The sequence below is a fragment of the Nocardia sp. NPDC051787 genome (assembly GCF_040681325.1).
Lineage (GTDB): Bacteria > Actinomycetota > Actinomycetes > Mycobacteriales > Mycobacteriaceae > Nocardia.
On record NZ_JBFAYO010000011.1, the window covers coordinates 57,672 to 115,342 of the forward strand.

General features: G+C 69.5%; 49 protein-coding genes and 1 pseudogene (2 of these 50 cut by a window edge). 27 read left to right on the forward strand and 23 right to left on the reverse strand.

Annotated features, from left to right (window positions below):
- The 5 genes from AB0M45_RS14030 to proB all read left to right on the forward strand — a co-directional run.
- Positions 1 to 3,268: the 3' portion of a translation initiation factor IF-2 N-terminal domain-containing protein gene (locus AB0M45_RS14030; protein WP_364327552.1), read on the forward strand. Its footprint begins 110 nt before the window's first position; only the last 3,268 of its 3,378 coding nucleotides appear in the window; its start codon lies off the left edge, out of view; the stop codon is at positions 3,266 to 3,268.
- A 407-nt stretch (positions 3,269 to 3,675) separates the two neighbouring features.
- On the forward strand, positions 3,676 to 3,987 hold the full coding sequence (gene rplU, locus AB0M45_RS14035; RefSeq protein ID WP_040775804.1) for a 50S ribosomal protein L21: 312 nt from the start codon (positions 3,676 to 3,678) through the stop codon (positions 3,985 to 3,987).
- A 22-nt stretch (positions 3,988 to 4,009) separates the two neighbouring features.
- Complete coding sequence (gene rpmA / locus AB0M45_RS14040) at positions 4,010 to 4,276, forward strand: 50S ribosomal protein L27 (RefSeq protein WP_364327556.1); 267 nt, start codon at positions 4,010 to 4,012, stop codon at positions 4,274 to 4,276.
- Positions 4,277 to 4,397: 121 nt separating this feature from the next.
- Entirely contained in the window at positions 4,398 to 5,852 is a 1,455-nt protein-coding gene (gene obgE, locus AB0M45_RS14045) for a GTPase ObgE (RefSeq protein WP_364327559.1), read from the forward strand.
- A gap of 140 nt (positions 5,853 to 5,992) precedes the next feature.
- Positions 5,993 to 7,135, forward strand: a complete 1,143-nt coding sequence (gene proB, locus AB0M45_RS14050; protein ID WP_364327562.1) for a glutamate 5-kinase — start codon at positions 5,993 to 5,995, stop codon at positions 7,133 to 7,135.
- Positions 7,136 to 7,525: 390 nt separating this feature from the next.
- Here proB and AB0M45_RS14055 read toward each other — a convergent pair whose 3' ends face one another.
- The 3 genes from AB0M45_RS14055 to AB0M45_RS14065 form a co-directional block, all read right to left on the reverse strand.
- On the reverse strand, positions 7,526 to 8,782 hold the full coding sequence (locus AB0M45_RS14055; RefSeq protein ID WP_364327565.1) for a hypothetical protein: 1,257 nt from the start codon (positions 8,780 to 8,782) through the stop codon (positions 7,526 to 7,528).
- On the reverse strand, positions 8,779 to 9,153 hold the full coding sequence (locus AB0M45_RS14060; RefSeq protein WP_364327568.1) for a hypothetical protein: 375 nt from the start codon (positions 9,151 to 9,153) through the stop codon (positions 8,779 to 8,781). The genes AB0M45_RS14055 and AB0M45_RS14060 overlap by 4 nt, the downstream gene beginning before the upstream one ends.
- Before the next feature lie 92 nt (positions 9,154 to 9,245).
- Complete coding sequence (locus AB0M45_RS14065; protein ID WP_364327571.1) at positions 9,246 to 9,950, reverse strand: ESX secretion-associated protein EspG; 705 nt, start codon at positions 9,948 to 9,950, stop codon at positions 9,246 to 9,248.
- A gap of 397 nt (positions 9,951 to 10,347) precedes the next feature.
- On the opposite strand from AB0M45_RS14065, the gene AB0M45_RS14070 reads away from it, so the two are divergent.
- Positions 10,348 to 10,728, forward strand: coding sequence for a hypothetical protein (locus AB0M45_RS14070; protein ID WP_364327574.1), 381 nt, complete (start codon positions 10,348 to 10,350; stop codon positions 10,726 to 10,728).
- Between the two features lie 15 nt (positions 10,729 to 10,743).
- Here the strand turns inward: AB0M45_RS14070 and AB0M45_RS14075 are convergent, their stop codons facing one another.
- The 8 genes from AB0M45_RS14075 to ligD form a co-directional block, all read right to left on the reverse strand.
- A complete protein-coding gene (locus AB0M45_RS14075) occupies positions 10,744 to 11,838 on the reverse strand; it encodes a methyltransferase (protein ID WP_364327577.1) in 1,095 nt (364 codons plus the stop codon).
- A gap of 39 nt (positions 11,839 to 11,877) precedes the next feature.
- Positions 11,878 to 12,702, reverse strand: a complete 825-nt coding sequence (locus AB0M45_RS14080) for a MerR family transcriptional regulator (RefSeq protein WP_364327580.1) — start codon at positions 12,700 to 12,702, stop codon at positions 11,878 to 11,880.
- Between the two features lie 96 nt (positions 12,703 to 12,798).
- Complete coding sequence (locus tag AB0M45_RS14085) at positions 12,799 to 14,298, reverse strand: NAD(P)/FAD-dependent oxidoreductase (protein ID WP_364327973.1); 1,500 nt, start codon at positions 14,296 to 14,298, stop codon at positions 12,799 to 12,801.
- Between the two features lie 11 nt (positions 14,299 to 14,309).
- On the reverse strand, positions 14,310 to 15,230 hold the full coding sequence (locus AB0M45_RS14090; protein ID WP_364327976.1) for a ferritin-like domain-containing protein: 921 nt from the start codon (positions 15,228 to 15,230) through the stop codon (positions 14,310 to 14,312).
- A gap of 7 nt (positions 15,231 to 15,237) precedes the next feature.
- The gene (locus tag AB0M45_RS14095) at positions 15,238 to 16,140 is read right to left on the reverse strand and encodes an SDR family NAD(P)-dependent oxidoreductase (protein WP_364327583.1); all 903 of its coding nucleotides are present in this window, start codon (positions 16,138 to 16,140) and stop codon (positions 15,238 to 15,240) included.
- Position 16,141: 1 nt separating this feature from the next.
- Complete coding sequence (locus tag AB0M45_RS14100; protein ID WP_364327586.1) at positions 16,142 to 17,122, reverse strand: alpha/beta hydrolase; 981 nt, start codon at positions 17,120 to 17,122, stop codon at positions 16,142 to 16,144.
- Positions 17,123 to 17,520: 398 nt separating this feature from the next.
- Complete coding sequence (locus AB0M45_RS14105) at positions 17,521 to 18,471, reverse strand: D-isomer specific 2-hydroxyacid dehydrogenase family protein (RefSeq protein ID WP_364327589.1); 951 nt, start codon at positions 18,469 to 18,471, stop codon at positions 17,521 to 17,523.
- Positions 18,472 to 18,752: 281 nt separating this feature from the next.
- Positions 18,753 to 19,727 (reverse strand): non-homologous end-joining DNA ligase, encoded by a 975-nt coding sequence (gene ligD / locus AB0M45_RS14110; RefSeq protein WP_364327592.1) that lies wholly within the window; start codon positions 19,725 to 19,727, stop codon positions 18,753 to 18,755.
- A gap of 343 nt (positions 19,728 to 20,070) precedes the next feature.
- On the opposite strand from ligD, the gene AB0M45_RS14115 reads away from it, so the two are divergent.
- On the forward strand, positions 20,071 to 20,310 hold the full coding sequence (locus AB0M45_RS14115; protein ID WP_364327595.1) for a hypothetical protein: 240 nt from the start codon (positions 20,071 to 20,073) through the stop codon (positions 20,308 to 20,310).
- A gap of 49 nt (positions 20,311 to 20,359) precedes the next feature.
- A complete protein-coding gene (locus AB0M45_RS14120; protein WP_040775832.1) occupies positions 20,360 to 20,668 on the forward strand; it encodes a hypothetical protein in 309 nt (102 codons plus the stop codon).
- 100 nt (positions 20,669 to 20,768) lie between these two features.
- Here the strand turns inward: AB0M45_RS14120 and AB0M45_RS14125 are convergent, their stop codons facing one another.
- The 6 genes and pseudogenes from AB0M45_RS14125 to AB0M45_RS14150 all read right to left on the reverse strand — a co-directional run bounded on the left by AB0M45_RS14125 (position 20,769) and on the right by AB0M45_RS14150 (position 28,413).
- Entirely contained in the window at positions 20,769 to 22,892 is a 2,124-nt protein-coding gene (locus tag AB0M45_RS14125) for a DEAD/DEAH box helicase (RefSeq protein ID WP_364327598.1), read from the reverse strand.
- 106 nt (positions 22,893 to 22,998) lie between these two features.
- Positions 22,999 to 23,952 carry an alpha/beta hydrolase gene (locus AB0M45_RS14130; protein WP_364327601.1) on the reverse strand — a complete coding sequence of 318 codons (954 nt, stop codon included), beginning with the start codon at positions 23,950 to 23,952 and terminating at the stop codon, positions 22,999 to 23,001.
- Between the two features lie 43 nt (positions 23,953 to 23,995).
- Positions 23,996 to 25,219: an RtcB family protein gene (locus AB0M45_RS14135; protein WP_364327604.1), complete on the reverse strand. Its 1,224-nt coding sequence runs from the start codon at positions 25,217 to 25,219 to the stop codon at positions 23,996 to 23,998.
- Positions 25,220 to 25,312: 93 nt separating this feature from the next.
- On the reverse strand, positions 25,313 to 26,392 hold the full coding sequence (locus AB0M45_RS14140) for an amidohydrolase family protein (RefSeq protein ID WP_364327607.1): 1,080 nt from the start codon (positions 26,390 to 26,392) through the stop codon (positions 25,313 to 25,315).
- Between the two features lies 1 nt (position 26,393).
- Positions 26,394 to 27,761 carry a glutamine synthetase family protein gene (locus tag AB0M45_RS14145; RefSeq protein ID WP_364327610.1) on the reverse strand — a complete coding sequence of 456 codons (1,368 nt, stop codon included), beginning with the start codon at positions 27,759 to 27,761 and terminating at the stop codon, positions 26,394 to 26,396.
- A 51-nt stretch (positions 27,762 to 27,812) separates the two neighbouring features.
- Positions 27,813 to 28,413: pseudogene (locus AB0M45_RS14150) on the reverse strand (PfkB family carbohydrate kinase).
- Between the two features lie 177 nt (positions 28,414 to 28,590).
- On the opposite strand from AB0M45_RS14150, the gene AB0M45_RS14155 reads away from it, so the two are divergent.
- From AB0M45_RS14155 to AB0M45_RS14170, 4 genes are read left to right on the forward strand one after another with little or no spacing between them, the layout of a single operon-like run.
- Positions 28,591 to 29,856 (forward strand): glutamate-5-semialdehyde dehydrogenase, encoded by a 1,266-nt coding sequence (locus AB0M45_RS14155; protein ID WP_364327613.1) that lies wholly within the window; start codon positions 28,591 to 28,593, stop codon positions 29,854 to 29,856.
- 49 nt (positions 29,857 to 29,905) lie between these two features.
- Positions 29,906 to 30,811 (forward strand): MoxR family ATPase, encoded by a 906-nt coding sequence (locus AB0M45_RS14160; protein ID WP_364327616.1) that lies wholly within the window; start codon positions 29,906 to 29,908, stop codon positions 30,809 to 30,811.
- A gap of 3 nt (positions 30,812 to 30,814) precedes the next feature.
- Complete coding sequence (locus AB0M45_RS14165) at positions 30,815 to 32,239, forward strand: VWA domain-containing protein (RefSeq protein ID WP_364327619.1); 1,425 nt, start codon at positions 30,815 to 30,817, stop codon at positions 32,237 to 32,239.
- Between the two features lie 10 nt (positions 32,240 to 32,249).
- Positions 32,250 to 32,591, forward strand: coding sequence for an MmcQ/YjbR family DNA-binding protein (locus tag AB0M45_RS14170; RefSeq protein WP_364327622.1), 342 nt, complete (start codon positions 32,250 to 32,252; stop codon positions 32,589 to 32,591).
- A gap of 71 nt (positions 32,592 to 32,662) precedes the next feature.
- Here the strand turns inward: AB0M45_RS14170 and AB0M45_RS14175 are convergent, their stop codons facing one another.
- Entirely contained in the window at positions 32,663 to 32,884 is a 222-nt protein-coding gene (locus AB0M45_RS14175; RefSeq protein ID WP_364327625.1) for a hypothetical protein, read from the reverse strand.
- 368 nt (positions 32,885 to 33,252) lie between these two features.
- Between AB0M45_RS14175 and AB0M45_RS14180 the strand changes: the two genes are divergently transcribed.
- The 10 genes from AB0M45_RS14180 (at position 33,253) to holA (ending at position 46,539) form a co-directional block, all read left to right on the forward strand.
- Positions 33,253 to 35,091 (forward strand): HSP90 family protein, encoded by a 1,839-nt coding sequence (locus tag AB0M45_RS14180; protein WP_364327628.1) that lies wholly within the window; start codon positions 33,253 to 33,255, stop codon positions 35,089 to 35,091.
- A gap of 2 nt (positions 35,092 to 35,093) precedes the next feature.
- Positions 35,094 to 37,049, forward strand: coding sequence for a hypothetical protein (locus tag AB0M45_RS14185; protein ID WP_364327979.1), 1,956 nt, complete (start codon positions 35,094 to 35,096; stop codon positions 37,047 to 37,049).
- A gap of 94 nt (positions 37,050 to 37,143) precedes the next feature.
- Positions 37,144 to 37,785, forward strand: coding sequence for a nicotinate-nucleotide adenylyltransferase (gene nadD / locus AB0M45_RS14190; RefSeq protein ID WP_364327631.1), 642 nt, complete (start codon positions 37,144 to 37,146; stop codon positions 37,783 to 37,785).
- A 55-nt stretch (positions 37,786 to 37,840) separates the two neighbouring features.
- Positions 37,841 to 38,254, forward strand: a complete 414-nt coding sequence (gene rsfS, locus AB0M45_RS14195) for a ribosome silencing factor (protein WP_364327634.1) — start codon at positions 37,841 to 37,843, stop codon at positions 38,252 to 38,254.
- 76 nt (positions 38,255 to 38,330) lie between these two features.
- Positions 38,331 to 38,990: a histidine phosphatase family protein gene (locus AB0M45_RS14200; RefSeq protein WP_364327637.1), complete on the forward strand. Its 660-nt coding sequence runs from the start codon at positions 38,331 to 38,333 to the stop codon at positions 38,988 to 38,990.
- Between the two features lie 697 nt (positions 38,991 to 39,687).
- Positions 39,688 to 40,425, forward strand: coding sequence for a diglucosylglycerate octanoyltransferase (gene octT / locus AB0M45_RS14205; RefSeq protein ID WP_364327982.1), 738 nt, complete (start codon positions 39,688 to 39,690; stop codon positions 40,423 to 40,425).
- 3 nt (positions 40,426 to 40,428) lie between these two features.
- Positions 40,429 to 41,271 (forward strand): DegV family protein, encoded by an 843-nt coding sequence (locus tag AB0M45_RS14210; protein WP_364327640.1) that lies wholly within the window; start codon positions 40,429 to 40,431, stop codon positions 41,269 to 41,271.
- Between the two features lie 742 nt (positions 41,272 to 42,013).
- Positions 42,014 to 42,718 (forward strand): helix-hairpin-helix domain-containing protein, encoded by a 705-nt coding sequence (locus AB0M45_RS14215; protein ID WP_364327643.1) that lies wholly within the window; start codon positions 42,014 to 42,016, stop codon positions 42,716 to 42,718.
- Positions 42,719 to 42,828: 110 nt separating this feature from the next.
- Entirely contained in the window at positions 42,829 to 45,420 is a 2,592-nt protein-coding gene (locus tag AB0M45_RS14220; RefSeq protein ID WP_364327647.1) for a ComEC/Rec2 family competence protein, read from the forward strand.
- Positions 45,421 to 45,552: 132 nt separating this feature from the next.
- The gene (gene holA, locus AB0M45_RS14225; protein WP_364327650.1) at positions 45,553 to 46,539 is read left to right on the forward strand and encodes a DNA polymerase III subunit delta; all 987 of its coding nucleotides are present in this window, start codon (positions 45,553 to 45,555) and stop codon (positions 46,537 to 46,539) included.
- A 221-nt stretch (positions 46,540 to 46,760) separates the two neighbouring features.
- Here the strand turns inward: holA and AB0M45_RS14230 are convergent, their stop codons facing one another.
- Both AB0M45_RS14230 and AB0M45_RS14235 read right to left on the reverse strand, forming a co-directional pair.
- Complete coding sequence (locus tag AB0M45_RS14230) at positions 46,761 to 47,018, reverse strand: DUF2798 domain-containing protein (protein ID WP_364327653.1); 258 nt, start codon at positions 47,016 to 47,018, stop codon at positions 46,761 to 46,763.
- 163 nt (positions 47,019 to 47,181) lie between these two features.
- Positions 47,182 to 48,252: an aldo/keto reductase gene (locus AB0M45_RS14235; RefSeq protein WP_364327656.1), complete on the reverse strand. Its 1,071-nt coding sequence runs from the start codon at positions 48,250 to 48,252 to the stop codon at positions 47,182 to 47,184.
- Positions 48,253 to 48,374: 122 nt separating this feature from the next.
- Between AB0M45_RS14235 and AB0M45_RS14240 the strand changes: the two genes are divergently transcribed.
- Positions 48,375 to 49,289, forward strand: a complete 915-nt coding sequence (locus AB0M45_RS14240) for a helix-turn-helix transcriptional regulator (protein WP_364327659.1) — start codon at positions 48,375 to 48,377, stop codon at positions 49,287 to 49,289.
- Between the two features lie 6 nt (positions 49,290 to 49,295).
- Here the strand turns inward: AB0M45_RS14240 and AB0M45_RS14245 are convergent, their stop codons facing one another.
- A complete protein-coding gene (locus tag AB0M45_RS14245) occupies positions 49,296 to 49,541 on the reverse strand; it encodes a hypothetical protein (protein ID WP_364327661.1) in 246 nt (81 codons plus the stop codon).
- Positions 49,542 to 49,708: 167 nt separating this feature from the next.
- Positions 49,709 to 49,969, reverse strand: coding sequence for a 30S ribosomal protein S20 (rpsT, locus tag AB0M45_RS14250; RefSeq protein ID WP_364327664.1), 261 nt, complete (start codon positions 49,967 to 49,969; stop codon positions 49,709 to 49,711).
- 436 nt (positions 49,970 to 50,405) lie between these two features.
- Here rpsT and AB0M45_RS14255 point away from each other — a divergent pair, with 436 nt between their 5' ends.
- The gene (locus AB0M45_RS14255; RefSeq protein ID WP_364327666.1) at positions 50,406 to 51,194 is read left to right on the forward strand and encodes an aquaporin; all 789 of its coding nucleotides are present in this window, start codon (positions 50,406 to 50,408) and stop codon (positions 51,192 to 51,194) included.
- A 90-nt stretch (positions 51,195 to 51,284) separates the two neighbouring features.
- On the opposite strand, the gene AB0M45_RS14260 is transcribed toward AB0M45_RS14255, so the two are convergent.
- Positions 51,285 to 51,839, reverse strand: a complete 555-nt coding sequence (locus AB0M45_RS14260; protein ID WP_364327669.1) for a type II toxin-antitoxin system PemK/MazF family toxin — start codon at positions 51,837 to 51,839, stop codon at positions 51,285 to 51,287.
- 162 nt (positions 51,840 to 52,001) lie between these two features.
- Here AB0M45_RS14260 and lepA point away from each other — a divergent pair, with 162 nt between their 5' ends.
- From lepA to AB0M45_RS14275, 3 genes are all read left to right on the forward strand, one after another.
- A complete protein-coding gene (lepA, locus tag AB0M45_RS14265; protein ID WP_364327672.1) occupies positions 52,002 to 53,879 on the forward strand; it encodes a translation elongation factor 4 in 1,878 nt (625 codons plus the stop codon).
- A 397-nt stretch (positions 53,880 to 54,276) separates the two neighbouring features.
- The gene (locus AB0M45_RS14270) at positions 54,277 to 56,499 is read left to right on the forward strand and encodes a hypothetical protein (RefSeq protein ID WP_364327675.1); all 2,223 of its coding nucleotides are present in this window, start codon (positions 54,277 to 54,279) and stop codon (positions 56,497 to 56,499) included.
- A gap of 82 nt (positions 56,500 to 56,581) precedes the next feature.
- Positions 56,582 to 57,671, forward strand: partial view of a dynamin family protein gene (locus tag AB0M45_RS14275; protein WP_364327678.1) — the 5' portion only. It continues 716 nt past the right edge of the window; the window shows 1,090 of its 1,806 coding nt (coding positions 1-1,090); the start codon lies at positions 56,582 to 56,584; the stop codon falls past the right edge of the window.

Sequence of the window (57,671 nt, forward strand, 5' to 3'; positions counted from 1 at the left end):
CCTGGCCAAGCTCACCGAGATGGGGGCGGACGCGCGCAGCGCGCAATCGAACGTCGACCGAGCTGTCGCGGAGTCCGTCCGCGACGCCTTGGTGCCGGTTGAGACGGACGCCACGCCCGAGCCGGAGGCGTCCCCCGCCCCGGCGGACACCGGCGCCGCGCAGCCGGCCGAGACCGCGCAGGAGGCCGCTGAACCACCGGAGCCCGCTCCGCAATCCCAGGCCGCGGCACCTTTCGCCGCCGCGGGCGTCCTCTTCTCCGCGCCTGAGGTGGTGAGTTCAGGGCAGCCCGCGCCGACCGGCGACATGGCGCACCAGCCGACGCAGTTGTTCACCCACTTGGTGCGGCAGGAGCCGGAGCCGGTCGCCCCGGTGGTGTTCGAATCGGCCGCGGTCGTGCAGGCGCCGCTGTTCCTGCCGCCGGACGCGGGCGCCGCGGAGGAGGCCCGCAGGAAGCGCCGCGCGGAACGTGAGGCCCGGCGCGGCGAGGAGACCGCACCCGAACCCGCCGAAGACGAGACCGAGGTCGCCGAGGACGAGCACGAGTCGTCCGACCAGCAGGGCGACACCGAGGGCCAGCCCCGGCGCAGGCGGCGCGGCCGCCGCGGCCGTGGTCGCGGGCGCGGCGAGCAGCAGTCCGAAGCCGACAACGAGGGCGAGGAGACGACCGAGTCCGACGACACCGAGGACGAGTCGGCCGTCGAGACCACCGAGCCCGCGGAAGCGGCGGAGTCCGCCGAGACCGGCCCCGCCGAGTCCGAGGACGAGGAGGACGTACCCGAGGGTTCGAGCCGTCGCCGCCGTCGTCGCCGTCGTCGCAAGGTGGCCGGGGAATCCGGCGAGAACGAGCCGGCCGAAGACGATCCGCCGAACACGGTGGTGCACGAGCGCGAGCCGCGCAACAAGACCCGTGCCCGCGTCACGGTGGACGAGGTCCAGGGCATCACCGGTTCCACCCGGCTGGAAGCCAAGCGGCAGCGCCGCCGGGACGGCCGGGAAGCGGGGCGCCGCCGTCCGCCGATCCTGACCGAGTCGGAGTTCCTGGCCCGGCGCGAGGCGGTGGACCGGGTCATGGTGGTGCGCGAGAAGTCCTTCCCGGACCATCCGGCCGCGACGCAGGTCGCGGTGCTCGAAGACAACGTCCTGGTCGAGCACTTCGTCACCAGCACCGGTTCCGCGTCCATGGTGGGCAACGTCTACCTGGGCAAGGTGCAGAACGTGCTGCCCAGCATGGAGGCGGCGTTCGTCGACATCGGGCGTGGCCGCAACGGTGTGCTCTACGCCGGTGAGGTGAACTGGGAGGCCGCCGGGCTCGGCGGCAAGGAGCGCAAGATCGAGCAGGCGCTCAAGCCGGGCGACCAGGTGCTCGTCCAGGTGAGCAAGGACCCGGTCGGTCACAAGGGCGCCCGCCTGACCACCCAGATCAGCCTGGCCGGCCGCTTCCTGGTGTACGTGCCGGGCGGCACCTCCACCGGAATCAGCCGCAAGCTGCCCGACACCGAGCGCAAGCGCCTGAAGGAGATCCTGCGCGAGATCGTGCCCGCCGACGCCGGTGTGATCATCCGCACCGCCTCGGAGGGCGTCAGCGAGACCGAGCTGGCCCGCGACGTGGAACGGCTGCAGGCCACCTGGCGCACGATCCAGCAGCAGACCGGCAAGGACAACAACGCGCCCAAGACGCTGTACGAGGAGCCCGACCTCCTGGTCAAGGTCATCCGCGACCTGTTCAACGAGGACTTCTCCAGGCTGGTCATCGAGGGCGACCGGGCCTGGAGCACGGTGGAGAAGTACATCGGCACCGTCGCGCCGGATCTGCTCGCCCGGGTCGCCCGGCACGAGAACAACGGCGTCGACGTGTTCGAGGCCTACCGGATCGACGAGCAGCTGGCCAAAGCGCTGGATCGCAAGGTGTGGCTGCCCTCCGGCGGCACCCTGGTGATCGACCGCACCGAGGCCATGACGGTGATCGATGTGAACACCGGCAAGTTCACCGGTTCCGGCGGCAGCAACCTGGAGGAGACGGTCACCAGGAACAACCTGGAGGCGGCCGAGGAAATCGTGCGCCAGATGCGGCTGCGCGATATCGGCGGCATGATCGTCGTCGACTTCATCGACATGGTGCTCGAGTCCAACCGCGACCTGGTGCTGCGCCGCCTCACCGAGGCGCTGGGCCGGGACCGCACCAGGCACCAGGTCTCCGAGGTCACCTCGCTCGGCCTGGTCCAGATGACCCGCAAGAAACTGGGCACCGGCCTGGTCGAGGCGTTCTCCACCACCTGCGAGCACTGCCACGGCCGCGGCATCCTGGTGCACACCTACCCGGTAGAGCCCGGTTCGGGCGACGAAGCCGCCGGGCGGACCCGGGAAGGCGGTTCGCGCAGGCGCCGCGGACGGGACAAGGGCGCGGCAGCGCAGGCCCAGCCGGCCAACGGCGCCGGTCCCGCCACCGAACAGCCCGAGGAGGACGCCGCCGTCAAGCGGGCGCATCCGGTTGCGCTGGCGATGGCCGCGCACCATTCCGACGATGCCGACCAGGAGTCGAAGCAGGGTGGAGACACGGCCGGTGCGGTGGCGTCGGTCGCCGACGCCGAGGCCGAGGCTGTCGAGCCCGCGGTTGTCGAGGAATCCGCCGCGGCCGTCGAAGACGCTGCCGCCGCCGAGTCGCTGATCGCGGAGACGGTCCACGCCGCCGTGGCAGTGCCCGCCGAGGAGCCCGAGACCGAGCCCGCCGAAGTCGTCGAGGTCGTCGAGCAGGTCGAGACCGGGGCGTCCGAGTCGGTCGCCGAGCCCGCAGGGGCCGTGGAACCAGCTCGGGTTGACGAGCCCGCGCAAGTCGCGGAGCCCGTCCCGGCTGCCGAGGTTGCGCAGGTCGCGGAGCCCGCTCATGCTCCTGAGCCCGAACAGTCCGCTCACGCCGGCGTGTCAGCTCGTACTGCGGAGCCCACTCGGGTCGCCGAGCCTGCTCGGGCTGCTGAGCCCGCCCCGGCCGCGCACCCCGTATCGGCGGTCGAGGCCGCTGCTGCGGCGACCACCAACGGTGTGGCCGAACCGGCCAAGGGCCGCCAGCCTCGGCGCCGGAGGGTTGCTCGTTCCGCCGCCGCACCTGCCGCGGACAGCTCGGGCGCGGTGTTCGTGCTGCCCACTGGTGAGCAGGCACCCTCGCCCGCCACCGATTACTCCCAGCCCGAGCCGGTCGAACTGCCGCAGCGCAGCCGGCCGCGCAGGCGGGCGGTCGGGCGACCGGCGGGCGCCCCGGAGGCGTCGAACTGAGTCGTCGCTGATGCCTGCGCCTCGCTGGCGCTCGGCTCCGGCACGAGCGAGTGCTCGGCTGTGTCCATTGCTCGCTCGCCGCGCTCGCTCATGGTCCCGTGGCCCTCGTCGGTGTGACCGGCGGGGGCCACGTGCGTGTCTGCGGCGAATCGGTGGTGTAGGGGCGGTGTGCGCACGGACGCCGGTTTGGTCGTGGCGGTGGCCGTCCTGTAATCTTGGACAGTCGCTGCCCGGTGACAACATTTGTCTTCGTGGCCCGGTTCTCGCCAGTTCGACACCGAGAGCCACCAGGCACCGAGGCGGTGGCGATTACCAGACCAGTCGTATGGCGGTTTCCGGTGGAATCAGACCCGGGGAGCGCCGCGTGAGCAAGTGCCGAGCACTATAGGAAGAAGGGCAGCCGACCGATGGCAACGTACGCGATCGTCAAGACCGGCGGAAAGCAGTACAAGGTCGCGGTCGGTGACCTGGTGAAGGTCGAGAAGATCGAGGGTGCTCCTGGCACCGCCGTGGCGCTGGATCCGGTCCTGGTCGTCGATGGCGCCGAGCTGACCACCGATGCCGCGAAGCTGGCCAAGGTCTCCGTGGCCGCCGAGGTGGTCGAGCAGACCAAGGGCCCGAAGATCCGCATCCACAAGTTCAAGAACAAGACCGGCTACCACAAGCGCCAGGGTCACCGTCAGCCGCTGACGGTCCTGAAGGTCACCGGCATCAAGTAAGACATCCCGAGGAGAATCAGCTATGGCACACAAGAAGGGTGCGTCCAGCTCCCGGAACGGACGCGATTCCAACGCCCAGCGACTCGGCGTCAAGCGCTTCGGCGGCCAGACGGTCAAGGCGGGCGAGATCCTGGTGCGTCAGCGCGGCACCCACTTCCACCCCGGCGTGAACGTCGGCCGTGGCGGTGACGACACCCTGTTCGCCCTCGCGGCGGGCGCGGTCGAGTTCGGCACCAAGCGTGGACGCAAGACCATCAACATCGTGGTCCCGGAGCCGGTTCAGGCCTGACCGCCGAACCACTTCCGGACAACAACGAGCGGGTCAGGGTCTCGAAACCCTGGCCCGTTTTTCGTGTTCCCGCCACGACAGCCCTGAGTACGACCAGTCCAGAAGGAGGATGATTCGGCGTATGTCCAAGTTCATCGACCGTGTCGTACTGCATGTGCGTGCGGGCAAGGGCGGCCACGGTTGCGCCTCGGTGCACCGGGAGAAGTTCAAGCCGCTCGGCGGACCCGACGGCGGCAACGGCGGCAACGGCGGAGACGTGATCCTCGAGGTCGACTCCAACGTGCACACCCTGCTCGACTTCCACTTCCACCCGCACGCCAAGGCGGGCAACGGCAAGCCGGGCGAGGGTGGCAACCGGGACGGCAAGCAGGGCGCCGACCTGGTGCTGAAGGTGCCCGACGGCACGATGGTGCTCGACGACGACGGCAAGGTGCTCGTCGACCTGGTCGGTGCAGGCAACCGCTTCATCGTCGCCCGCGGCGGACGCGGCGGGCTCGGCAACGCCGCACTGGCCTCGAAGGCGCGCAAAGCGCCCGGTTTCGCGCTGCTCGGTGAGGACGGCGAAGAGCTCGATCTGGTGCTGGAGCTGAAGTCGGTCGCCGACGTCGGGCTGGTCGGTTTCCCGTCCGCGGGCAAGTCGTCGCTGGTCTCGGTGCTGTCGGCGGCCAAGCCGAAGATCGCCGACTACCCCTTCACCACGCTGGTGCCCAACCTCGGTGTGGTCGCCAGCGGCGATACCACTTTCACCGTCGCGGACGTGCCCGGCCTGATCCCCGGCGCCAGCGATGGCCGTGGCCTGGGCCTGGACTTCTTGCGGCATCTGGAGCGGTGCGCGGTGCTCGCACACGTGGTGGACTGCGCCACGCTGGAGCCGGGGCGCGACCCGGTCTCCGACGTGGACGCGCTCGAGGCCGAACTGGCCGCCTACCGACCTGCGCTGAGCGCCGACGCCGGGCTCGGCGATCTGGCCGACCGGCCGCGCGTAGTGATCCTGAACAAGATCGATGTGCCCGACGCCGCCGAGCTCGCGGAAATGGTCACCCCGGAGTTCACCGAGCGAGGGTGGCCGGTGTTCGAGATTTCCGCGGTGAGCCGGGCGGGCCTGCGCCCCTTGACGTTCGCCTTGGCCGACCTGGTGCGCAAGTACCGCGACGAGCATCCGAAGGCGGCGCCCAAGCGCCCGGTCATCCGTCCGATCGCGGTGGACCAGACCGGGTTCAGCGTGATCGCGGACCCGGAGGAGCCGGGCGGCTTCATCGTGCGCGGCACCCGGCCGGAGCGCTGGGTGCACCAAACCCAATTCGACAACGACGAGGCCGTGGGCTATCTGGCCGACCGCCTCGCCCGCCTCGGCGTCGAGGACGAGCTGGTGCGGTTGGGCGCCGAGCCGGGAGCGCCGGTGACCATCGGCGACGTGACCTTCGAGTGGGAGCCGCAGATCTCGGCGGGCATCGACATCGTGCCCACCGGCCGGGGCACCGATATCCGGCTGGAGCAGACCGACCGAGTGAGCGCGGCCGAGCGCAAGCACGCGTCCCGGGTGCGGCGCGGGTTGGTGCAAGAAGACGAGGAGTAGGACGTGGACGACGGTCGAGTCGTGGTGCGGTCGCGGTGCGTGTCCCGCGTGGCGGGCTCGATCGTTCGCGAGCGGGCGCGGATCACGGCACCCGCTCCGGCTACTGTGGATTCGATTGTGGCGCAGGGAGTTCGGTGGCGATGCAGGTGACTTCGGTGACCGCCGAGACGGATTCGCCGAGCCTGAGCGAGGCTCGGCTGGCGATCGCGTCGGCGCGGCGGGTGGTGGTGAAGATCGGTTCCTCCGCGCTGACCAGCCTGAAAGGCGGCCTGGACACCGCGCGGCTGGATCGGCTCGCGGACGCGGTGGAGGCCCGGATGCGCGCGGGGTCCGATGTGGTCGTGGTGTCCTCCGGCGCGATCGGCGCGGGTATCGCGCCGCTCGGCTTGACCAGTCGTCCGCGTGACCTGGCCACCAAGCAGGCAGCCGCGAGCGTCGGACAGCTGGCACTCGCCCACGCGTGGGGCACGTCGTTCGCCCGCTACGGCCGCACGGTCGGCCAGGTGCTGTTGAGCGCCGACGACTTCGCCCGCCGCGAACACCATCGCAACGCGCAGCGCACCCTGGATCGCCTGCGTTCGCTCGGCGCGGTCGCGGTGGTGAACGAAAACGACACCGTCGCCACGGAAGAGATCCGCTTCGGTGACAACGACCGGCTCGCCGCGCTGGTCGCGCATCTGGTCGGCGCGGACGCGCTCGTGCTGCTGTCCGACGTGGAGGGCCTGTACGACGGCGATCCCCGCAAGGGCGCGGCCACCTTCATCCCCGAGGTCCGCAGCAGCGCCGACCTGGACGGCGTGATCGCGGGCAGCGGCGGCGCGCTCGGCACCGGCGGCATGGCGTCCAAGCTGTCCGCGGCTCGGCTGGCCGCCGACGCGGGCGTGCCCGTCCTGCTGGCCGCCGCCACCTCGGCCGCGACCGCACTCACCACCGGCACCGTCGGCACCGCGTTCGCCGCCCGACCGGTCCGGTTGTCCGCGCGCAAGTTCTGGGTCCGGCACGCGGCCGACAGCCGCGGCGCGCTGCTCATCGACGACGGCGCGGTCCAAGCGGTGGCGTACCGGCGCCGATCCCTGCTCGCCGCGGGCATCGTCGGTGTCCGCGGCCGCTTCTACGGCGGCGACGTGGTCGACCTGGTGGCCCCCGACAACCGCATCGTCGCCCGCGGCGTCGTCGAATACGACAGCACCGAACTGGCCGGCATGCTCGGCCGCTCCACCGACGAACTCCCGGACACCATGCAACGCCCAGTCATCCACGCCGACGACCTGGTCAAGGTGTAGTCCGCAGGCATCATCACGTCGAGTGTGTGCGGTTGCTGGAGTCTGCGGCGGGTCCGCTGGTTGTGCCAGCGCCTGTGCTCACAGAGGTGTGCTATCTGCTCGGGGACGTCGTGGTACACATTCGGAGGCCCTCTTCATCGCAGCACTCCTCGATGGCGACCTGTCGTTGGAGCCGTTGACCTCAGGCGACTTACAGCGGATACACGAATTGATCCTCACATATGCCGACCTGCCACTCGGTGCCGTGGATGCGTCGGTCATCGCTGTTGCGGAACGTCTCGGGGCGCGAGCCGTCGCAACCTTGGACGTGAAGCACTTTCTCGTCGTCAAACCGGGGCACGTACCGGCATTCGATCTGCTGCCGACGCGTTAGCGGACGCGCGGTGTCGATCAGGACGGGACGACGCCGGGTTGGTTGGTGGTGGGGATATGCCCTTGGTTGCCCTCAACCGGGCCGGTGACGCCGGGCTGGCCGCCTGGGTCCGGGAACTCGACCGGGGGCCCGGCCGGGCCGGGAACCGGGGGTTGCGCGGGTGGCGGCGGTGCTTGGGGTGGGCTCGGCGGTTGTGCCGGTTCCGGGGTGTGCGGCGCAGGTGGTGGAGACGGCTGCGGTGGCGGAGGCGGGGGTGCGGACGGGCTCGGCGCTTGCGGGGGCTCCGGGGCCTGGGGCGCGGGAGGAGGACTCGGCGGGACCGGAGTTGTGGGTGGCACCTGCTGCGTCGGCGGTGCAGCCTCGGGTGACGGTGTCGGCGGTGCCGGTTGGGGGGATGGCGTGGGCTGCGGTGACTGCTGCGTGGGCGGTGCAATCTCGGGTGACGGTGACGGTGTCGGTGGTTGGGGGGATGGCGTGGGCTGCGGTGTTGGCTGGGTGGAAGGAGCTTCCTGGGGCGGGGGAGCCTGCTGGGTAGGTGGTGTCGTCGGAGGCTGCTGCGTGTCGGGCTTCGGCTGGGCGGGCGGCACCGGGTTATGGGACGGCGCGGACGATTCCGGTGCGGCGGGCGCGGGTTGCGATGTGTCCGGGGCTGATTGGTCGTTCGGAGGAACCTGCTCGGGCGTCGCGTATCTGGGCGTGCCGGGCGAGCCCACCCGCGGTGTGGACGGCGCGGCGGGGATGACGGGCGGTTCGGGCAGCGCGGGCACGGCGGTACCGGCCGTGGAGTAGGCAGGCTTGTAGACCATGTTCATCGCGAGCAGGGCTTCCTGGCGCAGTGCTTCCTGTGCCATCTGCGCGTCGACGACGCGAGCGGCCTCCAGGGCTTTCGCGATGGCACCGACCGGTCCCGAATCGCCGGGCGGCATCACCGCGAGCTTCACCGCCTCGGCGGCGGCGGCGACCCCGCCGAGCCGGGCGCCGACCTGGCCCAGCACCGCCGCCAGTTCGTCGGCCGCCGCCGCGATACTGCGTGCGCTGGCCTGCGCCGCGTCGGCGGCGGCGCCTTTCCACTCCACGGAGTCCATCACGCGGTCGACGCCGCTGTGCGTGAGCGGGAACGACGTGGTGAGGGCTCCGGCCGCCTCGAGCCAGGTGGTCGAGGCGCGCAGCACCTGCGCGGCGTCGATCTGCTGGGCCTTGGCGTAGATCTCCTCGTGCCGCATCGACTCGAAATGCTCCATCGAGCTGATGTAGGTGGGATCGGAGCCGCTCATCGCGGGAGCCTCGAATCGATGGCGCGCAGAGCGGCGGCATGCGCGGCGTCGGCCTCCTCGAACAGACCGCCGCTGATCAGGAACGCTTCCTTCATTCGGTAGGCCGCCTCGATGTAGTGGTCGAGCAGGGCCGCGGCGTCCCGGGCCTTGTGGCTGAAACCGGCCTGCAACTGCTGCGCGGAGACGAAACCACCGAATCCCCCGAGTTCCGCGGCGGATTCGAGGCGCTGCTGTAGGTGGAGCAGCCGATCGGCCTGCCGGTCGTACATCTCGGCGCACTGCCGCGCTGCCGCCGGATCGAACTGAACGGTCCCGGCCTGGGCCGCCTCCTTGAATCGGGCGATATCGGCTCGGCTGGTCTCGATCGTCATCGCTCACCCCTGAGATCGGTCGGTAGGCCCCAGATTAAACCGGAAGCCGGTGCCGGGTCAGCAAAGTCGTCGGTCCCGGCCGCCGGCGCGAGCTAAGCGGGAATGCGTTTCTGCAGTTGCGCGGCGATCTGCTCGGATGAGGCCGGGGTGATGCGCACCTCGTCACCCGCCTTGATCAGGTACCGCCCGTCGTTGCGCACGTCGATCCAGGTGTAGTGGATCGGCGGCGGCGGAGCCGGACGATCCAGCCGCGGTTCGATTCTGATGTGCCCCTCGGCGGTGTGCGGGTCGAGCAGCAGCTTGCGGATCCGCGGCGCGGCAGATCGGCGCGCTGGCACGGTCTCCTGATCGCGCACCGCCTCGCCGGACGCGACGCGAGGAGGTTCCTTGCCCGGCGGCGTCTTCGGCAGCAGCGCCGCGATCCGCTGGCCCAACTTCGAGCTGTGTCCGATCGAAACCCGCACGCGGCCACCGAAATCCGGACTCGACCCGGGTTCCTGCACCGCCAGCACGGCGCGGTCGTAGATCGCGGCGGCCAGCAGCCGCAGTTCGCTGCCCGGCCGGTGTGCGCCACCGATAGCGACGATCCTGGTGTGCGGCTCGGCCAGAATGCGCAGGCAGGCCGACAGGTCGGGGTCGCGGCCGAGCGGTAGCCGTTCGGCGAGGGCGATGCGCAGCTTCTCCGCCTCGTCCTCGGTGCGCGGCGTCTCCAGGATGCGCAGCGGATACGGGTGGCGATCCAGGTCGGTTTCACGCCAGATATGGGCGAACTCGTCCGGAGTGAAGGTCCAATCCACGGCCGAATCACATCCTCACTCGAACCCGCCGATGCTGTCCGTAGCCTAGCGGTCCCCTAGCCGGACCGGAGATTTCGGAGCTCCAACGGCCTGGCGAGCGTCGACCGCCGCCGCATCGAAGTGACGGATCTCACAGACAGCGACGATCATTCACCGCAGTCGAGGCGGCGTGGATTCCCTTGCCGCGTCGCCGATTCTGGGCTGTCGGCGCATGGAATCCGCGCGGACCCTTCGGGAAGTTACGTACGTTCGGCGACGTGTATCGCGATTTCGCCGCGGTCGCCCCGCCCTCTATTTGCGCTGGTGTCGCACTCGACCCGTCCGTCCGACTCTGCTGAAATACCGGGGAGAGCAGGGATGCGAGGGCGAGGGGGCGGCCCCGCACAGCAAACCAGGATTGGCCGAGATCTGCCGAGGAGGGATTGCGGTGCACACCATCATGCGGCGAGCAGGCGGGGCGATCGGTCTGCTGAGCCTCGGGATTGGTTTCGTCTTCATCGGCGCGGGGCCGGCGGGGGCGGTGCCGACCGGCTGCTATGTCGACCGCGGCGTCACCGACGCGGCCGCCCTGTGCCACAGCGGTGAGGGGTCGGCGGTGTTGGAGGCCGAGTGCCTCGGTTTTCACGTGCCGCCAGGGCATTCCGGCCCGGTATTCGGCTACTACAGCGGCTTCGAGTCGCAGCAGACGAACGTCGGCAAGCCGATGCGCGCCACGTGCGTGTCGGATGGTTCCATCGGGATCGCGACCCTCGCGTTCGTGCTTCCCACGGCGCGGTAGCGGAGCGCTCCGGTTTCAGCTCGGCCGCGCTTCCAGCACATTGTCGGGCGAGACCGTCGGCACGCACCTGGTGAGCGTGAACCCATGGCGGGCGAGGAACCCCCGGTACTCGGCCTCGGTCCGTTCCCGGCCGCCCGCGTTGACCAGCATCTCCAGGTCGATGAACTTGCTCGGGTGCGGACCGGTGTGTTCCGGAACCACGAGTTCGATGATCAGCAGCCGGGCATCGGGCTCCATCGCCGCACGCAGTGCACCCAGGATGCGGCCGGCCTCCGGCTCGGCCCAGTCGTGCAGGATGTGTTTGAGGATGTAGGCGTCGCCGCCCTTGGGAACGCTGTCGAAGAACGATCCGCTTTCGACGGTGCAGCGTTCGGCCAGGCCGAGTTCGGCGAGCCGGGTGGGCGCGGCCGCTACCACCTCGGGGAGGTCGAACAGGATGCCGCGCGACCGCGGCGAGCGACGCAGGATCTCGGTGAGCAGTCCTCCTTCTCCGCCGCCGACGTCGACGAGGGTTTCGTAGCGGCCGAAGTCGTAGGCCGCCAGCAACGGTTCCATCGCCAGGGTGCTGATACTGGTCATCGCGCGGTCGAACAGCTCGCCGATTTCGCGATCGCGCTGCACGTAGTCGAAGAACGGCATCCCGTCCAGTTCTTCGCCGACGGGCCGGCCGGTCCGCACGGCGTCGACGAGGTGCGACCAGTGATTGCGGTGGGTGGCGGAACCGAAGAACAGCACCGCGTCGCGCAGCGACACGTCCGCGTCGCGGCGCAGTGCCCGCGCCATCGATGTGAGCGCGTAGCGGCCGTCGGAACGCTGCGTGAAGATGCCGTAGCTGATCAGCAGCCGCAGCAGGCGCCGCAACGCGTCCTCGTCGGCGCCGACCGCGGCGGCGAGGTCCGCGCTCGATCGCGGCCCTTTCGCGAGTTCATCGGCCACCCCGAGCACCGCGGCGGCGTGGATCGCCTGCGTGATCCATCCGGCGGCGATCAGCTCCATCAGCGCGACATGTCCCGGCACCAGCTTGCGAAACGCCACGGCCAGTGCCGTGCGGACCGATTCGACAGCCCGCACCAGCCGCTGTGGAGGGATTCTGGGTCGGTCGGACGCCACGGCGACTCCATCCGTCGAAGGTCGGCACTCTGAGCTTGCCTAGGAGGGTACGTCGCGGTGGGTGGGTTCAGGCCGCGAGTCGCCGCCTCGGATCCCGGGCCGGGATTCGCCGCGCCTGCGCTCGCGGTCGGCGGCCGTGGCGAGGTAGTCGCCGAGTTCGCGTCGCAGCGTGACGTCCAGCGAACGGGCCAGCGTGGCGTGCACCGAGGCGACCGCCAGCTCGCGCATTTTGTTGAGCATCGTTGTGGTGTCCGCGATTTCGCTGCTGGTGTCCGGAAGCCAGCCGGATCCGTGCTCGTCGATGATGTGCTGCTTGGCCGCGGTGATCATGATGTGGGTGATGTCATCGATCCGGTCGGCCACCTTGGCGTAGATCTCGATGAGCGTGCGCAGTTCGAGACCGTACTCGTGCAGTTCGGCGAACGAGGTGAGCAGCTGGGTGTCGGTGAACACCACCGTCTCGCCCTCGAGCCGGACCAGCTTCATCTCACGCAGGCGGTCGACCAGCTCGTCGGCCTCGGCGCCGAGGATGGTGCCGATCAGCTCGCGCGGCACCTCGAAGGTCTCGTCCTTGGCCCAGGACGCGGTCACGGCGTGCTGCAGCCCGAGCACCTCGGTCAGATCCTTGCCGGTTTCCCAGCTGGTGATGAAGTCGGCGATGTGCGCGGTGGTGAAGCCGCGCTGCAGCAGCGCGTCGATCAGGCGCAGCCGCTCCAGGTGCGAGTCGTCGTAGATGCTGGCCCGCCCGTCCTTGCCGACCGGCGGCGGCAGCAGCCCGCGTTCCTGGTAGGCGCGCACATTGCGGGTGGTGGTGCCCGCGGCGCGCGCGAGATCGTCGATCCGGTACTCCGGCGTCGATCTCACCTCCCTCGCTGACCACGGCGCCGAGCGGAGCGGCGGCGCGCTGCGGAAAACCCCTGCCGAGCGAGTCTATCGCCCCGCTCACCGCACCTTCGGCACCTAGGAAACCGGCGCGAACCGGCGCTGCTCGGCGCTCGCCTCGACCACCAGGTAGTCGTCGAGATCCACCGTGCGCAGCTGTTGGACGTACTGGGTGGCGAAGCCCGGATACATGGTCGCGATGAAGCCGTCCTCGGTGAGGTACCAACTGCGGCATCCCGAGTTCCAGGTGGTGGCGGCGAGCCTGCGCTGGATGGCCGCGTTGTAGCGGTCCTGCCGATCCCGCCGGACGTCGAGCATCAGCAGATCCCGGTCCAGAATCGTGCCGATCGCGCTGACCAGGTAGTCGATCTGGGCCTCCATATAGACCAGCGCCGAGTTGTGCCCAGGTCCGGAGTTGGGTCCGAACGTCAGGAACAGGTTGGGATAGCCGGAGACCGCGACGCTCTTGTAGGCGTAGGCGCCGCGCGACCACTCCTCGGCGAGAATTCGCCCGTCGAGCCCGGCCACCGGAATGGGTGTGCCGGCCTTGGACACGTCGAACCCGGTCGCGAAGACAATGCAATCCGCTTGGTGCTCGATGCCTTCCGCGGTGCGGATGCCCTGCTCGGAGATCCGGGCGATGGGCCAGGTGATCAGCTTGCAGTTGTCGCGTTGCAGCGCGGGGTAGTAGTCGTCGGTCATCAGCAGGCGCTTGCAGCCCGCCCGGAAGTCCGGCGTGAGCTGACGGCGCAGCCAGGGATCCTTCACCTGTCTGCGCAGCTGCGCCTTGCCGACCAGCTCGACCACCCTGGTCAGCGGCGTATTCCAGACCACGCCCAGCGCGACCGACTCGTGCCCGTAGTACCAAGCGCGCCGCGCCAGCTGTTCGGTGGCGGGCACCCGGCGGTAGAGCTCCTTGGTGAGCACGGTGGTCGGCCGGTTGATCCGCGGCAGCACCCAGCCGGGCGTGCGCTGGAACACTTTCACCGAGGCGGCCCGCTCGACCAGTTCCGGAATGATCTGGACCGCGCTGGCCCCGGTGCCGATCACCGCGACCCGCTTGCCCGCGAAGTCGTAGTCGTGATCCCATCGGGCGCTGTGGATCTTGTGCCCCTGGTAGGTCTCGATGCCGCGAATATCCGGGAAACTGGCGTTGGCCAGCGGTCCCGATGCCAGCACCACCGTGCGCGCCAGGACCGGGTGCGGGTGTCCGTCGACGGCGATCTCCCAGGCCCCGGCCTGCTCGTCGAACACGATGCCCGTGACGTGGTGCCGGAATCGGATATGCGCACCGAGCCCGAATTCGGCGACCATTGCCTCGATGTAGCCGAGGATCTCGGCGCTGCCGGAGTAGGTGTGCGACCAATTCGGATTCGGCGCGAAACTATAGGAATACAGCCGCGACGGAATGTCGCACGCCGCACCGGGATAGGTGTTGTCACGCCAGGTTCCACCGACCGCGGTGCCCCGTTCGAAGATCGCGAAATCGTGGATTCCGTGCTGCTTCAGGCGGATGGCCGTGCCGATCCCGGCGAATCCGCCGCCGATCACGGCGACGTCGAGGGTGTGCGTGCTCATCGGTTCCCTTGTCATGCGGCGGGCTCGTAGGTCAGTTCCTTCGACCAGGCCGGGTCCTTGCGCAGCAGTGCTTTCGGCACCAAGCCGGTGATCTTCACCAGTGTGTCGGCCACCAGGTGGTAGGGGTGGTCGCGGTTGATCACCCAACCACCGTGCATCTTGACGATCTGGTACATCGGGAGCCTGCGCGCGAATTCGCTGCGCTCGCCGACGTTCGCGTACCGCTTCAGCGCGACGTAGAGCCTCTCCTCGTCGACGCCCATCGCGACGATGTTGTCGCGCATCTTGTTCAGCAGCGGTACGTAGCTGAGCACCCCGATGATCAGCGAGGGCTTGGCCCAGCCGCCGACCAGGTCGATGAGCAACTTGCGCATCTGCGCGTGCCCGAGCAGATCCATCACCGCGAAATCGACGGCCAGATGGCGGGATTCGTCGGAGTTGATCTTCTTGAACACTTCCTGGCAGACCGGGTCGTCGATCTCGTCCATGACGAATTTGATCAGCGCGCCGTCCAGCGCCACCTCGAGCATCGGGATCACCGTGCCGAGGAACGACAGCGACATGTCGTCGGAGTACTTGTCCAGGAAGTCGATCACCAGCTTGACGTTCACGTTCGGCTGCGGGATCTCGTCTCCGTCGAGCATGCCCCATCGGCGCATCAGCGCCAGCTCGGCGTTGGCGTGCTTCTGCTCCTCGGCGTGGAAGTAGCGGTAGATCTCGCGCAACGTCTCGTTCGGCGCCTTCTTGACCATCGCCGCGAAGCCGCGCGCGCCGACGTTCTCGATCCACATCAGGTCGGCCATGAACGGCTTCAGCTTGGCGTGCAGTTCCGGCGTGATCGTCTCGGCGCCGGGCGCGTCCCAGTCGATGTCGGCCAGCGCCCACTGGCGGTCCTTGATCTTGCGGAGCATGTCGTCGAAGTCCATCGTGATGGCCATGTCAGACTCCTGTCTTGTCGGTGACCGGCGTGCCGCCGGTGGTGGTCGAGTCGTCCTGGGGCAGTAGCCGATCCAGCAGCCCGAGGACGTAGGTGTACCGGGTGGGGAAGTACCGCTTGAGCAGCCAGACGACGTGCGCGTCCAGCTGGGGCAGGACATAGAGCTGCCCGCGGTCGTGCGCGTCCAGCGCGGTGCGCGCGACGTGCTCGGGGGAGAAGCCGGTCCAGCGCATCAGGAAGTCGGCCAGCTGCGCGGATTCCTTGGTGATCCGGCCGTCGCGTGCGACGTTCGTCCGCACGAACGTCGGGCACAGGACGGTGACCGCGACGCCGGTGCCGCTCAGCTCGGCGGCCATGGTCTCCGAGAGCGACAGCACGCCCGCCTTCGACACGTTGTATGCCGCCATCGATGGCGCCGCGGCGAAGCCGGCGGCCGACGCGACGTTGATGATGCCGCCGCGCCCGGTGGCGCGCAGCCGCGGCGCGAAGACCTCGCAGCCGTGCACGACACCCCACAGATTGATGTCCAGCGCCCACTGCCAGTCGTCGAATCCGATGCGGCCCACAGGTTTCCCGCCGATGCCGACGCCGGCGTTGTTGATCACCAAGCTGACCGGGCGCTCGAAAAGCGTGTCGGCGAAGCGGGCGAGCAGTTGCACGTCATCGCGCCGCGCCACGTCGCAACGGAAGGCGTGCGCGGCGGCGGGGTGGGTGCGGTCGATCAGGGCGACCGTCTCGTCGGCGCGTGCCTCGTCGATGTCGGCGCAGATCACTTGGCCACCGCGCGCCGCGATCTCCAGGGCGAATGCGCGGCCGATGCCGCTGCCCGCGCCGGTGACCACGGCTCGCGCGCCGTGCGTGCGGCGGGATCTGCCCAGGCCCGCCAACCGATCCAGTCCGAACATCTCAGCTCACCTTCTCCGTGGAGGTTGCGATCAACGCCGCGCGCAGGAAGTCGGCGGCGCGGGCGAGGGCGTGGCCGGCCTCGGGCACCACCATCGGGAGGGCCTGGAAGACGTGCAGCTGCCCGGGCCAGATCTCCAGGTCGCAGCTGCCGCCCGCACGACGGACCATGTCGCACAGGGCCTGCGCGTCGGCGCGGAGCATCTCGGTGCCGCCGACCTGCACCAGGATCGGTGGCAGCGCGATGCCGTGCGGGATCGCCAGCCGCAGGCGCGGTGCGTCCGCGGGCTGACCGCTGGTATAGGACGCGGGCAGCCGCCTCGCCGCGGCGGCGGAGATCAGCGGGTCCGGGCGGACGCGCTCCTGCTCGGCAGCCATACCAAGCGTGAGGTCGAGTAAAGGGGAGAACATCGCGACCGCGGCGGGCTGCGGTCTGCCGCGGCGCCCGTTCTCGACCAGCAGGTCCAGCGCGAGATGCCCGCCCGCGGAATCGCAGGCGATCACCACGTCTTCCGCGGCGATGCCCTGGTCGAGCAGCCAGCGGTAGCCTGCCTCGACGTCGTCCGCCGCGGCGGGGAACCGGTGTTCGGGTGCGAGCCGGTAGTCGGTGAGAAAGACCGGGAGCCCGGTCCGCTTCGACAGCCGGGCCGCGAGGCCACGGTGGGTGCGGGCCGAGCAGATCACGTAGCCGCTGCCGTGGATGTAGCAGATCGCCTGTGAGCCGAAAGGTACACCGGCCGCGCGGACCCATTCGCCGCGCACCTTTCCGGACCGGACCTGCGTGACGGAAGTACCTGGCGGAACGGGACCGCCGAGGGCCATCACCGTGGCGATGAGCTTGCGGGCGAACCAGACGCCCGCTGTGTTCATCGGAATCGCGCAGTTCAGCGGCCGCATACCGAGTCGGGCCGCGGCCGCGGCCACCCTGACGTGCGGGGAAGGCGCGGCGGGAACGCCGGGCGAGGTCCTCGTTGACCTTGTCATGCCCTCAGAATCAGTCATGAATGTGCCAGTTGTCAATGGCACATTGCGAGAAGGCGATTAAGGGAGCGGTGGCAGCCAATGTGAGCGGTCGGCGCGCGTTGGTCGCCGGACTGCCGGTCTTGCGCTCCGAAAGGAGGCTGCGTTGCGGAGCGGCGCCGACGCGGTGCCGCTACCGGATCGAGCGCACCGGCTCGATCTCTGTGCCCGGGATCGCCACCAACCTGGTGATCGACATCCTGTGGCCGTCCCGGACACCGCTGATGAGGCCGCCTCTCTCGCCTCCGCTAGGTGCACGTTGCTGCGAGCCGGACTTGTACCGGCATCGCTGTCTCATCCGGCGCGTGGAGGCTGGTGCGCGGTAGAGCGTGAAACTCGCTGCGAACCGGGCCTTTTCCTGCTCAGTACCCGCGCTCGCGATCGATCGGCGCCAGTAGTGGGCGTCCGGCGACGAACCGCAGGACGTTGTCGCCGACGTGATCGGCGAATGCCGCCAACCGCAGCTGCGGCGGATTCGAATCATGCGGCGTGACAATGGAATTCGGCAGCACCCAGAGCGGATGACCGTCCGGCAGCGGTTCGGGATCGGTGACGTCGAGTCCGGCGCCGCCGATCGCGCCCGAGGCCAGCGCGGCCACCAGCGCGTCGGTGTCGATCAGGCTGCCGCGGGCGACGTTGACGATCCAGGACGACGGCTTGAGCCGGGCGAGTTCGTCCGCACCGATGAGATGCCTGGTGGCGGGCGTGGCGGGCGCGGCGATGACCACGTGATCGGTACGCGGCCAGATCCGGCCGATATGGTCGGCGGAGATCGTCTCGACGGTGGCCGGGATACCCGGGCCGGTGACCGGACGACCGCTGCGGTTCACCGCGATGATGTGCGCGCCGAGCGGGATCAGCATCGGAATCAGCGCACGGCCGATGCCGCCCGCGCCGACGATGGTCACCGTCTTGCCGCGCAGCGTACCGACGTGCGGGAAGAAGTCCTGCTGTCGCCACCCCGCCGCGCGCAGATGCTCGGGCAGGTAGCGCACGCCCGCGAGTAGCAGCATGAGCGCGTGCTCGGCCACGCTTGCCGCGAAAGCGCCTGCGGCGGAAGTGAATCGGATGTGCGGATGCTTGGCGAGGATGCCGGCGGTGAACCAGTCCTCGATCCCGGCGGCCGACAGCTGCACCCATTCCAGGGACGCGGGCAGCTCGTCCGGGAACTCGCCGGGTCCGCCCACCCAGATCAGCCCGCGCGCCTCGTCGAGGTCGGCGATCGCGGCACCCGCCTCCAGTACCGCCTTCTCCACCAGCGTGGGGGGAGGTTCGGTCGGTCCGATGGCGATCGGTACAGCCGGGCCACTCACGACTGCACCTCGCTGGCGCTCGGCTCCGTCGTGCGCGAGGGCGCACTGTGTCCTCGGTTCGCTCGCTGACGCTCGCTCACGACTGCACCTCGCTGGCGCTCGGCTCCGTCGTGCGCGAGGGCGCACTGTGTCCTCGGTTCGCTCGCTGACGCTCGCTCACGGATAGACCTCCTTCAGTGCAGTACGACGTGGTCGCGCTGGGACGAATGGCGGTCGGACTCGCCGATGCGACCGTAGCACCGCTGCGTGGACGGTAGTGTGTGGTGTCCGCCGACGCGGCGCTAGTTCTCGGCCCGATCCGTTTGCTCGTCCAGCTCCGCGTCCACCTTGTCCCGGTCCGCCCACTCCAGCAGCTGATCCAGGTGGAACACCGCGTCGTCGATGCCGGCGTGCAGGTCGCCGAGCTCGGCGAAGCGGGCGGGGACGGTGGAGATGGTGAAGTCGCGCGGATCGATGTCGGGAATCTCCGCCCAGCGCACCGGGGTGGAGACCGTGGCGGCGGGGACGCCGCGCACCGAGTAGGCGGCGGCGATCGTGTGGTCGCGCGCGTTCTGGTTGTAGTCGACGAACAGCATCGCCGGGTCGCGGTCGCGACGCCACCACGTAGTGGTCACGTTATCCGGCGCGCGACGTTCCACTTCGTGGGCGAACGCGAGCGCCGCCCGGCGCACCTCTTGGAACCCCCAGTTCGGCGCGATCCGGACGTACACGTGCAGTCCCCTGCCACCGGAGGTCTTCGGCCAGCCGACGGCACCGAGTTCGTCGAGCAGCTCGTGCACGACGCCCGCCACGCGCTGCACCCGTGACCACGGGCAGTCCGGCATCGGGTCCAAGTCGATGCGCCACTCGTCGGGACGCTCGGTGTCGGCGGCGCGGGAGTTCCACGGATGGAACTCGACCGTCGACATCTGCACGGCCCAGACGACATCGGCGAGCTTCTCGACGCAGAGCTCGTCGGCATGCCTGCCGTAGCGCGGGAAGTACACCCGCACAGTCGGAATCCAGTCCGGCGCGCCCGCGGGCAGCCGCTTCTGGTGCACCTTGTCACCGGCCAATCCCTTGGGAAACCGGTGCAGCATGCAGGGCCGGTCGCGCAGGGCGTTGACGATGCCGTCCCCGACGCTCAGGTAGTACTGCACCAAGTCGAGCTTGGTCGCGCCGGTTTCCGGGAAGTAGACCCGGTCCGGGTTGGAGATGCGAATCGTGTGGTCGCCGACCTCGAGTTCGATCGCCGACGCGGCGGATTTGCGGGCCACGTATCGACCTTAACGGGCGCAGCCGGATGTAGTCCGGTGCACAGCACGCGCCGGGCCGAGCCAAGTCGGACGCGGAACCGAATCAGGCGCCGCCGAACGCACTGTCCGTATAGCTCGGCGGAAGTTGGCCAGCCCGTCGAGCCGATGGGCTTTGTGTGGCTTGCGCAGGCGGAACAGAGACAGACGCGTGAGAGTGCGGCCGAGAGCCCGTCCGAACGTCGAGCGGGGCTGAGGCAGTCGCAACCGGACGTTGTCCGCGCGGGCGGAGTGGAAGCGAGGCAGCCGTATGACCAATGCGGCGAACCGGGCATGGTTGTTGCACCGTTCTGGTATGCATACGGGTATGAGCAAGGCGACGCGCGTGACCGTCACGTTGGACCCTCAGGTGGCGGAATGGGCCAGGGAGGCTGCCGATCGCCAGAACCGCAGCCTGTCCTCGGTGATCAATGCCGCGGTGCGCACCACGCTCGTGCACGACAGCCTGACCGCCCTGATCATCGACGAGGAGGCCGAGCTGGCCGCCGCATACGACGACGTGACGCTCACCCAGGCCGCCGAAGACGACGCCGGCGGCGCGGCATGAGCGTGCGTAACCATGGAGGGCGGCCCGCTCACGCCGAAGGCGACAGAGCATGAGACGCGGTGAAATCTGGCGCTATGCCCCGACGCTCAGCGACGGCACGCCGTTCCCGCGGCGGATGACGGTCGTGCTGGTATCCGATTCGGCGGTGATCACCTCGCGCTATCCCTGGCTGCACGTCGTCCCCTTGCGCGACGCCGACCCGGGTCACGTGCTGGCCACCAAGACCGAGCACGGCTGGGCCGATACCCTCGAACTGCACCGCGCCTACCGCCCCTGGCTCAGTGAATACCTCGACGTGCTGACACCGTCCGAGACCGAATCCCTCGACGCGCGGCTACGGGCGACCCTCAGTCTCTGATCGCAGGCGCCGGTGTGTACGGCTGGGCCACCGCGGGTCTGCACGGAATCGCCGGCGGGCCCGCAGATTCCATGTGCTTGCCGCCGCACCCCTGCCGCCGCTACGTCGGCGTGGCCAGCGCGAACGGCAGGACCGCGTCGGCGCCTGCCGCGCGCAGTGCGTGGGCGGCGACGGTGAACGTCCAGCCGGTGTCGGTGATGGCGTCCACCAGCAGGATCGGGCCCGATACGGCGCTGAGGTCGGGGACTTCCCACGAGTCGAACAGTCCTGCGACGCGATGGGCGGAGTTCGCGGCGGAGACCGGCGGCCGGTCCGGGCGGGTGCGCAGGATGCCCAGGTCCTGCAGGCGGCCCACCTCGGCGAGCCGGGCGGCGAGGCTGGCCGTGAGCACGGGATGACGTGCGGATTCCAGCGCGAGCACCGACGTGGGGCGAGTTGCCCAATCCCATTCGCGCAGAACGGCGATGCAGGCGTCGAACACCGCGGCGGGGACCGGGGCGTCGGGGCCGTCGAGCAGCGTCCGCAAGCGCTGCCCCCAGCCGAGATCGGTCAGCCTGCCGAGCACGCGACCGGGCTCGGCGCCACCGGAGATCTTGCCGGACAATGGGATTCCGAGTTTCGCCATGCCGGTGGGCCACTGTTTGCGCGGCGCGAGATCGATGCCGGGACGGTCGAGACGAGCCTTGGTCGCAGCGACGGCGTCGGCGGCGACAGTACGGTCGGGGCGGTTGCCCGTGCAGTTGTCGCAGCGGCCGCAGCCGGGCGAAGCCCCGGAATCGGCGGGTAGTCCCGGGTCGTCGAGTTGGCGGCGCAGGAATTCCATCCGGCAGTCCCGGGTCGACTGGTAGTCGATCATGGCTTGCTGTTCGGCCTCGCGGGCGAGGGACAAGCGCTCGTAGCGCTCGGTGTCATAAGTCCAGGGCTGACCGGTGGCGAGCCAGCCGCCGCGCACGCGACGCACCGCGCCGTCCACATCGAGCACCTTCAGCACCATCTCCAGCCGGGAGCGGTTCAGCTCCACCAGCGGTTCCAGCGCCGCGGTGGACAGCGCCCGATCGGAGTCCAGCGCGTCGAGCACCGCCCGCACGATGTGCTCGCGCGGAAAGGCGACGGAGGCGAAGTAACTCCAGATCCGTGCGTCCTCGGAGCCGGGTAGCAGGACCACCTCCGCGTGATCGGTGCCGCGCCCGGCGCGACCCACCTGCTGGTAATAGGCGATCGGCGAGGGGGGCGCGCCGACGTGCACCACGAATCCGAGGTCGGGTTTGTCGAATCCCATGCCCAGCGCGGAGGTGGCGATGAGCGCCTTCACCTCGTTGTTCAGCAACGCGGCCTCCAGGACCTCGCGTTCGGCGGGGTCGGTCTGGCCGGTGTAGGCGGCAACGTTGTGGCCGTGCGAGTTCAACACGTCGGCCAGATCGTGCGCGGCGGCGACGGTGAGGGTGTAGACGATGCCGGAGCCGGGCAGCCGGTGCAGGTGACCGCTGAGCCAGGCGGTGCGTTCCACGGCGTCGTCGAAGTGGACCACCGACATGCGCAGCGACTCGCGATCCAGCGTGCCACGCAGCACCAGGGTGTCGGTGCCGATCTGGGTGGCGACGTCGGTGACCACCCGGTCGTTGGCGGTGGCGGTGGTCGCGAGCACCGGCACATCGGAGCCGAGGTCGGCGATCAGCGTCCGGATCCGGCGATAATCCGGCCGGAAGTCATGGCCCCAGTCCGAGACGCAGTGCGCTTCGTCGATCACCACCAGACCCGCGTCCGCCGCGAGCCGGGGCAGCACCTGATCTCGGAAGTCCGGGTTGTTCAGCCGCTCCGGGCTGACCAGCAGCACGTCGACCGCGCCCGCGGCGACCTGCGCGTGGATCTCGTCCCATTCGGTCACATTGCCGGAGTTGATGGTGGCGGCGACCACCCCGGCGCGCTGCGCGGCAGCCACCTGGTTGCGCATCAGCGCCAGCAGCGGCGACACGATCACCGTCGGCCCGCGACCGCCTCTGCGCAGCAATTTGGCGGCGATGAAGTACACCGCCGATTTGCCCCAGCCGGTGCGCTGCACCACCAGCGCCCTGCGTCGCCGTACGACCAGCGCCTCGATGGCGGTCCACTGATCCTCCCGCAGCCGCGCATCGGGCCCCGCCAGCTCGCGCACCAGCTGCTCGGCATGTTCGCGCAGGTCGGGGGCGGTGAGGTCGATCGAAGAGGCATCGGTCGCCGTGGTCATGAACTCCATCGTGCCCGAGGGCACCGACACGTGCCCCTGCGCCCGACCGTACCCAGAGCGAAGAGCCGCGTGACGCTCTCGTGCGCACCAGTCCGCCGGAACGCCGTCAGCTGCCAGGGCTGCCTGTAGGCCCGCGCCTGACGGTCCTTGCGGCCAGCTCTACCAGTCGAGCCCGGACCAGATCGGGCCGTTCCTCGGCGATGAAGTGGCCGCAGTTCTGGACCAGTTCGAGGCGGTAGTCGCCGGCGCGCGCCGTCTTCTCGGACGCGAGCGCGGGATGGATCGCGGCGTCGGCGACACCGAACAGCGCGTGGATCGGCACGGTTGCCCGGCGTTGTTCGCCCCGTACGGCGGACCGGGGGACTTCGCGCAGCAGGAAAGTGCGGTAGGTATCGGTCGCGGCTCGGGCGCAGACCGGGTCGCGGAAGCGGTCGGCGTACGCGTGGACCACCTCGGGTCCGAACTGGTCGCGGTTGCGCACGGCACCGGCGAAGATGAGCCGTTCCAGGAAGCGGGTGTGCTGGTGGAGGTAGGTGCCGAACGCCGCGATCGGTGGCTGATAGACCAGGAAACGCCAAGCGTGCGGGAGGAAACTGCGCGGCGTCTGCCAGGGATGGGCGATGTTCAGCGCGAGCAGCGCGTCGAATCGTTCCGGCGCGCGCAGCACGAGCAGGTGACCTACGTAGCCGCCCCAGTCGTGCCCGACCAGCAGGACATGGTCCAGGCCGAGCACGTCCAGCAGAGCCAGTAGGTCGGAGGCGACGTCCTCCTTGGCCCACCGGTGTGGCGCGGGACCGGACCAGCCGTACCCGGGCAAGTCCGGCGCGATGATCCGCAGTCCGTCCGGTGGATCGGCGAGCAGGTGGCGGTACGCGTAATGGTGCTGTGGCCACCCGTGCAATGCGAGCACGGGGTGTCCCTCCGCGGGACCCGCCTCGGTGACGTGGAAGCGGACGCCACGCGCGGTGACGGACGAGCGCCGTACACCAGCGATCTCCGGCGGACCGCCCGCCGGGTCCGATTCCGGAGCGGATGAGAAGAACGAGGGCCGCCAGGGCATATCCGATCGTATCGAGAAGATCGGCACCGAAGCTACGCGGCTGTCACCCCTTGACGCACAGCACCTGGTGCAGCGTCGCGACGACGTCGACCAGGTCGCGCTGTGCCGCGATGATCTCGTCGATGTCCTTGTACGCGGCGGGGATCTCGTCGACCACGCCCGCGTCCTTGCGCGACTCGACGCCCTCGGTCTGGGCGATGAGATCGGCGACGGTGAACTGCTTCTTCGCCGCATTGCGGCTCATCCGCCGTCCCGCGCCATGCGAGGCCGACTGGAACGAAGCCGGATTTCCCTTGCCGCGCACCACATACGAGCGGGTGCCCATCGAGCCGGGGATCAGCGCGAGATCGCCCTCGCCCGCACGCACGGCCCCTTTCCGGGTCACCAGCATCGGCACGCCATCAATGAACTCCTCCGCCACATAGTTGTGGTGGCACGATAGCGGCTGCTCGAAACGCACTCCGCGCCCGGCGAATTCGGCGCTGACCGCGCGGCAGACCAGGGCGAGCATGACCGCGCGGTTGCGCGCGGCGTACTCCTGCGCCCAGGTGAGGTCGTGCCGGTACGCCTCCATCTCCGGCGTGCCGGAGACGAAGACCGCCAGATCGCGGTCGGGCAGGTCGGCGTTGTGCGGCAGCGTTCGCGCGATCGTCATGTGCCGCTCGGCGAGTTCCTTGCCGATGTTGCGGCTGCCGGAGTGCAGCAGGATCCACACCCGGTCGTCCTGGTCCAGGCAGACCTCGATGAAGTGGTTGCCGCCGCCGAGTGTGCCCATCTGCTTGTGCGCCTTGGACTCCCGGGCCTGCACGTGCTCGTCGAGTGCGTCGAAGGAACCCCAGAAACGGTCCCAGCCCGCGCGCAGCGTCGCGGTGCTCACGCCGAGCCCGGCGACCTGGGTGCCGAGTCTGGTGACGTCGACCGGGTCGTGGTGGGCCTGGAACCCGACCGGCACCGCCGCCTCGATCCGCGAGCGCAGCGAGTGCAGGTTGTCGGGCAGGTCGGCCGCGGTGAGGTCGGTGCGCACGCTCTCCATGCCGCAGCCGATGTCCACGCCGACCGCGGCGGGCGACACCGCGTCCTTCATCGCGATCACCGAGCCGACCGTGGCCCCTTTGCCGAGGTGCACGTCCGGCATCACGCGGACGCCGTGGACCCATTTCAGCGCGGCGATGTTGCGCAGCTGCCGGAGCGCGGCCTGCTCGACCTCGTGCTCGTGGGCCCACATCAGCGTCTGCGCTTTGGTGCCGGGCAGCTCGACGGGAAACATGGTCTCGATCCTCTCGTTGGTTCTCACCATCAACGGTAGGGACCGAGAGCGGCGGATGCACCCGAATATCGACCGACCGGACGGTCCGATTTTTCAGCCGGTGACCTGGTCGAACGCCGCGCGGTAGACGCGCTCGGCATTCCCGTGCGCGATGGCCGTGACCAGGGCTTCCGCGTCGGCGGTGGTGATCGCGTCGGCGGCGATCCACTCGTCCATCAGCGTGCCGAGTCCGCGTCGCCAGAGCAGGGCGCCCAGGTAGTGCAATTCCGGCAGCCCGTAGCCGTCCGAGGAGTAGCACAGCGCCCGGAACGGGGCGAGTTCCAGCGTCTCCGCAAGGACCGCCGCGGCACGGTGTCCCACATACGGGATGGTGAGACCCAGATCCACGTGGACGTGGTCGAAGAGGTGAGCGAGGTAGGCGGCATGGCGATGGAACGGCCAGCAGTGCAGCAGCATCACCGAGAGCCTTGTGCCCGCGCTCCTGCGCAGGAAGCCGGTGAGCAGCAGCGGGTCACTGTGCCGCAGGTGGAGGTCGGAATCGCCGAATCCGGTGTGGAATTGCAGGGGAAGGCCGAACTCGGCCCCGATCCGCGCGCCGAGCCCGACCAGCCAGCCGAGCACATGCGGATCGGTGAGCCGGTGTTCGGGTGCGAAACTGGTCGGCGGATGGTCCTGCATCGGAAAATCCAAGCCGCACCGGTAGGCGACGATCGTCTTGAATCCGACGGCGGTGGCGGCCCGCGCGCGCAGCTCGGCTTCGATCCGGTCGTAGACCCCCGATACCGCGCCGACCTGCGCGATGACCTGTTCGGCGACCTCTTCCAGGCGCACCACCTCGTGCACGTCTCCGTCCACCATGGCGGTGAAATCAGCTGTCCCTCCGCCGATTCCGGTATCCAGGAACCATCGGGTCACGCCCGACGCGCGCAGCAGCCGCGCGGCGACTTCGCCCGCTCCGAGCTGGACGCGATGGCGGAGGTAGACGTCCGGGCCGACGTGCGCGGGCAGGTCGAGCGCGGGCGCGCACCAGCGGCGCACCGCGAGCCCGATCGCGGAATCGAAACTGCCCCGCGCGCCTTCGCCGAGCAGGCGCTCGAAACCGGGACGATCCAGCGTGCCGATGTCGACGCCGTGACAGTGGTGGTCGGTCAGCGGCACGTCGTCGGTGAGCACGTCAGAACCGCCAACGCGTGAGGGCGACGAGTTCTTCGGCGCTCGCGTCGGCGTAGCGCTCGGCTTCCGCGCGGCGCACGGTGAGCAGCGCGTCGTGCAGTTCGGCGCCCATCGCGGTGGCGAGTACCCGGGATGCGGCGAGGTGCTCGGCGGCTTCGGCCGGTGTGGTCGGCAGCCGGCGCACGTCGGACATCCTGCGGGCTTCGGCATCGAAAGAAACCGGGTCCCCGGTGATTTCGGCAGGCAAGCGCAACTCTTCGGCGATGCCGGCGAGCCCGGCCGCGATCACCGAGCCGACGATCAGGTACGGATTGCCGGTCGCGTCGAAGCACTTGACCTCGGCATTGGCCGCCCAGCCCTCGGTGCCGCGCACCCCGGTGATGAAGCGCAGCGCCGCCTCTCTGGTCTCGCGACCCCAGCACTGCCACACCCCGGCCCAGCGCGAGGGCTCCAGCCGCAGGAAGCTCGCCGGATTGCCCGCGCCGACCGCGACCAGCGCGGGTAGTTCACGCAGCACGCCCGCCAAGAACGCCTCGCCGGTGCGCCGCATACCGTGCGGACCGTCACCGCCCGCGAGCAGGGGCCCCTCGTCGTCGTGCACGGACAGATGCAGGTGTGCTCCGGAACCGGCGCCGCCCGGTTCGATGCAGGGGGCCAGCAGCGCGCGCCAGCCGTGCCGCGCGCTCACCTGACGGATCGTGTGCCGGACCAGGACGGTCTCGTCCGCGGCGGTGACCGGCTCGGACGGCTCCACCGACAATTCCAGTTGCCCCAGCGCGTATTCCGGATGGAACTGGGCCACCGCGACACCCTGCTGGTCCAGCGCCGCGACCAGGTCGGCGGCGTACTCGGCGACCTGCCCGAGCCGCACGATGCCGTAGGCGGGGCCGTGCACGGCGGGTGTGAAGCCGCCGGTGTCGTCGGCCCGGCCCACGGACCATTCGGTCTCGAAGGCCATGGACAACCCCAGGCCCGCCGCGCGGGCCTCCTCCGCCTGGCGGGACGCGAAGTGGCGCTGGCAGGCGACGAAGCGCGCGCCGTCCTGGGTGTACTTGTCGGTGGGCGCCCACGCCCATCCGGGCTGGCAGGCCAGTTCGGTCAGCTTGGACAGATCCGGGACGAGCCGCAGATCCCCGTCGGGACCGCCGAGATAGCGCCCGACCGTCATCAGGTCATCGAAGGCGAAGGTCTCGAAGCACGGGGACACGCCGACCCCATACCAGGATGCGAGCTCGAGCCGCTGTTTGGGCACCGCTTTCACCCGCGTGATGCCCGCGTTGTCGACGAAGCTCAGTGCGATCATGGACGCGTCCAGTTGGTCGATCAGCGCGGTGTCGCCGTCGGCGGGGATGCGATCCGGCGTGGCCATGCGTCCCACGATATCGGTTCGGGGGCACCGGGAGCCGAGGCGCGCGCGTCCTTATTCGGCGGCCGGTGCGGCGGTGATCTCTTCCCGGGTCGGGAGCGAGCTGCTTGCGCCCAGCGTGGTCGTCGCCAGCGCACCGGCGGCGCAGGCCCAGGTCAACGCCCATTCCGGGCCGCGGTGCCAGGCGGCGGCCAGCGCGCCGGTGAACGCGTCGCCAGCCCCGGTGGTGTCGAGGACGTCCACTCGCGGGCTGGGGCACGACAGCCGCGTATTGCCCGGACCGTGGTAGTCCGCGCCTGCCGCCCCACGGGTCACCACCACATGCGCAACCGGCTCGAGGTCGTCGCGTAGCTGCTCGGCTTCACCCGAATTCACCACGGCCACATCCACATCGGCCCACAGCTCGGCGGGCAGGCGGCGGACCGGCGAGCGGTTCAGCAGCACGGTTGTGGCGTGCGCGTGGGCGTGGCGCGCGGCGGCGGCCACCGTGTCGATAGGAATCTCCACCTGATGGGCGCCTTTCCCCCGGCACCATGGCGAAGCTCGTGCCCAGCACCGTCTCCCCGGGAACGGGCCGCCACGCGGTGGTGGTCACCAGATCCATGTTGATGCTGCCGAGCACCACGATCGCCGGAGCGTCCGATTCGGCCGTCATATCGCCGGACGGTAGTCGCCGAACCCGCGCCGTGCACGTAGCCGAGTGTCCGACCGACCGCATTTTCGCCCCACTCCGCCGCGCAACGCGGACTTCTCGCGGCCATCGTTGCCGACCGGATGCCGCCGTGGCCCAGCAGGTGGAATCGGCAGTGCCGCCGGTGCGTAGGCTGTACCCATGACGGTAGGAACGACGACCCAGCCGGATGTCCGTGAGGTGGTGCACGAGGCCGCGCGCAAGGCCCGGGTCGCGTCGCGGACGCTGGCGCGGCTGACGACCGCGCGGAAGAACGATGCGCTGCACGCCGCCGCCGACGCACTGCTGGCCGCCGCCGACCGGGTGCTCGCCGCCAACGCCGAGGACATCGCCGCCGCACAGGCCACGGGCACCGAGGAGTCGCTGCTCGACCGGTTGCGGTTGACCAAGGCCAGGATCGACGGCATCGCCTCCGGACTGCGCCAGGTGGCCGGGCTGGCCGATCCGGTCGGCGTGGTCGTCCGCGGTTCCACTCTGCCGAACGGCCTGGAGATCAAGCAGGTACGCGTGCCGCTCGGCGTGGTCGGCATGGTGTACGAGGCCAGGCCGAACGTCACGGTCGACGCGTTCGGGCTCGCACTCAAGTCCGGCAACGCCGCCCTGCTTCGCGGCTCGTCCTCGGCCGCCCGCTCCAACGCCGCGCTGGTCGCCGTGCTGCGCGAAGCGCTGGTGGCGCAGGACATCCCGGCCGACGCCGTGCAATTGCTGCCGAGCGAGGACCGCTCCAGCGTCACCCATCTGATCCAGGCCCGCGGCCTGGTCGACGTCGTCATTCCGCGCGGCGGCGCCGGGCTGATCAACGCGGTCGTCCGCGACGCACAGGTGCCCACCATCGAGACCGGCACCGGCAACTGCCATGTCTACGTGCACGCCGCCGCCGATCTGGACATGGCCGAGCAGATCCTGATCAACGCCAAGACCCGCCGTCCCAGCGTGTGCAACGCCGCCGAGACCGTCCTGATCGACGCGGCGATCGCCGACACCGCGCTGCCCAAGCTCACCGAGGCTCTGCAGCGGCACAACGTCACCATCCACGGCGACCTGCCCGGTCAGGTGCCGGCGACCGACGCCGACTGGGGCGAGGAATACCTCACCCTGGACATCGCGCTCAAGGTCGTCGACGACCTGGACGCGGCGGTGGACCACATCAACACCTGGGGCACCGGCCACACCGAGGCCATCGTCACCAGCGACGTGTCCGCCGCGCGCGAGTTCACCAGCCGCGTCGACGCCGCCGCCGTCATGGTGAACGCCTCCACCGCGTTCACCGATGGCGAGCAGTTCGGCTTCGGCGCCGAGATCGGCATCTCGACCCAGAAGCTGCACGCCCGCGGCCCGATGGCGCTGCCGGAACTGACCTCGACGAAGTGGATCGTCTGGGGCGAAGGTCAGATCCGTCCCGTCTGACTCGCACCGGCCGCGGGCGCCGCCACAGTGGCACTGCCGTACCGTGAGGATGGGCTCGGAAGAAAGGTACGGGGTGGTGTCGGACAGTACGGTTCAGGAACCGGTCTTCGCATCGGTGGACGATGTGATCGAGCGTTTGGCGAGCACGGGGTACCTGGCGGACAAGGCCACCGCCACGTCGGTGTTCCTCGCCGACCGGCTGGGCAAGCCGCTGCTGATCGAGGGACCGGCGGGCGTCGGCAAGACCGAGCTGGCGCGCGCGGTCGCGCAGACCTCCGGCGCCGAGCTGGTCCGGTTGCAGTGCTATGAGGGCGTCGACGAGGCCCGCGCGCTGTACGAGTGGAACCACGCCAAGCAGATCCTGCGCATTCAGGCCTCCAGCGAGAACGACTGGCAGGAGACGAAGGCCGACGTCTTCACCGAGGAATTCCTGCTGTCGCGGCCGCTGCTCACCGCGATCCGGCGCACCGATCCCACGGTGCTGCTGATCGATGAGACCGACAAGGCCGACATCGAGATCGAGGGCCTCCTGCTCGAGGTGCTCAGCGACTTCGCGGTAACGGTGCCGGAACTGGGCACCATCACTGCCAGCCGCAAGCCGTTCGTCGTGCTCACCTCGAACGCCACCCGCGACCTGTCCGAAGCGCTCAAGCGCCGTTGCCTCTACCTGCACCTGGACTTCCCGGACGAGGAACTGGAGCGGCGCATCCTGGCCAGCCGGGTGCCCGAGCTGTCCGCCGCGGTCGCCGCACAGCTGGTGCGGATCGTGCATGTGCTGCGCGGTATGCAGTTGAAGAAGCTGCCCTCGGTCGCCGAGTCGATCGATTGGGGCCGCACGCTGCTCGCGCTCGGCCTGCGCGATCTGGACGACACGACCGTCCGCGCCACCCTCGGTGTCGTGCTGAAGCACCAGAGCGATCACCAGCGTGCGCTGGCCGAACTGAAGCTGGCCTGAGCCATGGCGGCGGGATCGGTCCCTGCGGAGGTCGCGTCGCTGAGCGCGCCGCACGGACTGCCCGGGCATCTGGTCGGATTCGTGAAGGCGCTGCGGGCGCGCGGGATTCCGGTCGGCCCCTCCGAGACGGTGGACGCGGGCCGCGTGGTGACCGTTCTCGACTTGATGGACCGCGAGGTCCTCCGCGAGGGCCTGGCGTGTGCGCTGTTGCGGCGCACGACGCACCGTGCGACCTTCGACGGGCTGTTCGACCTGTGGTTCCCGGCCGCGCTGGGCGAACGCACCGCGGCGGCGGACGAGGTCGAGATCCCGCACACACGGTCCGGCGAAGTGGACATCCCGGCGTTGCGTGAGCTGCTCGCCGAACTGCTCACCCAGGAAGCGACCGCGCAACTGGAGGCGCTGGCCGCACAGCTGGTCGAGCAGCTCGGTCAGTACCAGGCCGCCAGCCACTCGTCGTTTTCGGCGTACAAAGCGCTGAAAGAGGTACAGCCACAGACCTTGCTGGCCAAGATTCTCGCCGGACTGGGGGCCGGACCCGACACCAGTGATTTCGATATGGAGATCGCCCGCCGTGTCGGGCGGCAGCGCATCGCCGACTTCCGCGCGAGGGTCGAGGCCGAGACCAGGCGCCGCGTCGCCGAACGGATCGGCCGCGAGCGGGTGGCCGGCTACGGTGTTGCCCGCCAAGCGGAGGAGGTCGATTTCCTTCGGGCCTCCGAGGCCGAACTCGCCGAACTCAAACGCAGCACCCAGCGTCTGGCCCGCATCCTGGCCTCGCGTCTCGCGGCCCGGCGCAGGCACGCCCGCCGCGGCGAGATCGATCTGCGCCGCACCCTGCGCAAATCCATGTCGACCGGCGGCGTGCCGATCGATCTGGTGAACCGCAAGCCGCGGCCCGGCCGCCCGGAACTGGTGCTGCTGTGTGATGTCTCCGGCTCGGTGGCCGGTTTCAGCAACTTCACCCTGCTGCTGGTGAGCGCGTTGCGCGAACAGTTCTCCCGGGTGCGGATCTTCGCGTTCGTCGACCAGGTCGACGAGGTGACCCGGTTCTTCGATCCGCGCACTCACCTGGATCGGGCGATGACCAGGATCTTCAGCGAGGCGAACGTGGCAGGCTTCGACGGGCACTCCGACTACGGCCAGGCGCTGGCCGGGTTCGCCAGGGATTACCCGGACGCCGTCACCAGTCGCAGTTCGCTGCTCATCCTCGGCGATGCCCGCACGAACTACCGTGACCCGGAACTGGCCACACTGCGGTCGCTCGTCTCGGTCGCCAAGCACGCACACTGGCTCAATCCGGAACGACGCGATCAGTGGGGCACCGGTGATTCCGCCGCGGACAAGTACCGCGAGGTGATCGAGATGCACGAATGCCGCTCGGCCAAGCAGCTCACCGCGGTCGTGTCCCGGCTGCTGCCGGTGTAGGAGACCGTGCATGGATGACGGCACACTGCTGACGTACTGCCTGGCCAAGCCGGGTTCCTGGCAGGACGAGCCCTGGGAGGGTGATGTCGTCGCCAAGGTCGGCGACAAGATATTCGCATTGCTCGGAGATACGTCGGTCGGCCTGAAATGCGGACGTACCCGCGAGGAGGCCGACGAACTCGTCCGGGTGTATCCGGACGACGTGGCGGCGTCGGCCTACATCGGCCGGTACGGCTGGAACACCATCCGGCTCGCGGGCACGATCCCGGAAGACGAACCGTACGAACTGGTCGACCTGTCCTACGAAGCGATCGTGCGCAAACTACCGAAGTCCAAGCGCCCCACCGTCTGAGCCAACAGCAGCGGGAAAGGCCGTCCGGCCCGTCGCAGGCTTGCGACGGGCCAGTCGGACCCGCTATAGAGTCAGTGGAGGCAGCCGGCGGCGTGGAGTTCGGCGTACACCTCTTCGGAGACGGTGATGAGGCCGAGGCCGACATTCGCCCCCAAGTCCACTCCGGCCTCGAGGGCGCAGCTCAGCAGTTCCACGTTCACGACGACGGTCTGGTCGGCCTGCGCCGCGCCAGCGCCTGCGATGGTCGAACAGGCCAGTGCCACGGCGATGGCACCTGCTTTGACGAATCGCACGATGTCCTCCTTCGAATCGAAGTATGCACAGCTTGGATTGGTCATACGTCCGGGTGATCGAAGTGTCCCGTGGACGTCGGTCGCCCCGGGCAGACGCCTTGCCGCCTGCAGTTGCAGACCCTAACAACGGAAGTCGGCTGTGGCCGCTCGCGTCGGCAACACCGGCGATTCGCCGGGTTCGCCTTCGTGTGCTGTGGTTTGAATGTTCAACGCTTCCAGCAGGAACCATATCCGCGGGTCTTGGCCGAGAGATGTGCGACCTGGTCGACCTGTCGTCCGAGGCGATCGCGCGGCGCCGACATACCGCGCGATGACCGAAAAGCATTCGTTAAGCGAACCTTTGGCGGACGCCGACAAGATCGGCACCCATGGTGAACAGAACGCCCGGAGGTCCGGCGGCGGTACACAACAGTTATTCGTTCCAGGTCGATCTGCGTGGGATCGTCGATCTGCTCTCCCATCACCTCTACTCCGGTCCGCGGGTCTATCTGCGTGAGCTGTTGCAGAACGCCGTCGACGCCGTTACCGCCCGGACCGACCGAGATCTATTGGCGTCTACAATTATTCGGCTCGTAGTGGATGAGTCCGGCCTGCGTATCAGCGATCCCGGCGTCGGTCTGACCGAGTCCGACGTGCACCGGTTCCTGGCCACCATCGGCCGCTCGTCCAAGCGTGACGACATCGAAGGCGCACGGCGAGAGTTCCTCGGCCAGTTCGGCATCGGGCTGCTTGCCTGCTTCACGGTCGCCGAGACGATCCGAGTGGTCACCCGATCCGCCACCGACACCACGGCCCCGCCGGTCGAGTGGCTGGCCGCCGCCGACGGCACGTACGCGGTGCGCACACTCGATCCCGCTGAGTATCCGGAGCCGGGCACCACGGTGTGGCTCACCCCGCGCGGCGGGGCTCGAGCATGGTTCCAGCCGCGGCGGGTGATCGATCTGGCGCGCGAATTCGGGTCGCTGCTGCCCTACGAGGTGACCGTGGAATCCGAGGGTGTCGTGGAGTCGGTCACCGACGGCGTTCCGGTATGGCGGCGCACGTATCCGACCGCGGAGGACCGAAGAGCCGCCTTGCTCGAGTACGGTCACCGGACGCTGGGTTTCCCGCCGCTCGACGCGATCGAACTCGATGCCGGTCCGGCCGGGGTGCGCGGTGTGGCCTATGTGCTCTCCCAGCCGGGGAACCCGACCGAGAGCAGTGCGCACCGGGTGTACCTGAAGGGGATGCTGCTGGGCGACGCGGTGCGCGGCGTGCTGCCGGACTGGGCGTTCTTCGTGCGCTGTGTGATCGACACCGACACGCTGCGGCCCACCGCGTCGCGGGAAGCGCTCTACGAGGACGACCGGCTGGCCGTCGTCCGGGAGGTGCTCGGCGATCAGATCCGGGACTGGCTCACCGAGATCGCCGTCGAGCAGCCGCGGCGGCTGGCCGCGTTCCTGTCGGTGCACGCACTCGGGGTGAAGGCGATGGCCAGGCATTCGGTCGATCTGCTCCGTATCATGCTGCCGCACTTGACTTTCGAGACCACCGACGGACGCGTGCCGCTGACCGAGTTCGCCCGCAACCATCGCACGGTGCGGGTGACCTCGACGGTCGAGGAGTTCCGTCAGGTGGCCTCGACCGCCGCCGCGCAAGGTATCGGCGTCGTCAACGGCGGCTACGCCTACGACCGCGAGCTGGTCGCGCTGCTGCCGCGGCTGGTGCGCGGCGTCGAGGTGGTCGAGCTCGACGCCGAGGCGATCACCGCGGCGCTCGATCCGGTGGACCCGGCCGAAGAGCTGGCGCTCGTCCCGGTGCTCACCCAGGCGCGCACCGTGCTCGACCCACTGTCGTGCGACGTGATCGTCCGGGCCTTCCATCCGGTATCGGTGCCCGCGCTCTATCTCGAGGGACGCGCGGCCCGCACGGAGCGAGCCAGGGTACAGACCGCCGAAGGCGCGGACGAATTGTGGACCGAGATCCTCGGCGCTCTAGCGGTCGCCGCGCCACGTGCTCAGCTCGTCCTGAACTACCACAGCCCGATCGTGCGCAGACTGACCCTCATCGACGACCCGGGATTGCTGAAGACGGCGGTGGAATCGCTGTACGGCCAAGCCCTCCTGATGACCCATCGCCCGCTCAGCGTGGCCGACACGGCACTGCTCAACCGCGCCTTCGGCGAATTCCTCAGCTGGGCTACGCACCGCGGCGAAGGGGCCGAGTGAGCATGGACACCGCCACGATCACCACGGAGTTGGCGCAGGTCGCCGCGCTACCGCACGGCCGCATGCGGAACGAGCGACTCGAAACGCTGGCCGCGGCGGCGAAAGAGGGACCGGACCGCGCGCTCGAAGGCCGTGTGCTGCTGGAACTGGCCAAGTCGTACACCTTGGCGGGCGAACGCGATCTGGTGCCGGTCGCCTACGGCAGGCTGCTGCGCATCTACGACGATCACCCCCTCGAGCTGGGACCGATGACCCATTCGGTGCACTGGCATCTGAAGTGGATGACCTGGGGGATGATCGACAGTCCATCGATTCCGCTGCCCACGGTTCACCGTTGGTTCGACGAGCTCGACAACCGCTTTCGTCAGCGCGGATACAGCCTGCGCCCGGTGCTGGCGTTGCGCGCCGAACTCGCACGCAAGACCGGGGACAGCGCGGCCGCCACCGAGTGGCTGGAAGCGGCGATGGCGGCCCCGCGCGACAGCATGTCCGACTGCGACGCCTGCGAGCGCAACGAATGGGGCACGGCCAGCGTGGCACTCGGCGACGATGAGGCAGGCCTCGCGCACTGGCAGCCCGTAATCGACGGCGACCGGACCTGCGCCGAAGAACCGCACCGGGTGCTGGCCGAGGCATTGCTTCCGCTGGTGCGCACCGGTCGCGTCGCCGCCGCACGCAGCGCGCATCTGACCGGTTATCCCTTGGTCCGGCACGCCGCGGACCTCCGAGCATCGGTGGCGCTGCACGCCGAGTTCTGCGCCCTGACCGGAAACGAGGCGCGCGGGCTGGAGATCCTGGCCGAACACGCGAGCTGGCTCACCGACCCGGGTGCCGACGCCGCCGCCCGGCTGGCGTTCGCGACCGGCGTGTGCGTGCTGCTGCGCAGGCTGGTCGCACTGCGGCTGGGCGATCTCCCGCTCGCGTCCGGGACCGTGGAGTCGGTCCGCGCGGATCTCGAAGTCGAGATCGGTGCGCTGTGCGCCCGCTACGACACCCGCAACGGCAATAGCGCGGCCAGCCTGCGCACGGCCGCCCGGCTCGCCGCCCGACCCCTGCTGGACGGGCTGCCGCTCGGACTGCGCAGCCGGTTGCCCCGGTCGGCGAGCGCCACGTCCGCGGCTACCGCGGAGCTCTCCGGCGATCTGACCGCCGAGGTACGGCGGCTCTCCGAACTCGGCGCCGCCCGGCTCGGCGACGCACCCGAGGAGGCGGAGGCCCACCTGCGGGAGGCCCTGGCACTCGGCACGCCGGTGTTGCCGCGAGAGGAGGCCGCCCGGCTGGGTGCGCAGCTGGTCATCGCCATCGCGAGCCAACCGGATCGCGCGCTCGACCTCGCCGACGCCGCGGTGCGTGCTGCCGCTCGCTGGGAAGGGCTGTCCGAACCGGACGTGCTGCACCACACCGTGGTCGCCGCCCGCGCGTTCCACCGCGCCGAACGCCATGGCGAGGCGGTCGCCCTGTTCGAACAGGCGCTAGCCGGCGCCGAGATACCTTATCCGGCAGCCGAACTGGCCGTAGTGCGCAAGCAGTTCGGCCGATCACTGACCGCGCTGAACCGGCACCGTGAGGCCGCGCACCACTTCCTCGACGCGGCCCGCCTGGTCGAGCACGATCCGGAGCGGTCGACGCTGCATGCGCAGCTCGCGTGGTCGGCCGCCACCGCGCTGGAGCACTGTGGGCGGGACGAGGAGGCCGTGGCGGCCTACCACCGCGCTGCCGAATCGTGGGCACGGCTGGGTGCGGTGGCGGCGCGGGCGCGCTGTCTGCGGTCGGCGGCCTGGCTCCAGGTGTCCGGCGGCGCCGGTCCCGGACCTTGGGTCCCGTCCATGCGGGCCCTGATCGCCGAGCTGGCCGGGCCGGCCGAGCAGTCTGCGGAGGCGGCCGATGAACTCGCGCGTACCCGCGCTCACCTGGCTCGCATGCTGAAGTTGGGCGGCGTCCCGGAGTCCAGCGGTTAGCGTCGAATCCTTGCGGGCCGTTGTGCGGGCGGGCGTCCCCAGTCGGCGTCCGCCCTGCTGACCGGCCCGAGGCGACCCGTTAAGCTCGGCAGTCATGCACGAGACAGGTCGGCGCGGCCGCAAGCTCGGGGTGATGGGCGGCACGTTCGACCCCATCCACCACGGGCATCTGGTCGCCGCCAGCGAGGTCGCCCATCGCTTCGAGCTGGACGAAGTGATCTTTGTCCCGACCGGGCACCCGTGGCAGAAGTCACACAAGCGGGTCAGCCCGGCCGAGGACCGGTACCTGATGACCGTGATCGCCACCGCGTCCAATCCGCGGTTTTCGGTCAGCCGCGCGGACATCGACCGCGGCAAGGTCACCTACACCGTCGACACACTGCGCGAGATGCAAGCGCAGTATCCCGACGCCCAGCTGTACTTCATCACCGGTGCGGACGCGCTGGCCAGCATCCTGACATGGCAGGATTGGGCGGAACTGTTCGAACTGGCGAAGTTCGTCGGGGTGAGCCGTCCGGGGTACGAGCTGAACACCGATCATCTCGAGGACCATCTGCGAGATCTTCCGGCCGATGCGGTGACCATGATCGAAATCCCCGCGTTGGCGATCTCATCGAGCGAATGCCGTCGCCGCGCCGCCGAGAACCGGCCGGTGTGGTACCTCGTCCCCGACGGGGTGGTGCAGTACATATCGAAGCGGCACCTGTATGTGCCCGGAGCAGCGGAAGGTAGCTGAGCGTGAGCGAGCGCAAAGGTGCGGCCATGAGGTCGAGCGCCGGCGAGGTGCAGAGATGAGTGCGTCGGTGGAGTCGGTCGAGATCGCCCAGGTCGCCGCGCGGGCCGCCGACGAGAAGCTGGCATCCGATGTGGTGGTGCTGGACGTGTCCGAGCAGCTGGTGATCACGGACTGTTTCGTGATCGCGTCCGCGCCCAACGAGCGTCAGGTGAACGCCATCGTCGACAACGTGGAAGAGAAGCTGCGCGCCGCCGGGCACAAGCCGGTCCGGCGCGAGGGCACCCGCGAAGGCCGCTGGGCGCTGCTGGACTACGTCGACGTCGTGGTGCACATCCAGCACAACGACGAGCGCAATTTCTATGCGCTGGAACGCCTCTGGAAGGACTGCCCAGTCGTGCCGGTCGAAGGCGTCACCGGGGCCGGGCCGCAGGGCCGCGCCGCGGCGACGGAGGACGAGGCGCGGTCGTGAGCGAGCGTCAGCGAGTGAAGCAAAGGCGCAGTGCGCGGCTGCGCACGACGGAGCAGAGCGCCGGCGAGGCGGAGTCGTGAGCAGACATGCCGGCGTGCGCACTCTGATTCTATTGCGCCACGGGCAGACCGAATGGAACGCCACCGACCGGATGCAGGGCCAGATCGACACCGATCTCACCGAACTCGGTCGCAGGCAGGCCAAAGAAGCCGCCCGCGAACTGGTTTCGCGCAATGCCATCGCGGTTCACTCTTCGGATCTGCGCCGGGCCTTCGACACCGCGACCGCCCTGGCCGACCACACCGGCCTCACCGTCGTGCCGGATACCAGGCTGCGGGAGACCAACCTCGGCGACTGGGAGGGACTCACCCACCTGGAGGTGGACGCGGACTATCCGGGTGCCCGAATGGCGTGGCGGCTGGACGCGAGCTACACACCGCCGAACGGCGAGAGCAAGCTCGAGGTCGGCGCGCGATCCCTGCCGGTTGTTCAAGAGTTGCTGGCCGAGCGGCAAGACTGGCCCGGCCGGACTATCATCCTGGTGGCGCACGGCGGGCTGATCGCCGCCCTCACGGCCGCGCTGCTCGACCTGCCGCCGCGGAACTGGCCGATCCTAGGAGGATTGGCCAACACCAGTTGGGTGCAGCTGAGCAGTCACGGCCCGAGTATCGAACAGCCCGGCTGGCGCCTGGATGTGTGGAACGCAGCGGCGAAGGTAGCACCAGATGTCCTCTGAAGAGCCGATCAGATCGGTCCCGGACGAACTGTTCCGTAAGGTGTCGGCGAAGGCCGAGCGGCAGCTGCCGGACGCGTTGTTCGGTGGCCCGCCGTCGGTGGCGCGCGAACCCGAAGCGCAGGCCGAGGAGGCGTCCTCAGGTGCGGGGGAATCCGGCGGCCCGGCCGAGTCGACCGCCGAGGAAGCTGACGGAGGGGACGCGGAGGACGATCGATCGGTGGCGGCGGTATCCGCGGAAGCCGCCACCGGGGTGGAGCCGGGTGCTCGTGCCGGTGCCGATGTCGACCCTGTCGTCGCGCGATCCGGTGGTGTCGATTCCGCGGTCGGCGATAGCGACGGGCCCGCTGGCGCGGCTGAGGACAACAGCTTTGCGTCGGCCGGAACGGCCGAGGACAACTCCGAAGCCTCCGCGGTTGGCGGCGAGCCGGTCGCTGTCACCCTCGATGACGCACCCGTGCCTGCCGGATCACCCGCGCTGACCGGCGTCGTGGTCGAATCCACCGCTGTGGCGGCCGAATCGGGCGACGCCGTGGCGGCGGAGACTTCCCCGGCTCCAGCCGGCTCACCCGCGCTGACCGGTGCAGTGGTCGAATCCTCCAGTTCGGCAGCCGAATCGGCCGACCCCGTGACGGTCGAGACCTCAGAAACCCCCGCGCTCGCCGTTGCGGCCGACTCCACATCTCCCTTCACGGAACCGGTGGCCGACGAGGCCGACAAGCCGGTTGCGACCGCGCGTCCGGTGCTGCTGGTGCTCGCCGACTCGCTCGCCTATTTCGGCCCGAAGGGCGGCCTGCCCGCCGACGATCCGCGAATCTGGCCGAACCTGGTTGCCGCCGAATTGGATTGGGATGTCGAGCTGGTCGCGCGGATCGGCTGGACCTGCCGCGACGCCTACTGGGCGCTGATCGGCGATCCAAGGGTGTGGGCCGCGGTGCCGCGCGCCGGTGCGGTGGTGTTCGCCGTCGGCGGCATGGACACGCTGCCGTCGCCGCTGCCGACCGCGCTGCGCGAGCTGATCCGCTACGTGCGCCCGCCCGCCCTGCGCCGCATCGTCCGCGCCACCTACAACTGGTTGCAGCCGAAACTGTCGAAACTCGGCCGTCCCGTTGCCCTTCCACCGAAGGTGAGCGTCGACTACCTGGAACAGTCCCGCACCGCGCTGGCGCAGTTGCGCCCCGATCTGCCGGTCGTCGCGGTGCTGCCCTCGGTGCACAACTGCGACGCCTACGGACGTGTGCATTCCGGTCGGCCGCGCGCTGTCGCGGCGGTGCAAGCCTGGTCGGAGCGAACCTCGGTGCCGCTGGTCGACTTGGCTGACGCCGTGCGCGACAACATCTTCTCCGGCGAGGCGAACCCGGACGGCATCCATTGGGGCTGGGCGGGGCATACGGCCGTGGCCAATGCGATGGTCAAGACCCTGCAGGAGGTTCGGTAGTCCGTGGCCGTCGTGGTCGTCACCGATTCGTCCGCCAGCCTCCCTACCGAACACCTCGACGAGCTGGATATCGCCGTCGTCCCACTGCACGTGCTGATCGGTGACCGGGCGATCAGGGAGGGTGTGGATCCGGTCGACATCGATTACGCCGCCGACACCGTGACCACCTCGGCCGCCTCGCCCGGCGAGCTGCGCGTGGTGTACGAGCAGGCGTTGGAACGCAGCCGCGGCGACGGCGTTGTGGCGGTACACCTTTCGCGGCAGTTGTCCGGGACGTGGGAGGCAGGTCGGCAGGCCGTTCGCGACATGGATGCCGCCGATCGGGTCCGCTTGGTCGATTCCCTGGGCGCCGGGCTGGCCACCGGGCTGCCCGCACTGGCCGCCGCCCGGCGGGCGCGGGCCGGGGCGCCGCTGGACGTCGTCTACGACGCGGCGGTCGCCGCCTCCGCGCGCGCCCGGACGTTCATCCTGGTCAATCGCACCGAGCAGCTGCGCCGCGGCGGCAGGCTGTCGTCAGCAGCGGCGTTCTTCGGGACCGAGTTGGTCACCAAGCCGCTGCTGCACATCGTCGAGGGGCGGCTCGAACTGCGCGAGAAGGTCCGCACCCGCGCCAAGGCGTACACGAAACTCGTGGCCGCGGCAGTCGGCGCGGCCGGTGCCGACGGCGCGGCGGTGGGCGTGCAGCACCTCGGCGCCGAGGATGCCGCGTACACCATCGCGGGCCAGCTGCGCGAACGCATTCCGGGCATCCGCGAACTCATCGTCGCCGAATTCGGCCCCGCGCTGGCGGTGCATCTCGGGCTCGGCGCCGTCGGCGTGCTCGTCGTCCCAGGTGGTTGTGCCTGATGCTGTGTTCGGGAGCCGCGGCGCTGCTGCTCGCCGCCGCCGAGGACGCCGCCCGCGCGGCCGGCCGCCCAGGCTGATCCTGCAGACCGGCCACCTGCAACCCGAAGCCGTCCGCTGCTACGAACGCAGCGGCTGCCACCGCATCCCGATCTTCTCTCCGTACGAGGTTCTGCCGCTGTCGAACTGCTTCGCCAAGGATCTGCGCTGAAGGGCGGGTTTCGCCGCTCGACCGGCGCAGAGCGCCGGAAACGAGCGCGCGTTGCGTCCGTTCGATAGAGGTCGCGACGGCGCGGCAAGCTGGATACCACGGACGACTCTTGCCGAGTTGTGCACAGCGCGGCGGTTATCAACAGGTTCCTTGAATCGGCTGGTCGCGCGGGTTCTTTCGACACGAGGCGGCACTAGCGTCGCCGCCATGTCACGACAGGACGAACGCGAGCGGGTGCGACGGCGACTCGGCGACCTGACCGCCCGGGTCGGCGCGAGTGCGATCGAGCCGGGGGGAGGCGGACGGCGATCGTCGAGGGATCGGAGCTCATCCGACGATGCCACGGGGACGAGTGAGCCTCGGTCGGATGATCGAGCGGACTGGGCGGGGAAGTGGGATCTCGAGCGGCTGCCTGCCGACCCGTCTCCCGGCCGAGACGATGATGTCGGCCGCGTGCGGTCTCCTGGCTGGCTGGCGGAACCGGCGGCCGGACCGCGTTGGCGGGATCGTCTTGTCCCGGAACGATTCCGGGGCATGCGGCTCGACCCGGGGCGTCGTGGTGTGCGCACGCTCGCGCTGGCCGGGCTTGCCGCGATGGTGGTCGCGGGGGTGATCGTGTTCCTGGAGCGGCCCATCAGCCAGCCGGTGCCACCGGTGCCGGTGATGCGGCAGACGGTCGCCGTGGGACCGTCCGGTCCATCCGCCTCGGCGAGTGTGGTCGCGACACCAGGTGCGATGCCTGGTGGCCCGGACGGTTCGACAACCGAACTGGTCGTCAGCGTCGTCGGCCTCGTCCAGCGCACCGGCCTGGTCCGGCTTCCCATGGGATCGCGGGTCGCCGACGCCCTCGCCGCCGCGGGCGGGCCGAGCGAAGGCGCCGACACCAGCGGTCTGAACCTGGCCCAGCGGCTGTCGGACGGCGACCAGGTGCTGGTCGGTCCGGTCGCGGTGAACCCCGGCCCGCAGCCGGGCAGCTCGACGATCAGCGGCGGTGGTCGTCCCTCATCCGGCTCCGCGGGTACGCCAGGCCGTCCGTCGGCTCGGGCGGGCAAGCTCGACCTCAACGCTGCATCCGAGTCCGACCTCGACGCCCTTCCCGGTGTCGGGCCCGTCACCGCCCGCGCCATCGTCGCCTGGCGTACGACCAACGGGCGCTTCAGCTCGGTCGAGCAACTCGGTGAGGTCGACGGGATCGGCCCGGCTCGTTTGGCCCGGTTGCGTGATCTGGTGACGGTATGAACGCCGGTCGGCAGGGTGAGGAAGCCCGACGGAGAGGGGCATGGGGCACGCGATCGCCGGAGGTCGGAACGACTGCCCAGGCTGCTCGCGGTCGGGTCGAGGAAACCGGAGTGGACGGCGATGCCGGTGCGTTCCAAGTGCTCGACGCTCGGCTGCTGCCCGCCGCGCTGTGCTGTTGGGGCGCGACGATTGTGGCGCTGACGGCGGGCTGGAAGGCCGGGATCGCTCTGAGCGCGGCATTGACGGTGCTGGCGATCGGGCTGTGGGGAGTGCTGCTGTGGGCCGTCGCGCACCGCAGTGAACGTTGGCGGGCCGTGGCGCTGGTGGCGCTGGCCGCAGTGGCCCTCGGCGCCGGGTTCGCGGCCGCGGCGGCTTGGCGGGAGCATCGTGTCGCGACGCATCCGTTGCGCGCGGCATCGGGCCAGTCGCTGCGCGTGGTGGTCACGCCGACGGGCGACGCTGAACCGGTGCGGGGCAAGGCATTCGGCGAGCATCAGCAGTGGGTCGTCCCGGCGGCTCTGCGGGAGTACGGGCGCGGTGGCACGGCGGTACGCGCCGGTGGCGCGGTGGTGGTCCTGGCCTCCGGGCATGAGTGGGCGAAGATATCACCGGGCAGGCCGGTCGAGTTCCGGGCTCGGGTGGAACTGCCGAGTCGATCCGACCTCACCATCGTGGCGCTGAACGCGCAGGGGCCGCCGATAACAGCCGGGCCGCTGCCCTGGTGGCAGCGCATCGCGAATTCGGTACGCGCCGATTTCGCGGCGTCGGCCGCGCGAGCGTTGCCGCCCGACGCCGCTGGTCTGTTGCCCGCGCTCGTCGTCGGCGATACCTCCGCGCTGCCCGGCCACGTGCGCGACGACTTCGAACTCGCTGGTCTGCAACATCTCACGGTGGTCAGCGGCGCGAACTTCACGATCTTGCTTTCAGTCGTGTTGTTCGCCGTGCGTCTGCTCACGCTCGGCCCGCGCGCCGCAGCGGCGGTAGCTGCCGCGGCGCTGCTGATGTTCGTGGTCATCGCGCGGCCGGACCCGAGCGTGCTGCGCGCCGGGGCGATGGGCTCGATCACCCTGCTGGCCGTACTCACCGGCCGTCGAAAACAGGCGCTGCCCGCGTTGTGTGCGGCGATCATCGGGCTACTGGCTCTGTGGCCCGGACTTGCCGCCAACGCCGGTTTCGCCCTGTCGGTGGTCGCGACCGGAGGTCTGATCCTGTTGGCACCCAGCTGGGCCGACTGGCTGCGCGCCAAAGGATGGTGGCGGATGCCCGCCGAGATCGTCGCGGTGTCGGCCGGGGCATTCGCGGTCACGACGCCGATCATGATCGCGCTCACCGGAAAGCTCAGTCTGGTAGCGGTGCTGGCGAATGTGCTCGTCGCGCCGGTCGTCGCGCCGATCACCGTGATCGGGGCGAGTGGTGCGGTGCTGTCCTGCCTGTGGTCGCCGCTGGCCGACCTCTTCCTGCGCTGTGCGGCACCGCCGCTGTGGTGGTTGCTGTCGGTCGCCCGACACGCGGCGGCGCTCCCGGGAGCGTCCGTCACGGTGCCGGGCGGTCTCGTGGGAGGGCTGATCGCGGGCGCACTGGTCACGGTCGCTATCGCGGCGTTGCGCGCACCGACCATGCGCCGGATCGCCGCCGCGGTAGTGGTCGGCATCGCGGCGGTCCTGATCCCGGTTCGCCTTTGGCATCCCGGGTGGCCGCCGAAGGGCTGGGTCATCGCCGCATGCGACGTCGGCCAAGGCGACGGCCTCGCCCTCGCGGTCGGTCCCGGCGCCGCCCTCGTCATCGACGTAGGACCCAACCCACGGCCGATTCGAACTTGCCTGGATCGCTTGCGCATCTCCCGTATCCCGCTGCTGATCCTCACCCATCCCCACGCCGACCACATCGGCGGACTAACCGGCGCGCTCCACGACCGCACCATCGACGCGATAGCCGTAGGCATTCATGAACTGGACGGACTTCCCCCGCTCACCGCGCCGGCCCCATCGACTCCCGGGACAGCCGCCGGATGTTGGCCGGCGAATTCCATCGCACCGGCTGCAAACGGCCCCGGCCACAGTGATGCTGCGACGAATCGCGCGGCATGGCGAACGCAAACGCCTTGTAGCCCCGCGGCATACGGGCGCGTGGCGGTGGGGCACCGATCCGGCGTTGACGATCCGCGTGGCCCTGTCACTGATCTGGCGCAGGTAGCGACCGTCGCGAGGCACGCAGGAATACCTTTGCTGGAGTTGTCGGCCGGACACATGTCGAGTTTCGGGGCAGTCGAACTCGAGGTGCTGGCGCCTGCCGAGACCGGTTCACGGCCGATCCGGGGTGCCGAAAGCGAGGACGCCAACGACCGTTCGGTGGTCGTCTCCGCCCGCACGCCAGCAGGGCGGATCCTGCTCACCGGGGACATCGAAGCCCCCGCACAACGCGCGCTGATGCGTGCCGGAATCCCTATTCGAGCCGACATCCTCAAACTCCCACACCACGGATCCCGCACCACCACAAAAGAATTCCTCGAATCGGTGCGCCCCGGGCTCGTGCTGGTCAGCGTCGGCGCCGAGAACACATTCGGACACCCCAACCCCGCCGTCCTCGCAGACCTCAACGCCCTCGGCGCGACGGTGGCCCGAACCGACCAGCACGGCGACATCGCGGTCCTGGGCGAGGGCGGGCGCTTGCGCATGACGAGTTCGCCCGGGCGGCAGAAATAGGACATGGGCGCGAGCAGCCGGCGGGCGTGTCGGTAGGGGATCGTAGGATCGGGCTGTGACTGAGCGCGACGAGTGGACCGATACGGCAGTGCCCTCGGGCACGGCGGAGTCCGGCGCTGGGAAGGCACTGCGGTGAGCGAGCGTCCCGCGCCCGTGCACTTGGTGCTGGGGGAAGAAGAGCTGCTGATCGAACGTGCGCTTGGTGTGGTGACGGCGCAGGTGCGGGCGTTGGCGCCGGATCCGGACGCAGTGCCGGTGGATCGGTTGCGCGCGGGTGACGCGAGCACCGCCGAGCTGGCGGAACTGCTGAGTCCGTCGCTGTTCGCCGAGGACCGGGTGATCATCCTCGAGTCGGCGGCCGAGGCGGGCAAGGACGCGGTCGCCGTGATCACCGAGGCGGTTCAGAACCCGGCCGAGGGCGTGGTGCTGATAGTCCTGCATTCCGGCGGTGGGCGAGCGAAGGCCCTCGCGCCCGCTCTGCAGAAGGCCGGAGCCGTCACGCACAATTGCGCCAAACTGACCAAGGCCGCCGAGCGAGTCGAGTTCGTGCGCGGTGAGTTCCGCAATGCGGGGGTCCGGGTGTCCGGCGAGGTCGTGCAGGTCGTGCTGGAAGCCGTGGGCTCGGATCTGCGCGAGCTGGCGGCGGCGTGCGGGCAGCTGGCGGCCGACACCGGCGGGAAGATCGATGTCGCAGCTGTGCGCCGCTACTACTCGGGCAAGGCCGAGGTCTCCGGGTTCGACGTGGCAGAACTCGCCGTCGCGGGGGACCGCCCCGGTGCAATGGAGGCGTTGCGCTGGGCGAACGACCGCGGCGTGCCGCATGTCCTGCTCGCCGACGCGCTCGCCGACTCGGTGCACACCATCGCCCGCGTCGGGTCCGCCGGGCGCGGCGACCCGTTCAAACTCGCCCAGCAGCTCGGCATGCCACCGTGGAAAGTGAAGAAGGCCCAAGCCCAGGCGCGTAGCTGGACCCCGGCCACCATCGGCTCGGCCCTCCAGGTGGTCGCCACCCTCAACGCCGACGTCAAGGGCGGCGCCGCCGACTCCGGCTACGCCCTGGAACACGCCCTCGGACAGATCCTCGACCTGCACGAAGCGAGCGGAATGCCAACACAGTGAGGCGGCCGCGCAGGCAGGGTTCATGTTCAGTCCCAGTAGCTGAACAGCGCCTCGCCGAGAGTGGCTGGTTTCCAGTACTCGATATCGGCTGAGTCGAGGCCGGGCCAGGCTGCGGCGTCGAACGGGCCATTGAGGTCGGCCGCGGTGAGTTGATCGTTGCTGTTTCGACTCGAAGCAGGCGGAGGGACGCGATGGACAAGTGGGCCAGCGGCCCATGGTGCTTACGGCGCTCGCACCAGCAGAGCCGTGATACGTCGCACCGCTGGCAGCACCAGTAGCAACGTCGGGAAGGCGATGGGCCAGGACACGGCCCAGGAACGCAACCACACCGCGAGCGCGAGGCCGTCGCTCATCAGGGTGCTGATCAATGAGACGATGCAGGTCATCAGGATCGACAACAGCATCGGCATGATCACCGAGGTGTAGCGGGCGGGCAGCTTGCCGAAGCCGGTGCGGGACTGAGGGTTCGCGGAATTCATCGGTCGCTCCGTAAGGGTCTCGTCAGTCAACGACGCCGCCTTGTGGCGGGCCATTGCGTTGGTTGACGTGAACGCTTACGGCGACGCGAGGTCGCGGCACCGAGCTTAAGCAAGCCGCGTGCGGCAGTGCAAGTCGGCTCGCACCGCCGCACGGGACCGAAGGTCAGTCGCGCCCTTCGATTTTCAGGTCGCCGAACGTGACGCTCTGGACCATCGGGCGGGCCAGGAACTCGTGCGGGAAGCCGAGATCCACGGCACTGGCCTGTTCCAGCCGGGCGAGCTGGGCACCGTCGAACTCGACGTCGAGTGCGCCGAGGTTGTCCTCGAGCTGTGCCACGGTGCGCGCGCCGATGATCGGCGAGGTGACAGCGGGGTCGCATAGGGTCCAGGCCAACGCGACTCGTGCAGGAGTCGTGCCGAGCTCGCCCGCGACCTGCTCGACCACGTCGGCGATGGCGAGACCCCGCTCGGTGAGCGAGCCGCTGGCGGCGGCCACATTCTTGCGGCTGCCCTCGGGCGAACTCTCCACCTCGTGGTCGAGATCGGCGCGGCTGTACTTGCCGGTGAGGACACCACTGCCCAGCGGCGACCACGGGATCACGCCGAGACCCAATTCGCGGGCCATCGGGATGAGGTCACGTTCGACGGTCCGCTCGATCAAGCTGTACTCGATCTGCAGTGCGATCAGTGGCGACCAGCCGCGCAGATCCGCGATGGTCTGCATGCGGGCGACCTGCCAGGCAGGCGTATCGGAGATGCCGACGTAGAGCACTTTGCCCGAGCGCACCAGATCGTCCATGCCACGCAGGATTTCCTCGACGGGCGTCAGGAAGTCCCAGGCGTGCAGGTAGAGCAGGTCGATGTAGTCGGTGTTCAACCTGCGCAGGCTGGCCTCCACCGAGGTGACCATGCTCTTGCGGTGGTTGCCGCCGGAATTCGGGTCGCCGGGTCGGCGCAGCATGGTGTATTTGGTGGCCAGCACCAGGCTTTCGCGGTTGTCCGCGGCGAATTCGCCGAGCAGTTGCTCGGAGGTGCCGTTGGTGTACTGATTTGCCGTGTCGATGAAGTTGCCACCTCGCTCGACGTAGGCGTCGAATATCTTGCGAGCCTCGTCCCGGTCTGCGCCCCATCCCCAATCGGCGCCGAAGGTCATGGTCCCCAGGGACAGTGGAGACACCCGGAGACCCGAGCGGCCGAGCAGCCGATAGGTGTCGAGGGTGCGGGCTCCGGACATGTCCAGCTCCTTGTCGTTCGCGATGTCATGTTTGTCGAAAGGCAGTCTTCAGCGGCGAACGGGGACGGGTAAGGGAAGCTTCTTCCTGGGAAGGCCGGTCCTAGTCAGCCGTAGGATCGACGATGATGACCGGCACGGTGAACGCGACCCAGGACCTCAGGCCCGGAGGCGGTAGCTTGCGTGACCACGCAGGCCCCCCGAACGGCGCGGATCGGGTCCAGGAAATGGCGGCCTTCCTGCGGGCTCGGCGCGAGCGTCTGACACCGGCCGACCTCGGATTGCCGCAGCGCAGGCAGGCGCGGCGGACGCCGGGGCTGCGGCGGGAGGAAGTCGCCGAACTGGCGGGTGTGAGCACCGACTACATCGTGCGACTGGAACAGGGACGCGGGCTGCGGCCGTCGGCCGAGGTGCTGAACGCGCTGGCGCAGGCGTTGCGATTGACCGGCGACGAGCGTGCCTACCTGTTCGATCTGGCGCGGCACCGGCAGCCGGGCACCGGCGAGCCGAGCACGGCGCCCGCGCCCGCGCTGGCCATGCTGGTGCGGGATCTGTCGCCGCTGCCCGCGATGCTGGTGAACCACCGCTACGACATCCTGGCCTGGAACCGGCAGATGGCGCTGTTGATCAGCGACTTCGGCGCCTTGCCGCCGCGGCAGCGCAACTCGATGTGGTTGTGCCTGATGGACCCGGGCATGCGGGAGTTCTACGTCGAGCGTGAGCGCATCATCCGTGAGGGCATCGCGGATCTGCGCGCGGCCTGGGCGGCGCATCCCGACGACCAGGCGCTGGCCGACCTGATCGCCGCGTTCGCCGCGCAGAGCGCCGAGTTCGCGCAGGCGTGGGCGCGCCACGACGTCCGGGTGCAGGGACGCGGGAACAAACCGTTGCGGCACCCGGTGGTGGGTCCGCTGGTGGTCACCTACGAGGTGCTGATGCCCGTGCAGGATCCCGACCAGCGGATCATCATCTACCGTGCCGCGGACAAGGATTCCCAGGCGGCGCTGGATCGGCTCGCAGCCACGGCAGACGAGGCATGACCAGAGCTACTCCGCGGAGCTGAGCACCAGCTCCCCGTCGTCGTCCGCGTCCTCGTAGCGCCCTTCCCACTCCTCGTAGGCGGGGATGTCCTCGTCGCGCGTGACGATCCACTCCAAGGAGTAACCGCCTTCGTCGTCGGGAACGAGCACATTCTCGATCTTCAGTCCGAATCCGAGCACCTCGGCCGCGCGGATCACGTCTGGCAGATCCTCGGCGCGGACGACCGTCTGATTGGCATACACGGTTACCATGCGCGGAATGGTAGCTGGAACCTCTGACACGGCGTGGGCCGATCCCGAAACCCGGGAAGGAGGCAGGTTGGGCGGGGGTGCGGGCACGACAAAAGCCGCCGTGGTCATCGAGGCCACGGCGGCTGCGTCTCAGCGTGGTGCGGTACCGGCGCGCGGTACCGGGTGAATCAGAGCTTGTTGAAGGCCAGCGCCAGCGCCGATTTCTTGTTGGCGGCCTGGTTGGCGTGGATGACGCCCTTCGAGGCGGCCTTGTCCAGCTTGCGGCTGGCGAACTGCAGGCGGTCGGCGGCCTGTTCCTTGTCGCCGGCGGCCGCGGCCTCGCGGAAGCTACGGATGGCGGTGCGCAGCGCGGACTTGACCGACTGGTTGCGCTTGCGCGCCTCCTCGTTGGTGCGGATCCGCTTCATCTGGGACTTGATGTTGGCCACGCCTGTTTCCTCGTGTTCCTGTCTGGTGGTCTGTTCTGGGAAAAGTTCGCCGAGCGCGCGAAACACCCGGAGTGAACGGGTAACGCAGCGCCGAAGATCGAGAGTACCAGTCGCCCTCTGGCACACGAAATCGACACCAGCCCGGCGGTGTCGAAGTCGTCGTAGAGATCGCGCGGCTCGCAGACAGACATACCGCGAAGATCGCCGTGCGAGACATGCGTGTCGCGTAACGTGCTAGATGACCGGTACGGCCCTGGCTGCACAGCCTCGCGGCTGCACGCCGAGGGCGCCACGGCCGGGACAACCGATTTCGTGAGCACAGGGGTAACTCACCGGGTACGCCCAGAACTCGAGCGGCACCCAACGCAGCACCTGTACATAGGTCTTGTGCCACCTGACTTGTACGGCCTGAAGACCCGGAGAGGCGGACGAGCACATGTCTCCAACGGCCCAGGAAGTCGTCGAAGAGGCTGTCGAGAACGAACCGGTTCCGAACAGCAAGAAATGGGGCGCCGAGGCGCTCGGCACCTTCGTGCTGGTGATCGGCGGTGTCGGCACGGCGGTGCTGGCGGGGGAGAAGGTCGGTCCACTGGGAGTCGCGCTGGCCTTCGGGCTGACGCTGATGTTCCTCGTCTACTCGATCGGGCCGATCTCGGGTTGTCACGTCAATCCGGCGGTCACGGTCGGGCAGTTGCTGCTCGGCCGGATCGGCGCTGTGGTCGCGGGCGGTTACGTGATCGCGCAGTTGATCGGCGGCTTCCTGGCCGGTCTCGTGCTGTTCGCGCTGGCCAAGAACCTGCCGTCGTACGACCGCTCGATCGACGGCCTCGGCGCGAACGGCTGGGGCAAGCACAGCCCGGCGGCGGCGAGGGGGCCGCTCGGCGAGGTGGTCGTGCAGAACGGCTACGGCATGGCGGCCATGATCATCGTCGAGGTGATGTTGACGGCGCTGCTGGTTTTCGTGGTGCTGTCCTCGACCGACCAGATCTCCGACGTGCCGCTGGCCGGTCTGTCCATCGGTGTGACGCTGGCGGTGATCCATCTCGTGTCCATTCCGGTGGACAACACCTCGGTCAACCCGGCCCGCAGCCTCGCCGTGGCCCCCTATCAGGACGGCGCGATGGGACAGGTCTGGGCGTTTGTGGTGTTCCCCCTGATCGGCGGCGCCCTCGGTGCCCTGCTGTACGGCCTGCTGTTCGGCCGGTCCCGCGACATGATCTCCTGATCGGCAGCCGGCCCGGGACTCAGCTCCCGGCCCGCTCCTGCGGCCCGCGCATGGCGATCTCAGCCGGCCCGAGCACACGCGACATGCCGCTCAGTACCAGGAGTATTCGGCGCACAGCCGATGGGCGACCAGGTCGAAGGTCTTGCGCTCCAGGATCGCTCCCTCGCGGCGGATGCCCGCCTCGGGCACGTCGAGCACCCGGTCGAGCCGGACCCAGCTGGGTCGTCCGTCGTGATCCCAGGATCCGGCGCCGATGCCGACCCAGTTGCGGTCGAACGCGCGTTCCGGATTCGACGACAGCATCAGCCCCAGCAGCGTGCGGCGGTCGCGACCGACCACGAGCACCGGCCGGTCCTTGCCGTTGCTCGGGTCCTCCTCGAACGGCACCCAGGTCCAGACGATCTCGCCGGGATCGGCGCGTCCGTCCAACTGGGGTGAGTACACGATCTGCCGGGCTCGCTCGGCCGTCGGTACCGGGATCGATGCGGCGGGCCGCACTGAGACGCCACCGGCCGTTCGCCGCTGCCCTAGCGTCCCCACCAGGCGATCGACCAGCCGGGGGCCCTGCTGCTTGACGATCTTGGGGCCCTGCTCCGTCGCGAGAAGGCCGATCTGCTTGCCGAGGGAGTTCCAACTTCGGGCCATCTCTGGAGAATAACGGCGCGCCCCCGCGTTCTCACCCGCGCCGAATCCGCTGTGTCGCCGGGGTCATTCCAGGATCCGGAGCGGCGAACAAATCGGACACAGCACCACCGGCCGAAGCTGCACACTGCTCATGGGACGATGGAGGGCAGTTTGCCGATACCCATGAGGAGTGGAGTGCCCGCCAGCTTCGCCGACACGACGTTCACCGATCCCGCCCGGATCCGCAACTTCTGCATCATCGCGCACATCGACCACGGCAAGTCGACGCTGGCCGACCGGATGCTGCAACTGACCGGTGTGGTCGAGGAACGGCAGATGCGTGCCCAGTATCTGGACCGGATGGATATCGAGCGCGAACGCGGCATCACGATCAAGGCCCAGAACGTGCGGCTGCCATGGAGGCCTCGGACGGGCGAGCACGCGGACACCGACTTCGTGCTGCACCTCATCGACACGCCCGGTCACGTGGACTTCACCTACGAGGTCTCGCGGGCACTGGAGGCGTGCGAGGGCGCGATCCTGCTGGTCGACGCCGCGCAGGGCATCGAGGCGCAGACACTGGCCAATCTGTACTTGGCGCTGGACAAGGATCTGACCGTCATCCCGGTGCTGAACAAGATCGACCTGCCCGCCGCGGACCCGGAGCGCTACGCCGCCGAGCTGGCGCACATCGTCGGCTGCGAGCCCTCGGACGTGCTGCGCGTCTCCGGCAAGACCGGCGAGGGCGTGGCCGATCTGCTCGACCAGGTGATCGCTCAGGTGCCGCCGCCGGTGGGCGACGCCGACGCGCCCGCCCGCGCGATGATCTTCGACTCGGTCTACGACACCTACCGCGGCGTGGTCACCTACGTCCGCGTGGTGGACGGCAAGCTGACCCCGCGCGAGAAGATCAAGATGATGTCCACCGGCGCCACCCACGAGCTGCTGGAGATCGGTATCGTCTCACCGGAGCCCAAACCCACTCAGGGCCTCGGCGTCGGCGAGGTCGGCTACCTGATCACCGGAGTGAAGGACGTCCGCCAGTCCAAGGTCGGCGACACGGTGACCGGCGCGCGCGGTGGCGCGAGCGAGCCGCTCACCGGCTACCGCGAGCCGCGTCCGATGGTCTACTCCGGCCTGTACCCGGTGGACGGGTCCGACTATCCCGACCTCCGCGACGCGTTGGAGAAACTGCAGCTCAACGACGCAGCGCTCACCTATACCCCGGAGACCTCCGTGGCACTGGGGTTCGGCTTCCGCTGCGGCTTCCTCGGCCTGCTGCACATGGAGATCACCCGCGAGCGCCTGCAGCGCGAGTTCGACCTGGACCTGATCTCGACCGCGCCGAACGTGGTGTACCGGGTGGAGATGGAAGACGGCGCCGAGCACGTCGTCACCAATCCCTCGTACTGGCCGGAAGGCAAGGTGCGCAAGGTCTACGAACCGGTGGTGAAGTGCACCATCATCTCGCCGAGCGAGTTCATCGGCTCGATCATGGAACTGTGCCAGTCCCGCCGCGGCGAACTCGGCGGCATGGACTATCTGTCCGAGACCCGGGTCGAGCTGCGCTACACCATGCCGATGGCGGAGATCATCTTCGACTTCTTCGACTCGCTGAAGTCGCGCACCCGCGGCTACGCCAGCCTCGACTACGAGGAGTCGGGCGAGCAGGAATCGCAGCTGGTGAAGGTGGACATCCTGTTGCAGGGCGAGGCGGTGGACGCGTTCAGCGCGATCGTGCACAAGGACGCCGCCCAGGCCTATGGCCACAAGATGACCACCAAGCTGCGCGAGCTGATTCCCCGCCAGCAGTTCGAGGTGCCGATCCAGGCCGCGATCGGCTCGAAGATCATCGCGCGGGAGAACATCCGGGCCATCCGCAAAGACGTGCTCGCGAAGTGCTACGGCGGTGACATCAGCCGCAAGCGCAAGCTGCTGGAGAAGCAGAAGGAAGGCAAGAAGCGGATGAAGACGATCGGCCGGGTCGACGTCCCGCAGGAGGCCTTCGTGGCCGCCTTGTCCTCCGACGCCGCCTCGGACAAGCCGAAGGACAAGAAGTAGGCACGGTCCCCGTCGCACGCGGTCGCCCAGGCGGGCGTGCCGTCATCGAGTCCGGCCGTGCCGCAATGAAGCTCGTCCGGCTGACGGACCGCCGGGCAACTCCGGAAATCCATCGTCTCTGGTGGCCATACCTCGGGCGCTCATCGCCGCTGGCCGTGACCTTTTCGATCAGGCCTGGTAGCCGTGGGTATTGGAGACCGCGTCCAGTCCGGAAGGCCGCTGGAATAGGGCTTTCGGTCCGGTAATTCGGATGGCAAGGTTGTGTTGCTCGCCACAGTCGTATTCTCTCCAGTCCTGGAGAATGTGACAGGCGAGTATTCCCGAAATACTGTTGGGTGATCTTCACTTGGTCGGACCGGGGTGGTGAGGATGCTGGACAACCGAGAGTGGAGCTTCTATGACGCGTGATCTGCCCTTCGATGACGACAACGAAGCGGCCGACCGCGCGGGCGACACCGCCTACCGGGTGGCCACCGGCGTCGCGCGGGTCGCGCGGGCGGGCGCCTACGTCACCGGCGGCGCCCTCGTGGCCGCCAACGGTGGCGGCGTACCCGCACAGCCCGGCGAATCCCGGCTCGACAGCTGGAACACCGGCTGGGCGCACAGCACCGATCCCGATCCCGACCAGCCGAGCCCGGTGATCACCTTCCCTGATCCGGTCGAGCTGGATCCGTTCCCGCCGCACGCATCGAATGTTCCGGTGGCGCATGGAAACCCGGCACCGGGTATTCCGCTGCCCGGCACCGGCCCCGCGCCCGCCGGGTTTTCGCTGCCCACGCTCGGCGGCGAGTACAACGGCACCGACGCGGGGCTGTCGCTGCCCACGCTCGGCGGGGAGGGGGGCGCCGACGCCGGGATGTCGCTGCCGAGCCTGCCAGGCGGCGACGCGGGTGCCAACAGCATGCAGGTGCCAGGACACTCCGGTGGCGGCGTCCCGGGAGTGGGCGGCATCCCCGGTGCGGATAGCGGTTTCCCGGGCGGATCGGCCATTCCGGGGGCCCACGGGAACGTGTCCAACGGACTGTCGATCCCCGGTGCACGGTCCGAGTCGTCCCGCGAACTCGACGAGCCCGGCGGGAACGGGTTCGGCCTGCCCGGCCACGGCCTCGGCCAGGCCGGACACGGGTTCGGCCTGCCCGGCGCGAACGGTTTCGTCGCACCCGGCTCCACCGTGTTCGACCTGCCCGGCGGTAGCCCGGTCGCCGCGACGCCGACCGCGGGTGAACCGTTCGACGGCATCGGCGCGGGCGGCGACCAGCTCGGCATGTTCGTCGGCACGCAGTGGTCGGTCGACTTCGGGCTCGGTCCGAACGGGATCTACTTCACCTCTGAGATGCAGGTCGGCCTCGAGGTGGGCAAGGTCGGCGACCAGCTCGACGAGTACACCGACTGGCTGGCCGACGGCATCCGCGTGCCGGACGGCACCGACCGCGCGGTCACCGAGACGCAGGCGCCGGGGCCGAGCACTACCGGCCTGCTCGGCGGGCTCGGCACGCCGACCACGGGCACGTCCGCGGCGCAGTCTTCGGCGGCGTCCTCGGCCGCGCAGTCGTCGGCCGCGTCGGGTGCCGCGCAGCCGCTGGCCGCCTCGGCCCCCGTCGGCACCGCCCCCGTCGTCTCGGTCGCTCCCGCGGCTTCGGTCGCCCCTGCTTCCGCGGTCGCACCGGCCGCCTCGGTGGCTCCCGCCGCCCCGATGCCTGCGCCCGCACCCGCGGCGGTCGCCGCCGCTCCGGTCGTCGCGGTCACACCGCTGCAGACCACGGTCCAGCCCGATGCGGCCTCGACGCCGATCGCGAATGTGCTCGCCGCGCCCGAGGGGCCGTCGGTACTCACCGCACCGGCCGCGTCGCTGCCCGCGCTGTTCGACGCGGGCCGCCCGGCGCCGGCGGTGAAGCCGGCGCCGGTGAGCGATCCGCAGCCGTCGCACCCGACGCAAACGCCGACGACGGTGACCAACCCGACCACGATCATCAAGACCACGCCGACGCCGAGTATCCCCGGCGACGTGACCACTCCGTCCGTGCCGAAGACGCCGGACCACGGCGTCACCAAGCTCCCCGGCGTCACCACGCCGCCGCACGGCGGTATCACCACCGGCCCGGACGTGACGACCACCAAGATCCCCGGCGCGACCGTCACCCCGGCGCCCACGCACGGCGCTCCATCCACCTCGGACGACGACGTGACGACACCGGGCGGCAACACCGGCCGTCCCAGCACCGGGGGAACGTCGCACAGCACCCGGCCGACGAACGACATCCCGAGCGATGATGTGCCGACCGTGAGTCGCCCGTCCGATCCGACGTTCTCCGTGCCCGACCAGCCGACCTACAGTGCGCCAGCTCATGCGCCCACCGTCGAGCCGTACACGCCGGTCCCGACCCACATCGCCCCCGCGCCCACCCAGCCGCCGGTGCCGATCAAGCCGCAGGTGATCGACCCCAAGCCGCAAGGGATCTCGGCGCCGCTGGCGGTCGACCACCCGGTCGCCGACCACACCTACGACCACTCCGCGCTGCTGGCCTCCAGAAGTGGTCTGTCCGGCGCATTGCTGCCCGACTCGGTCATAGCCGACACGCACCACACCGCGTCCGGTGTGCTGGACGTCTCGCTGTTGTAGCCGGGCCGCAAGGGGATTGGAGGACTGCGGAGCATACGCAGGGGGTATATCGAACGAGAGTCATCGAGATTAAGGAGGAGGGTTGTCTGCCGCTGCCGGGCTGACGGCCGCAACGGTGAAACATCCGGATGCGATGGCCCCTCTCATCCGAATACTCGACGAGCTGCGGGAGACGGCCCGATCCGCGGGGCGTGACGATCTCGGCAGCCGGCTGAACATGGTCCGTGCCAGGGTGAGTGATCCCCGGGTGCGGCTCGTGGTCGTCGGTCATCCGAAGAACGGTATGAGCACGCTGGTCAACAGTCTGGTCGGCGCCTCGGTCAGCGCGACGAACAGCGATCTGAGCGTCCCGGTGATCGTCGAGTACGGCCCGGAGCCGACCGCGACGCTGGTGCGCCAGACCGAATACGGTCGCACCGAACGCCAGTCGGTCGATCCGCTCGATCCGGGTCCGGCCCTGGCCACCCAGGGTGTCGTACGCGCCGAATTCACCCAGCCGAGCCCGTTGCTTGCCGATGGCGTCGTGGTCATGGACGCGCCGGGCGCGCTGGGCGACAACCGCACCACCTGGTCGATGATCGCCGCGGCCGACGCCGTGCTCTACGTCGGGAACGCGGGCGCCGAGCTGGCCATGGAACAGATCGCGGAATTGCAGCGTATCCAGCAGATCTGCCCGACGGTGGTCTGCGTGCTGAACAAGATCGACGTCTTTCCGCACTGGTCGCACACCCAGCAACGCAATCGGGAACTGCTCGACGCGGCGGGGCTCGGCTTCGCGGTCGCGCCGGTGTCCGCGGAGTTGCATCGGCAGGCCGGGACGACGGGCAACTACCAGCGCGACATCGAATCGGGTGTGCCGCAACTGATCGACCATCTGCGCGACTACGTGATCGCCCGCGCGGACGCGGTGGCGCTGGAAGCCGGGGTCGGGGATATCCGCTTGGTCTGCGACCACCTCGCGCTGACGCTGCGGACCGAGGCCGATGCGCTGCGTGATCCGCACCGCAGGGCCGAGATCACCGACCAGCTCGTCCGCGCCCGCGACGAGGCCGAGCAGTTGCGGCAGCGCACCGCGAATTGGCAGGTCACCCTCGTCGACGGCGGCACGGAGCTGATGGCCGACATCGAGCACGACCTGCGTCACCGGCTGCGCAGCCTGATCCGCGACGCCG

What these genes read in the sequence shown, in the direction of transcription:
- rplU (WP_040775804.1), top strand. Translation starts at nt 3,676, where the DNA reads ATGGCAACGTACGCGATCGTCAAGACCGGCGGAAAGCAGTACAAGGTC.
- rpmA (WP_364327556.1), top strand. Translation starts at nt 4,010, where the DNA reads ATGGCACACAAGAAGGGTGCGTCCAGCTCCCGGAACGGACGCGATTCC.
- obgE (WP_364327559.1), top strand. Translation starts at nt 4,398, where the DNA reads ATGTCCAAGTTCATCGACCGTGTCGTACTGCATGTGCGTGCGGGCAAG.
- proB (WP_364327562.1), top strand. Translation starts at nt 5,993, where the DNA reads ATGCAGGTGACTTCGGTGACCGCCGAGACGGATTCGCCGAGCCTGAGC.
- AB0M45_RS14055 (WP_364327565.1), bottom strand. Translation starts at nt 8,782, where the DNA reads ATGAGCGGCTCCGATCCCACCTACATCAGCTCGATGGAGCATTTCGAG.
- AB0M45_RS14060 (WP_364327568.1), bottom strand. Translation starts at nt 9,153, where the DNA reads ATGACGATCGAGACCAGCCGAGCCGATATCGCCCGATTCAAGGAGGCG.
- AB0M45_RS14085 (WP_364327973.1), bottom strand. Translation starts at nt 14,298, where the DNA reads ATGAGCACGCACACCCTCGACGTCGCCGTGATCGGCGGCGGATTCGCC.
- AB0M45_RS14095 (WP_364327583.1), bottom strand. Translation starts at nt 16,140, where the DNA reads ATGTTCGGACTGGATCGGTTGGCGGGCCTGGGCAGATCCCGCCGCACG.
- AB0M45_RS14100 (WP_364327586.1), bottom strand. Translation starts at nt 17,122, where the DNA reads ATGACAAGGTCAACGAGGACCTCGCCCGGCGTTCCCGCCGCGCCTTCC.
- AB0M45_RS14115 (WP_364327595.1), top strand. Translation starts at nt 20,071, where the DNA reads ATGAGCAAGGCGACGCGCGTGACCGTCACGTTGGACCCTCAGGTGGCG.
- AB0M45_RS14120 (WP_040775832.1), top strand. Translation starts at nt 20,360, where the DNA reads ATGAGACGCGGTGAAATCTGGCGCTATGCCCCGACGCTCAGCGACGGC.
- AB0M45_RS14125 (WP_364327598.1), bottom strand. Translation starts at nt 22,892, where the DNA reads ATGACCACGGCGACCGATGCCTCTTCGATCGACCTCACCGCCCCCGAC.
- AB0M45_RS14130 (WP_364327601.1), bottom strand. Translation starts at nt 23,952, where the DNA reads ATGCCCTGGCGGCCCTCGTTCTTCTCATCCGCTCCGGAATCGGACCCG.
- AB0M45_RS14135 (WP_364327604.1), bottom strand. Translation starts at nt 25,219, where the DNA reads ATGTTTCCCGTCGAGCTGCCCGGCACCAAAGCGCAGACGCTGATGTGG.
- AB0M45_RS14145 (WP_364327610.1), bottom strand. Translation starts at nt 27,761, where the DNA reads ATGGCCACGCCGGATCGCATCCCCGCCGACGGCGACACCGCGCTGATC.
- AB0M45_RS14155 (WP_364327613.1), top strand. Translation starts at nt 28,591, where the DNA reads ATGACGGTAGGAACGACGACCCAGCCGGATGTCCGTGAGGTGGTGCAC.
- AB0M45_RS14160 (WP_364327616.1), top strand. Translation starts at nt 29,906, where the DNA reads ATGGGCTCGGAAGAAAGGTACGGGGTGGTGTCGGACAGTACGGTTCAG.
- AB0M45_RS14165 (WP_364327619.1), top strand. Translation starts at nt 30,815, where the DNA reads ATGGCGGCGGGATCGGTCCCTGCGGAGGTCGCGTCGCTGAGCGCGCCG.
- AB0M45_RS14170 (WP_364327622.1), top strand. Translation starts at nt 32,250, where the DNA reads ATGGATGACGGCACACTGCTGACGTACTGCCTGGCCAAGCCGGGTTCC.
- AB0M45_RS14180 (WP_364327628.1), top strand. Translation starts at nt 33,253, where the DNA reads ATGGTGAACAGAACGCCCGGAGGTCCGGCGGCGGTACACAACAGTTAT.
- AB0M45_RS14185 (WP_364327979.1), top strand. Translation starts at nt 35,094, where the DNA reads ATGGACACCGCCACGATCACCACGGAGTTGGCGCAGGTCGCCGCGCTA.
- nadD (WP_364327631.1), top strand. Translation starts at nt 37,144, where the DNA reads ATGCACGAGACAGGTCGGCGCGGCCGCAAGCTCGGGGTGATGGGCGGC.
- rsfS (WP_364327634.1), top strand. Translation starts at nt 37,841, where the DNA reads ATGAGTGCGTCGGTGGAGTCGGTCGAGATCGCCCAGGTCGCCGCGCGG.
- AB0M45_RS14215 (WP_364327643.1), top strand. Translation starts at nt 42,014, where the DNA reads ATGCGGCTCGACCCGGGGCGTCGTGGTGTGCGCACGCTCGCGCTGGCC.
- AB0M45_RS14230 (WP_364327653.1), bottom strand. Translation starts at nt 47,018, where the DNA reads ATGAATTCCGCGAACCCTCAGTCCCGCACCGGCTTCGGCAAGCTGCCC.
- AB0M45_RS14235 (WP_364327656.1), bottom strand. Translation starts at nt 48,252, where the DNA reads ATGTCCGGAGCCCGCACCCTCGACACCTATCGGCTGCTCGGCCGCTCG.
- AB0M45_RS14240 (WP_364327659.1), top strand. Translation starts at nt 48,375, where the DNA reads ATGATGACCGGCACGGTGAACGCGACCCAGGACCTCAGGCCCGGAGGC.
- AB0M45_RS14245 (WP_364327661.1), bottom strand. Translation starts at nt 49,541, where the DNA reads ATGGTAACCGTGTATGCCAATCAGACGGTCGTCCGCGCCGAGGATCTG.
- AB0M45_RS14255 (WP_364327666.1), top strand. Translation starts at nt 50,406, where the DNA reads ATGTCTCCAACGGCCCAGGAAGTCGTCGAAGAGGCTGTCGAGAACGAA.
- AB0M45_RS14260 (WP_364327669.1), bottom strand. Translation starts at nt 51,839, where the DNA reads ATGGCCCGAAGTTGGAACTCCCTCGGCAAGCAGATCGGCCTTCTCGCG.
- lepA (WP_364327672.1), top strand. Translation starts at nt 52,002, where the DNA reads ATGAGGAGTGGAGTGCCCGCCAGCTTCGCCGACACGACGTTCACCGAT.
- AB0M45_RS14270 (WP_364327675.1), top strand. Translation starts at nt 54,277, where the DNA reads ATGACGCGTGATCTGCCCTTCGATGACGACAACGAAGCGGCCGACCGC.